Origin of the sequence: Paenibacillus sp. FSL R7-0302, assembly GCF_038006885.1 — a bacterium.
GTDB lineage: Bacteria > Bacillota > Bacilli > Paenibacillales > Paenibacillaceae > Paenibacillus_AQ.
Genome location: NZ_JBBOWB010000001.1, coordinates 3,517,197 through 3,574,867, shown reverse-complemented (window position 1 = coordinate 3,574,867; position 57,671 = coordinate 3,517,197). Strand labels below are relative to the sequence as shown.

Here is a 57,671-nt window from a genome sequence, read left to right as displayed (position 1 = left end):
GTAGTGGCTTGGAATGAGGGATTGGAACGGAGGATTCTAAGGGAGGATAAGCCGGATGGGCAGGTTATCCAGCATAGATGGGGCGAAGTGATGCGCCATGTTGCCGCGCATGAGATTCATCACATCGGCCAGCTCTCCATCTGGTCAAGGGAACTCGGCCGGAAGCCAGTCTCGCCTAATCTGGTGGGCAGAGGTCTGGCTACGTACTTACCCGGTACAGAATAAAGGAGGCTGCGGGTCCTAAAATAGTCTGGCGGTGTAGCCTCCCGGCCTCCGACTTCGTATCTACAGCTCCGGCGGAAACCACAGATGGCGCAGATCGACCCAGCCCTGGCTGTTGAAGGTCACCCCGCGCACGGAGGGCAGATAGGCGGTCTCGGCAGGCCGTTCGTAGAGAATATGCAGCTGGTGGTCACGGGTTAGAGTATCTTCGATCACCCGGAAGCCTTCCGCCCGAACGGCGGCGTCAGGCTCCCGCGAGATCTGGCGCAGTCTGCCCTCAATGCCCGCACGGGTGCGTGGTTCGATATGCTGCGAGAGGGTCAGATACAGGTCGTACAGCCGGAGCTGCTCGTCCTGGTCGCGGAGCAGCGAGAAGACGATCAGGTCAGACTTCAGGCGGATCGGACCTTTGAATTCCTCCGGCGACACGGATAACACCTTGCAGGAATATCCATGCTGCGTTAGTCTTGCGGCGATGTATTCGGCATCCCCGGCGTACTGCGGGATCGTGGCAATCTGCAAGACTTCAGCCGGAGGCGCTGCGAAATGCCGGAAGGGCACTCTCGGAGCTTCATGCAGACAGGACAGCAGTTCGGCACGGAGAAGGGGATCGCTTAGCGGTCCCTTTTTCTTCGTGTTGCAGGTTACGAATTTGCGGACATAGGACTCAGAGTGGATTCTGCTTAGAGAGTCTGCGCCCGACGCTGACGGATTCGGGATGACATGGAAGGCAGAGCCGGTCTCTGAGGGCTCCCGGTCAAGGCTCCACGGGACATAGATGATCTCCACACGGTCCAGATGGGCCCGCCCCTGGAAGTAATAAGGGAACACCTCCAGCACACAGGTATCCTCATTCATCTCTACGACCTTGAACGGTCCGGTGCCCGCCGGCCTGCGTCCAAACAGATTCTCTCCAATAGACTCCAGATCGCGGGGCACAATCGCCGCCCGGCTGGTGCAGAGGAAGGGAAGGAAGAGCTCATTCGGCTTCTTCAGCAGTATGCGGACGGTAGAGGCATTCAAGGCCTGGACCTCCTGAATCTCCTTGACAATATAGCTGTACAGCATGCGCTGCGAGGTAGACATCATCCGTTCGAACGAGTAGACGACATCCTCGGCGGTCAATACCTTACCGTGATGGAACAAGACCTCCTTGCGCAGATGAAAAGTCCAGGCGGTCCGGCTCCCGTCTGTCTCCCAGGCATGGGCCAGGCCGGGGATCACCTTGCCGCGTTCACCGCTGCGGCCGACCAGCCCGTCAAAAACATGGCTGGAGACGAATGACTCCGCCAGCAGATTCATATAGAGCGGATCGAAGGTATGGAGCTGCTGGGTGACCGGCAGCCGCAGCGTATCGATCCGCTTGTCGCTGTGCACCTCGGCATGATGCCCGAAGTAAGCCAGCAGCCAGCCTTGCAGTGTGTCCTGCAGCGATGAGGTGCGGGCATGTCCGCGGATGCCCTCCAGCGCACTGCTGATATCCTTGCTGCTTATCGCCTGCTTCATGGATTCCAGGGCAATGTCCTCGGCCGCTGCGAGGAACACCAGCTTGGAGCGCCGCCCCCGCCCCCGGCTGGGGGTCCAGGTGATCCAGCCGAGATCGGCCATTTTGCGGATCACATGCAGTGCATTGCGGTGGGTGCAGCCAAGGGTCAAGGCCAGCTCGTCCAGGGTGACGGAGATCTCGGCCGGACCTCCATGCTGCGAATGCAGCTTCAGGAACTGACTGTGCAGCTTCATGTGGGGAATTCTCCTCCTGTCTAATCTATAAAATAGGAAATTAATAATATTATATTTCTCTTTTTCTTCTTATTTTATCAGCTAAAATCAGGATATGATAGTAAGAAGATGGGGGGATTTACCATGGACGAACAAACGGTATCCAAACCGGGGCTTGGGCGTGTAGCCTTATTGGCCGCATTTCTGCTTGCGATTGTGCATCAGTACCTGTTCTACGGCAAAATGCCGGGGATCTCTTACCCGATTTTTGTGGTCTTATTTTATGCTTTTATGCTCTATTTCGCCAAGGAGCGGCTGCGCAAGCAGAACGGGTTCAGCTATGTTTGGATGGCTTCCATTTTTCTGCTGTCCCTGACCTATATGCTGTTCGGCAACTGGTTTTTCTTTGCCCTTAATTTCGTTGTTATTCCGGTGCTCATTCTATTACATATGACGTATATGCTTAGTTACCGTAAGCCCGCCTGGAGCGGACTTGCGCTGATCGGCGCGGCGCTTGAGCATCTGTTCCCGCAAAGTCTGCGCAACTGGGCCACAGCATTGAGGCTGCTGCGCCGGGGCAAAGGCGGGATACCGAATGAACGCAAGCAGGTATTGATGCGGGTGCTGATCGGTCTGCTGATTTCCGTACCGCTGCTGCTGATTGTGATCTCGCTGCTCTCTACGGCGGACGGAGTGTTCAGTCAGCTGCTGGAAGCACTCCCGGGGATTTTTGACAATATTTCACTCGGGGACTGGATCTTCCGGGGCCTGTGGGTTCTGCTGCTCGGGCTGGGCATGTTCGGCTTCGTCTGGGGGTTCGTACAGAGTAAATCCTATATCCGCACTCCTCTGGTCAGTGAGTTTGATGCGATGGGACAGAAGCTGGAAGCGGCTGAAGCAGGGGAGGAGAGTATCGGTCTTGATGACCCGGTCATAATCACCACCGTGCTGACTGCAATCAATGCGGTATACATGCTGTTTGTGAGTGTCCAGTTCTCGTATCTGTTCGGAGCCTGGGATGGTATTCTGCCGGAGAACAGTACGTATGCGGACTATGCGCGGAGCGGTTTTCTGGAGCTGGTTCTGGTCACCTCCATTAACTTCGCGATCTTGCTGCTGTCCTTGCTGGCAGTGCGCAAAGCGGGTGGTATCCTGAAGCGGGTAATTCAGCTCCTGCTGTATATTCTGGTGTTATGCTCCATGGTCATGCTGTATTCTGCATACTCGCGGCTGACTCTGTATGAAGAGGCGTACGGTTACACCTACATCCGGTTCCTGGTGCATGCCTTCATGATCTTCCTCGGTTTGCTGCTGGTGCTGGCGGCCGTGCGGATTAGCCGGGAACCCTTCCCGCTTCTAAAAAGCTACATCGTGCTCGGTCTGCTCTCTTACGTGCTGATGAACTATATAGGGATGGATCATATCATTGCGAAGCAGAATATCCACCGTTACGAAGTAAGCGGGACGCTGGATGCCGGTTATCTGGCCGGTCTCTCCGCAGATGTGGTTCCAGAGCTGATCGAATTCAGCAAGCAGGAGAAGGGCATTCTGGACGAGGCGCTGCGCAGCAGACTGTCTGAACGGGCTCAGCCTAAGCAGAGCTGGACATCGTTCAATCTGGCGAATCACCGGGAGCATAGAGCGCTTGAGGAGTATTTTGCCGGAGAGGTAACGCAAAAATAGCTTCTGTGCTCAGGCTTGTGTTACAGTAATTTCAGCTAAGTTGACACAAGGAGAGAAGAAGCTCATGCAATCGATTATAAATCCGGAGGCGGTTCGGAGCCTCACCGAGCAGAATGGCCTCACGGCTATGTTCAGCAGCAGCGCCATTGCCCAAATGGAGCTTCGGCGTTACGGCGGCGGGGAGGCGGTCTGCTCGGTGGGCGACCGGCTGGAGCATATGTTTTTCCTGATGCAGGGCAAGCTGAAGATTCATACGCTGCTGCCTAACGGCAAGTCAATGCTGGTCCGGTTCGCCCGGCCGATGTCGGTGATCGGGGATGTGGAGTTGCTACGCCAGTATCCCGTCAAGAATGAGGTTGTCTCTGTGGGGGACAGCCTGCTGCTTGTCGCCGGAAGAAAGCTGCTGCTCCGGGAGATTGAAGACAATACAGCGCTGCTGCGCTTCCTGGTAGGAGAGCTGAGCCACAAAATGTACACGCTCGGCCAGACCTCTGCCATGAATGTGCTCTATCCGGTGGAGAACCGGTTCGCCAGCTACCTGATGTCGCTGTTCGCGGACAACACTGGCGCCCAGCGCGTAGAAGAGATTCGCACCTCCACACTGACTGAGACCGCCGATCTGCTGGGCACCAGCTACCGGCATCTGAACCGGGTGGTGCGCCGCCTCATTGAAGACGGGATTATTGAACGCAGACACGGCCGGCTGATTGTGCGGGATGAGGAGCGGCTGGCAATGCTTGCGAATGGGAACTTGTACGATTGAACCGGATTACAAAACGTAATTCAGAGAACCTCTATTTCTGCCTTGGCAGGGATGGCGGTTTTTTTGTGCTTGGCAGCGTATTTCAGTTTCATTTAAGAATGATGATGTACGCTACGTAGAGGTTACACTGTAAAGCTTACATATCGAGTGGAGGTAGTTATCATGTTCAACAGACTTAGAGGAATCCGGGCCAAAATCATGTTTGGTTTCGCCGCTGTTATTATCGTGTTCATTCTCGCTATATTCGGCAGCACTATATTTCAGGGTAAAGTGACCATGCTTACAGAGCAGATCAACCGCAATTACAGCAAGCTGTCGATGGTACAGAAATTAACCGATGAGATCCGCACGGCGGACGGCCTGGCCGCAAGGTATGTGATGAGTAATACCACTGAAGAGAGAACAGCCAATCTGACCGCCTATGAAGCCAAGATCCCGGAGATTACAGCCGCAATCCAGGAGCTTAAGGGAGCCGGCCTGAATGAAGCGGAGCTTGCGGGAATTCAGAAGCTGGAGGGGGAGTGGGACAATTATCTGACGGTGCTGAAGCAGGCTTTTGCCTTGGCCAAAGAAGGGAATTTCCCGCAAGCGCAGAAATCGTTCACAAGCCTCTCCCTTACGACTATCATCGATTCACAGCTGGTATTCGAGACGATGCTGCATGATGAAATTATGAAAGAACAGAATCAGGCAGCTACCCACCGCAGCTCGGCTATGATTACCAGCATGGGGGTGACAGGATTATCCGTGGTACTGGCTCTGTTGATCGCATTCGTATTGTCCGCACGGATTCTGAAGCCGGTAAAGGATGTGAACAGGCAGCTTCAGGAGATTGTGCGCGGCGATGCCGATCTGACCCGCAAGCTTAGTGTGCAGACGAAGGATGAGATCGGTGAGCTGGCCCGGAATTTCAATACAATGACCGATAATCTGGCAACGATGATCACCCAGGTGAAGCTATCCGCGAACGGTCTGGCGGCTTCTTCGGTGAAGCTGACCTCGGATAGCGGAATGACCGCCGAAACGACCGAGAAGATCGCCGGAATTATGGGTGAGGTCGCAAGTGGTGCGGGCATGCAGATGAATGACCTGCAGACTAACATGAACACCATTATTGAAATGTCGGACGGTATTCAGCTGATCGCTGCCAGTGTGCAGGATATCTCGGAAGCTTCCCTGCGTTCAGCAGATTATGCGGTGGCCGGGGATCTATCCCTGCAATCTGCCATCCGGCAGATGGATTCCATCAACGAATCCATTCAGTCCTTATCGGAGAAGGTTATGGGCTTCGTGAAGCGTTCACAGGATATAAACAGCATTGTCGGGGTGATCAAGGGGATCGCCTCGGAGACGAATATGCTGGCTCTGAATGCGACCATAGAAGCGGCCCGCGCCGGAGAGCATGGCAGGGGATTTGCTGTCGTAGCCGATCAAGTGCGCAAATTGGCTGAGCAGTCCGCAGATTCCGCCAATCAGATTGCTGAAATGGCAACCGGAATCCAGGCCGATGCAGATCATGCAGTGAAGGTGATGAAGAACAGCATGAACGAAGTGCTGGGGGGAACCCATATCATAGAAGAGGCCGGGCAGTCTTTCAATGCCATCCGACTCTCGATTGATTCACTGGCGGGACAGGTTCAGGAGGTATCCGGTGCGGTAGAAGAAATCACGGCAGCAACGGAGGAGATTGTAGACTCTATCCGTACCGTTACGCATATCTCGGAGACTACAGCGGCAAGTACACAGCAAGTATCCGCCGCATCGCAGGAGCAGATGGCTTCAGTGGAACAGATCGCCTCTTCTGCCAGTGCCCTCAGCATACTGGCGCAAGGTCTGCAAGGTCTGGTAGCACGTTTCAATGTATAATTAGGCAAGCCCCCAACCTGAACGAAGGGAGGGGGCATGATCTTGCTTATCTGTTACTTTTTCATATATTGCCGGTACAGCTCTTCAAAAGTATCGTACTTCCGGGGCTGCCGGCCGGCCCGCTGATATTCCTCCAGATAGTCATCCATTGCCAGGAGGAACCGGTCCTTGAACAGATCCAGATTAGCGGCATCAAAATATTGCATGAGTCCGAACTTCCGCGTTCCCCGCGATTCGGTCATTTCATCCAGCAGACCCTGCGCTCCCATGGCGGCGTAAAAGGCGTAAGAAGCATCCTTACTTTCAGCGCTGGCGATGATCTTGTTGCGGTAGTTGCACCATAATTCCTCATAGGTGCCCGCCAGATTATCATAGGTAGGAACAGGCTGTTCCACATATTTCTGATACAGGATGCTGTACAGATCAAGGATACTTTTGAGCAGAATGCCGGAGGTATTTCGGATCTCGTCCGTCGTCTTCGCACAGATCACATTCATATAGATCGTTTCATAGTTTTCGGGGAGGTAGCGGTAGGCTGCGGTGTCCTCCAGGTATCTTTTCAGCCCTCTTTTCAAATAAGTATTATTCATATGCGTCAAAGCGTTCACCAGATTGTAGACCAACTCCGCTGAAGCCAGCCTTACGGCTCCCTTATCATCTGTAAGACAAATATTCGCATATTCCTGCTTCGCCAGATCGATCCACTTCTTCGCCCGTTCCAGACAATCGCGTCCCAGGGGCTTCGCCAGAGCATCCAGCGCCCGTTGCTGATAGACCTTAAGCTTCTCCAGATCCTCGTGCTTGGCATAGTAGAGCACCTGCAAATCTATTAGAGAGGAGATCATCGGACTTTCAAGCGCGGCCTGTTCTTCGATCCGGGTCTCCCAAGGAGTGCAGTAGATATCATAACCGACATCCCCCAGAATGAAGCAGGACGAGATGCCCCAGCCTTGGTTGTTATTATTGATGATGATCAGATCCAGGTCGCTTTTCTCATGATAATCCCCGGTATTGCAAGAGCCCGCAAGCCCGATTACTGCAATCTCCTCTGGAAAATCCCGTTTGGCCCGCTCGATCACCATGTTGATCAATTTTTCGTTTTTGGATAATAGCTCCTGCCTGATACTTTCATTCATAGCTGATTCCTCCTGCGCTGTGGCTTGTTGTTGTATTCATTGTAAAAGCATCTGCCGTCCGCGGGTATGCCGACTTCGGTTAGGTTCATTCTCTCCCTGAGCGCTCCGTATGTACGCACATACTTTTCATAGAATACGCCATCGACCTGAGCCAGGCTCTATCTTATATTATTACCATAATTTGTTTTTGAAAGCGCATACTCGAAGGTGGCACCATAATTTATGGGAGGTGGTTGTCAAATGATCAGCAGAACCAGGTCTTCGGTAGCAAGGACGTTCCTGATGTACGGTCTGATGCTTGTGTTATGTGTGGGACAGCTCGCGTTATTTCCGGCAGTGGGGGCGGCGGCAGGCAATCTGGCTCAGGGCAAGACGATCAGCGCAAGCTCAGTCGGTGATGTGTATGTAGCAGCGAATGCTAATGACGGTAACCAGGGTACGTACTGGGAGAGTGCCAGCAATGCTTTTCCGCAATGGATCAAGGTGGATCTGGGTGCCAGCAGCAGTGTGAATCAGGTTGTACTGAAGCTGCCTGCGGGCTGGGAAGCCAGAACACAGACGCTGTCTGTGCAAGGCAGTACGAATGATACGTCTTACAGCAATCTGGCGGCGTCTGCGGGGTATGCCTTCAATCCGGGCAGTGCGAACTCCGTCACCATCAGCTTCACAGCTGCAACCGCCCGGTATATCAAAATCAACTTCACAACCAACACCGGCTGGCCCGCTGCGCAACTGTCTGAGCTTGAGGTGTACGGCACCACGGCCTCTCCACCCGGAACCTATGAAGCGGAGGCCGCCGCCTTATCCGGCGGGGCCAAGACAAATACCGATCACAGCGGCTATACCGGTGCTGCCTTCGTAGATGGCTACCTGGTTCAGGGGGCAGCCACAACCTTCTCGGTAACGGCTCCGGCGGCAGGGAATTACAGCGCAGCCCTGCGGTATGCCAATGCGTCCGGCAGTACCAAGACCCTCAGTATCTATGTGAACGGGACGAAGGTCAAGCAGACCTCGCTTGCCAATCTCCTGAACTGGGATACCTGGTCGACCCAGGCAGAGATTCTTGCCTTGAACGCCGGAACCAACACCATTGCCTACAAGTATGATGCGTCCGATTCCGGCAATGTGAATCTGGATCAGCTTGTGCTGAGCGCTTCCCCGGCGCCGACGGCAACGGCAACGCCAGCTCCGACGGCTGTGCCGACCGCAGCCCCAACGGCTACGCCAACCGTAGCTCCAACGATCGCGCCGACCGTTGCACCGACGGCTACACCTACTGTAGCCCCAACGGCGACTCCGGCTCCGACGATCACGCCAACGGCCACCCCGAGCACGGGTCCCGGCTCGAATCTGGCGGTCGGCAAGGCAATCAATGCTTCTTCCTCCGTCTTCACCTTCGTTCCCTCCAATGCCAATGATGGAGATGTCACTACCTACTGGGAAGGAGCGGGCGGCAGCTACCCGAATACGCTGACCGTCAGCCTCGGCGCGAATGCCAATGTCACCTCGGTGGTCGTGAAGCTCAATCCGTCAGCCGCCTGGTCAACCCGTACCCAGACGATCCAGGTGCTGGGACATAACCAGTCCACAGGAACGTTCACCAGTCTGGTGCCTGCGGCGGAGTATACGTTTAATCCGGCCAGCGGCAATTCAGTGACCATTCCGGTGACCGCTACAGTCAGTGAGCTGCAACTGAGAATCACGGCGAATTCCGGTTCAGGTGCCGGACAGGTTGCTGAGCTTCAGATTATCGGCACACCGGCGGCGAATCCTGACCTGACGGTCACCGGAATGTCATGGAGTCCGTCGGCTCCGGTGGAGACCGATGCTCTCACGCTGAGTGCCAGCGTCAAGAATATCGGCTCAGCGGCTTCGGCCGCAACCACAGTCAGCTTCTATGCCGGCACCACCCTTGCCGGGACAGCCCCGGTGGGTGCGCTCGCCGCCGGAGCTTCCGCGAATGTATCCTTCAGCCTCGGAGCCAAGGATGCCGGAACCTATACGGTAAGCGCCAAGGTAGATGAGAGCAACAATGTCATTGAGCTGAATGAGGGCAATAACAGCTATGCCCATCCTACGGGCCTTACTGTGAATCCGGTATCCAGCTCGGATCTGATTGCTTCTCCGGTCAGCTGGTCTCCCGGCAACCCGGCAGCAGGCAACACGGTCAGCTTCTCAGTGGCCATTAAGAATCAGGGAACGGCGGCCTCAGCCAGCGGCGCGCATAACATCACGCTGACCTTAACGGATGCCACCTCCGGCGCGGTCCTCAGAACGTTGACCGGCTCTTATAACGGTGTCATTGCTGCCGGAAGTACTGCGGCTCCTGTGTCTCTTGGGACCTGGACGGCGGTGAACGGAAAGTATAATGTCAAAACAGAAATTGCCGTGGATGGCAACGAACTGGCGGTCAAGCGGGCCAACAACATCCAGAACCAGTCGCTCTACATCGGACGCGGGGCCAATATGCCTTACGACATGTATGAGGCAGAAGATGGAATGATCGGCGGCGGAGCTGTCAAGCTGACCCCGAACCGCAATATTGGCGATCTGGCCGGTGAAGCTTCAGGCAGAAGAGCGGTCACCCTCAATACAACAGGCAGCTATGTGGAATTCACGACCAAAGCCAGCACCAATACCCTGGTCACCCGCTTCTCCATTCCCGATGCTCCGGGCGGTGACGGCACCACAGCTACACTCAACATCTACGTCAATGGTGTGTTCAACAAGGCCATTACCTTGACCTCCAAATACGCCTGGCTGTATGGCTCGGAGGCCAGTCCCGGCAATTCGCCGAGTGCCGGCTCCCCGCGCCACATCTATGACGAAGCGAATATCATGTTCGACAGCACGATTCCGGCAGGCAGCACGATCCGGCTGCAGAAGGATGCAGCCAATACTTCGCAATATGCCATTGACTTCATCAGCCTGGAGCAGGTCTCGCCGATAGCCAATCCGGACCCGGCCAAGTACACGGTTCCTCTGGGCTTCACGCACCAGGATGTGCAGAATGCGCTCGATAAGGTCCGCATGGATACAACGGGCAAGCTGGTTGGCGTCTATCTTCCTGCCGGAACCTATGAGACCTCGAACAAGTTCCAGGTCTACGGCAAGGCGGTGAAGATCGTCGGAGCCGGCCCATGGTATACCCGGTTCTATGCTCCGCTCAACCAGTCGAATACAGACATCGGCTTCCGGGCTGCCGATTCAGCGAATGGCTCGACCTTCTCGGGGTTTGCTTACTTCGGCAACTATACTTCACGGATTGATGGTCCCGGCAAGGTATTCGACTTCGCCAATGTAGCCAACATGACAATTGATAATATCTGGACGGAGCATCAGGTATGTATGTACTGGGGCGCGAATACCGATTATATGGTCATTAAAAACTCGCGCATCCGCAATACCTTTGCCGACGGCATCAATATGACCAACGGCAGCACGAACAATCTCGTGTCTAACATCGAGGCGCGGGCAACCGGAGATGACAGCTTCGCCTTGTTCTCGGCGATCGATTCCGGCGGCTCTGACATGAAGGACAATGTCTATGAGAATCTGACATCCATCCTGACCTGGCGGGCAGCCGGTCTTGCCGTCTACGGAGGGTATGCGAATACCTTCCGCAACATCTATATTGCGGATACTCTCTGCTACTCCGGGATTACGATCAGCTCGCTGGACTTCGGCTATCCGATGAACGGCTTCGGGGCGTCACCGACGACGAACTTCCAGAATATCTCCGTCGTCCGGTCAGGCGGACATTTCTGGGGCGCACAGACCTTCCCGGCCATCTGGGTATTCTCCGCTTCCAAGGTGTTTCAGGGCATCCGGGTCAGCGATGTGGACATCATCGACCCGACCTATCACGGAATCATGTTCCAGACGAACTATTCCGGCTCTGCGCCGCAATTCCCTGTCACAGACACGATCTTCACCAACATTACGATCTCTGGTGCCCTCAAGAGCGGCGACGCCTTCGACGCCAAATCCGGTGTCGGTATCTGGGCTAATGAATTGCCGGAGCCCGGCCAGGGACCGGCAGTGGGCAGCGTAGTCTTCAACAACCTCAAGATCCTGAACACAGTAACGCCGATTAAAAACACAACGTCCACTTTCACGATAACGGTGAATCCGTAGAGGAACGAAGCACCGCCTTCTGTGATGCAGCGCACAAAAAAACCGCAACCCGTGTGTCCGGGAGCGGTTTTTTTGTTGAATCGGCTGTACGTCCTTGGGTTAACATCATACCCATGACTACTCGTACACGTATGTTACCTTTCATATCCCGCCTGGCCATAGGAAATCCTGCATCTTTTACAAGCGTGTTGATTTCCCAAAAAAAGGGACAAAAAAGGCCGCCATTTCGGGTAATGGTAAGTACGACCAAACCAAACCGAAATGAGGCGACCTCATGAATAATAATACCCCATTCTTAGCCGTATTCAAACAAGTATTAACTCCAGAAGAAGTTGAAATGGTGACCGGGCAAACCGAGGACTACGAGGATACCGGAACCAAAATGACCGTTGGTGTGTTGTTCGACTACTTTGTCCAAGCCTGCTACCACCAATGGGATGGCTTTCGTCAAAGTGCCCGCGTGGGCTCGAACTTCGATTTGCCTAAGGTTCATTACTCCACTCTTTCGGGCAAAGCCGGTGAAGTTCCTTACGATATCTTCAAACGTTTGTTTCATATGCTTGTCCAGAAATGTAACCGGCAAACCCGGCGTCACCTGAATCTGCCTAAAGATCTGCTGCTGATTGACTCGACGACGGTTACGGCGGCGAACTCCCGCATGTCTTGGGCTCCGTATAAAAAATTCAGAGGGGGCCTGAAGCTGCATGTCGCTCATTCGCATGGCCAGCATTCCCCCTTGAAGGTGGTCGAATCGATTGCCCGGCGCAATGACGCTCCATTTGGAGAAGTCTTGGCCCATAAGGACTACATTTTAGTTCAGGATCGAATCAATATGTGCAGCAAGGTCAGTCTTTTGTGATTCGTCTAAAAGACAATCTCCATTTGGTAAAGCCGCGAAAGCTTCAGCGACCGGCAGAGGGAGACACCCAAATTGTACGCGATATCACTTGTTATATTGGTCAAGGGAAACATCAATCTACCCAGCGCCACCGCGTCGTTGAATTTGAAAACGACCGGGGTGAAGTGGTGCGAGTCGTGACCGATTTGAGAAAAGAGTCTGCTCAGGTGATTGCTGAAATCTACAAAGCACGCTGGAAGATTGAAGTCTTTTTCCGCTGGATGAAGCAGCATCTGAATGTCCCTTGTTTATTTGGAACCACCGAAAATGCAGTATATAACCAATTGTTTGTGGCCCTTGCTGTGTATGTGCTTTTGAAGTACATTTTTGATGAAATTCATCCGAAGGTACCGGTCTTTGCCGAACTGACTCTTTGGGAATTTATGCAGCATTGGCGTATATTTAATCTTCCGCTGGAGTGGCAGGTTCAGTGGGGGATGCTACGGCATAAAGATCATCTAGGTGTTTTTGTCATCCCATAATATGGGTAATCAACACGCCTGCATCTTTTACAACAAATCAGTCTCTTTATAGCCTCCAAAAAGGAAATCTTGCACAAATTACAACAATGTGGACTCAAACTTCCCAATCTGCTGAGTATTCCTGCAAAATGTGCAACAATCGGGGACCAGAGCTACTCTGCAACTGGAAATCCTGCACAATGTACAACACTGCAAGTCACAGGACCGATCGTGGCTGCAATTCCTTAAAATCGACAAATGCTATCCCGTAACTATACAATGGGTGTTATATCGTGCATAAGATAAGGACCGAAACTAAGGAGGCACACCAATGACGAAGCGGGTAGTCAATAATATTACGGAGCTGATTGGCAGCACGCCGGTTGTACGCTTGAACCGGGTAACCGGACCGGAGGATGCGGAGCTGTATGTGAAGCTGGAGATGTTCAATCCCAGCGGCAGCGTCAAGGACCGGGCAGCCTATAATCTGATCCGGCAGGCGGAGCTGGACGGACGGCTGCAGCCGGGCGGGACGATTATTGAGCCGACCAGCGGCAATACCGGAATTGGACTGGCGATGAACGCGGCAGCGAAGGGGTATAAGGCCATCCTGATCATGCCGGATAATATGACGAAGGAACGGATCAATATCCTGAAGGCCTACGGGGCGGAAGTCGTGCTGACTCCGGCGGCGCAGCGGATGCCCGGCGCGATTGCCAAGGCGGTGGAGCTGGGACGGGAGATTCCCGGCAGCTTCATCCCGCAGCAGTTCGAGAATCCGGCGAACCCGGACATTCACCGCACCACCACCGCGCCGGAAATTCTGGAGCAGATGGAGGGGCGGCTGGATGTCTTCGTCGCCACCTCCGGGACAGGCGGCACCATCACCGGAACCGGCGAGGTATTGCGCGCACGACTGCCGGAGCTGCGCGTGGTTGTCGTGGAGCCGCAGGGTTCGCCGGTGCTGTCCGGCGGCCAGCCGGGGCCGCATAAGCTGGTGGGGACCAGCCCAGGCTTCGTGCCGGCAATTCTGAATACCGGCATTTACGATGAGATCGTGCAGGTATCCGATGAGGATGCCTTGGAGATGGTAAGAGAACTGGCCCGTACCGAGGGAATTCTGCTCGGACCTTCCGGCGGAGCCGCAGTCTGGACGGCCTTGCAGGAGGCGCGGCGCCTGGGACGGGGGAAGCGGGTGTTATGTATCGCGCCAGATACCGGAGAACGTTACCTCAGCATGGGGATTTTCGACTAAATTATACTGGAGGCCCGCTATGAATCAAGCGAAGCACAGTTTCCGGCACCGGGTAAGAGCGGCCGGAAGTCTTATTCTTACAGCAGCCATAGTCTTTAGCCTGACCGGGTGTGCCCGGACGAATAGCAATGACGCTGCCAGCAGTGCAGCAGCTTCGGCCGGGCCGTCTGCCGCCAGTCCATCGCCAGCCGCTCAGCAGACGGATAGCCCGGCAAGTGCGGTTCCGGCAGCGTCAGCTACGGCTTCTCCAGTCCCGGCTGCCTTACTTGACCCTGCCAAGCTGCAGCCGGTCTTCGGATTCGCGAGTGAGACCGGGAGTCATATTATGGTCACCAGGGAAGAGGAGGGAAGCGGGGAGCAGTTGAAGTCCCTGAACACTGCCATTGGGAACGGGGGGCAGGTGCTGGCTGTGAAGCTGGAGAAGTGGCAGCCGGGCAACGATAACAACAACGGACGGGAGCTGGCGAATAATATTCCGAATATGTCCGGTTATCTGTTCAAGGTAGAGGGTGACGCAGCGATGCGGGATGAGACCTATGTTCTGGTTGATTCTGCGGTCTTTCCGCAGGCGGCCTTGCTGGAGGTTCAGCCTGCCGATCCGGCAGGCCCGCAGCTTGCAGCCGGCGATCCGCTGCGGAAGAGTATTGCAGCCGCCAAAGGGCGGAAGATCCAGTCCGCCTGGAAGCTGGCCGGGCTGGGCCCGGACAGAGGGCTCTATCTGGTGCAGTTCGTAAGACAGGATAAGGAGATGCTGTTTAGCCTGGTGTTGGAGGAAGACGGGAAGCTCAGCTTCAAGGACTATCCTGCTGAGATTACGGATAATGAATATTCAGTCTGGCGTGTCGATGACGGCGGTGAGGTGATCCCGCAGATGTTCTCCGTGCTGTTCGCGGCGCATACGGCAGACGGATTGCTGCTTGGGCTCAACTGGTGGGGAGCGGAGGGTGTAAACAGCTTTTTCCTGAAGCAGGAAGGCAATGGCTTCACGGAGCTTGCAATTGAATATGGCCGCTATATCTCTCCCTTGTGAGCAGGGCGAACGGAAAGCAAGGCTCCCCGTCACTTCTGGGTGACGGAGGAGCCTTGTCTGCCTGTCATATACATCATCATGATGGGGCGAATCAGCAGATATCCCAACATCCCGCCGAAGGTGTTCAGAAGAAGATCATCCACATCGAAGGTTCCAATATAGAAGACGGCTTGCGAGCATTCCAATACTGCGCTTAAGGCGAAGGACCACAGGATTACACCCTTGAAGGAGCCGCTGCCTCTTCCATTTGGGTTGAGCAGCACCAGGAAGATGCCATAAGGGATAAACAAGGCGATATTTCCCAAGAAATTAACGACGGTGCTAGTGCTGATATGGTGATAGGTGTTAGCCAAGGTGGCCAGCGGGATCAGATTTCCGCGTTGCAGACTGGCCACAATATGGCCCGGGCTGTGCTGGAGCTGCTGCCAAAGGAAGCTAAGATCAATTGAACCGAATTTGAATAAAATGATTTTAAACAGAATATACACGTAAATGGTAAATAGCATCTGCAACCCGTATTTTGTCTGCTTGTGTGCCTGATTCATTTCTGCATCACCGCTTTCTGTAGATTGTAATGATATATGGCTTAGTCATTAAGGATAGACCGTCATAATCACACCGCTTATGTTGTCACCGGAGAGTTCAACATGCTTGCCGGCGGGGACCGGGACAGGGGTGTTCCCCTGCACTTCTACATAAGAAATCTGATACTTAGTACCGTTCACTGTAGTGGTGATCGATTGCTGCTCCTTAAGGAATTCAAGATATTCTTCCAGCGTGAAGTTCTTGTCGCGCATAATCACACTGTGTGGAAGCCCTACATACCGAAAATGCCATGGCTCATACTTGATGCCAGTGATATCTGTTTTATCCTCAGGATAGCGCAGAATGAAGCCGTAGTCCCATGCGTTATCCCGCAGCCATTGCCCTTCGGGGGCACGGCTCATGGACATCTGCGAGGAGCCGATATCCAGCGACAAGCCCAGATTATGCTCGCTGTAGCCGGGTGGCAGGGCGTAATCGGCCCCTTTTTCATCGTATAGCTGCTGCTGCTTGTCATTGTCCCTATATCCGCTGCTGATCAGGAAGCTGTTGATGTCCTCCATGGATGCGGCCTGTACCATCTCTGTGAATTTCTCCGCGACTTGCCTGGATAGCATCGTTTTGTGATCCAGCAGCAGGTATCCGGAGGTCAGCTCCTCATGATCGAGCAGACGGATGATGTCCTGGCTGACTCCCGTATCATGAACGGGGTAATCCTTGTTGACCAGCAGCAGGTTCCCTTGGTAGATTTGCTCTTTGGGAATAACCGTCAGATTCTTGGAGCCTTTATCTGCACTCGTCTGTACCGTCTCTATATTGAGTTCATTCTTTGCGGTCTCCTGCTCCCTATCCATCCATTTCATTCCGAGCAGTCCGGCAATTACGATGATTACTAACCATTTCTTCATGTTCTCGTCCTCCTTGTTTCAATGACTTAAGCATAGAGGAGCGTGTTTAAATAGAAGTGGGGGAAAGATAAAGTTTTTCTTAAAACGCGCGGTTGAGATGCCAAATGAAAAAACCGTCCTTCAAAAGGACGGCAACACTGCGGCTATAGAAGGAGCAGACTATTGGATCACACCCGGCAGACGGACCTCGAAGAGCGTGCGGATCGTGTCACTCTGTACGGAGATCGTCCCCTGATGCTGCTCGACGATATTTTTGGCAATGAACAATCCCAGCCCGGTACTGCCTTCCTGATGGGTCCGTGCCCGGTCACCTGTATAGAACATATCGAACAGAAAAGGCAGGTCCTCCGGCGGAATCCTATCTCCGTAATTCATGACCTGGACAACGATGGTCTCGCCCTCCGGGTAGCAGCGGACATCGACATAACGGCCGTCTTTGCCGTAACGCACCGCATTGGTCAGCAGGTTCTCGAACACCCGGGCCAGCAGTTCCCCGTCCCCGGTAATTTTGAGCTGCGGAGTGACCTGGGTGCGGGCTGTCAGTCCGTTATTCTCCAGCAGAGGATACAATTCCTCGTTCAACTGGACCAGCAGCTCGCTCAGATCAAGGGGGCGCTGCTCCACGGTAAGCATGCCATAGTTCATCCGGGTAATCTCGAACAGCTCGTCGATCAGCTTTTCCAGCCGTTGTGATTTGGTGTAAGCAATCGTGGTGTAATGTTTCACTTGCTCGGCGGTTAACTCCCCGTCCTTCAGCACCAGATCCAGGTAGCCGAGTACGGAGGTCAGCGGAGTCCGCAGGTCATGAGCCAGATTCAGCACCAGCTTGTCCTTGCTATTCTCCGCAAAGTCTCCGCGCTCCACCGCTTCCTCCAGCTTATCCTTGGCCTGATTCAGATCAGCGGCAATATCCTCGAATTCATCGTTAGAATGGATTTGAATCCGGCTTTTGAAATCCCCGTTAGCCAGCAGGCGGATATGGTGCGAGATTTCTTTGAAATAGCGGGCATACGGCTTGGTGAACAGGAAGAAGAACAGCAACGCCAGCGGGATGAAGAAGATCAGGAAGAAATTCAGGTCGCCGAAATCGGCAATCAGGTAACGGAAGCGGGTCAGCTTGTCTTCATACTTCACCTGAGAGGTATAATACATTTGCAGGCTTTTGTAGAGTACAAAGGTAATAGCACCGGAGCAAATCATGCTGAGTACCAGCAGCGATATCATTTTGAAGCGGAAGCTGCGGACAAGTTTAGCCATTGAACGTGTACCCTACTCCCCAGATCGTTTTGATCCATGTATTTTTATTCTGGTCATCGCCCAGCTTTTTGCGCAGGGTGCGGATATGGACCATCACGGTGTTCCCGCCTTCATAATAAGCCTCACCCCATATTTGCTGAAAAAGCTGCTCGGCGCTGAATACTTTCTTAGGATAGCTGGCAAGCAAATACAGGATATCGAATTCCTTCGGCGTCAGCTCCACGGGATGTCCGTATAAGGTCACGGAACGGCGGTCCGGATCGACGATCAGCCCCCCGGCTTCCACCACGGCCTTCTGCTCGGTAACCGGCTGGTTCAGCTTCATGGAACGTCTAAGCTGCGCGTTCACTCTTGCGACCAGCTCCATGGGATTGAAGGGCTTGGTCATATAATCGTCGGCACCGATGACAAGACCGGTGATTTTATCCAGATCCGAAGTCTTTGCGCTCACAAAAATAATCGGCAGCCCGTGCTGCTCCCGGATCTGCCGGGTCACCTCATACCCGTCCAGCCCGGGCATCATAATATCCAGAATCGCCAGGTCGATATGCCTGGACTGGATGACCTGCACCGCTGCCGGTCCGCTTGTAACCTTTATGGGGTGGTAGCCTTCTTTGTCCAAATGCAGTCCGATCAGATCGGCAATCTCGGGATCATCGTCGGCGATTAGAATCGTAATCCGTTTCATATGATTATCTCTCCTGTAGTGTCAGCATCAATGTATACTTGATTGAATGTTATTCCTAGTGTAACCTATCGGATATTGTTTCGCTAACTGTTATGATAGGACGATGGGAGCTATGAAGAGAATGATTTAACTTTTAAATACTTAATTCTGTAACATATGCGGACGGGCATAGCCCTAAAGAGTCATGCCGCCGATCACCCGGAAATGGTAAAATAACGAACAGAAATTGGGGAGGGAACCGTGACGTATACCCGAATTAAAGTGCTTATCCTGCTGATTCCAACGGTTATGGTCGGTATCTGGGAATGGGTGAGACATCAGTTCCTGATGCCGTACATCTCTATGGACACGGGGAACTTCTTAACACCTGTATTGGTATTTCTGTGCAGTATTATTCTGCTGCTGCCGCTCTTTCGCCTCATGGAGCGAAATCAGCGTGAGCTCGAGCAGGAGCGGGCGGCCACCGGAGCGATGGAAGCTCGGGAGGCGCTGGCCAAAGAGCTGCATGACGGAATGGCCCAGTCCCTGTTCCTGCTCTCCGTGCGGATCGACCGGCTGGAGCATAGCCGCAAGGACGGCGGTATCAGCGCGGACCGTGTGGATCAGATCAAAAAGACCGTTCACGAGGTTAACCGTTATGCACGTCAGGCTATTGCCAATCTGAAGGTGCCCGTGAGCGGTGCGGAGAACTTCTCGCTGGAGCGTTCTATCCATGAGCAGCTGGCGGCCATAGCCGGAGAAGTCATGATCGAGGTATCTCTCGATTGGCATCTGGAGGAGCAGTTGCTGACGCCAGCGGAACAGGCAGAGCTGTTGTCCTGCATTCGTGAAGCGATTATCAATGTGCGTAAGCACACACGTGCCGGCAGGGTGTCCGTCTCGGGTCATGGGAATGAACACGGCTGGCGTATAACTGTTGCAGATGACGGTGCGGGGATTGAGCATGATGATCCTTTTGCGGTGAGCGGCAGCTATGGCCTACAGATTATGAGGGAACGGTCCCGCAGTATGGGCTGGAGATTGGATGTACAATCGGGGGCAGTCGGAACCACTGTAGAAATTACGAAGGGGGAGGTGCAGGATGGAACGCTGCCGGGTGCTGATCGTCGATGACCATGCACATGCCCGTGAGGCAATGAGCGAGATACTGGCGCTGGATGAACGGTTTGAAGTAATCGGTGCCGTGGCCAGCGGAGCGGAGGCGATTGTCTGGACCGGGCAATGGATGCCCGACCTGATCCTGATCGATATCGAAATGCCGGGAATGGATGGTCTGGAGACCACGCGGCGCATCAAGCTGGAATATCCGTATGTCCGGATTGTCATCGTCACCGTGTCGGATGAGATCTCTTATCTGTTTGAAGCGCTTAAGCAGGGGGCGCAGGGGTATCTCCTGAAGAATCTGGCCCCGTCGACCTGGATCGAATACCTACTGGCGATTGTAAGCGAGGAGGTGCCGCTGAGCCGGGAGCTGGCGTTCCAGATTCTGAAGGAGTTCGCGGTCACCTCCGTCAAGGAGGAGCGGGAGGCATTAACGGCGCGGGAGAAGGAGATACTGGGCTGTGTATCCTCCGGGTCCACCAATAAGGAGATTGCCGCCACCCTCGGGATCTCCGAGCATACGGTCAAGAATCACCTGAAGAATATCCTGCAAAAGCTTCAGCTTCAGAACCGAACACAGCTTACCAGATATGCTCTGGAGCAGGGGCTGGCTTCGCGGGAGCGGGATTTTCCGGGGAAGAGATAGATTATAACAAGAGACAAGGAGAGATTCATTTGAATAGATTGTTTCGTAAAATAGCCGCATTGGCCGCACCGGCAGCCGCAACATTACTATTGTTCGCAGCTGTGGCGAGTGCCCACGTAACCGTAAGTCCAGCGCAGTCCAGTACGGGGGCCTGGGAGACGTATACGCTGAAAGTGCCGTCTGAAAAAGAAAGCGCCACCGTGCAGGTGGATCTGCGGATACCGGCAGGCGCGGAATTCAAGCAATACGAAGCCACTCCCGGCTGGGAGGTAACGGTTGAAGGGAATAAAGTTAGCTGGATTGCGAAGGACGGCGGCATCCAGGCCGGACAGTTCCAGCGCTTCTACTTCACAGCCAAGAACCCGGACTCCGCAGGCGATATTGCCTGGGATGCCTATCAGCACTATGCCGATGGGAGCCTCGTGCAATGGTCCGGCGAACCCGGCTCGGAATCCCCGCACTCCATCACCGCCATCGCTGAAGCCTCCGGCAGCGCCGACGGCGGCCACGGCCACGGTGCCGCAGACATGTCCGGCAGCGGCACCATGACCATGGATGAGCATCAGGCCATTGTGGACCAGGAGGGCAAAGGTACCGGCACCTCGCCAATGCTCTACATTACCCTCGGCATCTCGCTGGTCTCCTTCCTGCTGGCAGCGATCGCTTTGCTTCGGGGGAAGCAGGAGTAGGTTGGAGGATTAGGATGGATTGACTTGTATGGAGAGAACCCCGCAGCAGATGTGAATTCTATCTGCTGCGGGGTTCTTTGTGGTTGGTATCAAGTGCTGTTTATCCAACTGCTGCTCAGGTGAAAATATCATTTGATTAAAATTGTTTTAACACCGATTCCAGTGCTATTTCCAAATGGGTTAGTGGTATAGATGTGCGTTATATAAGTGCCAGTCTCGTAATTGTGTTCACTGAGAGGAATGGTGATTTTCCATGTTCCTGGTGATACTTTTTGGCCGCCACTTTGCTTTATATCATCCTGACCGTTGAACTCGGTCCAAGTGTAGTAGGTTAGCTTAGAAATATCTTCACATATATTTTCTATTGTTATTTCATAGGAACCAGACTTTAAATTAACTTTATCTGGAATAATGACTTTGTTTGTTTTTACTATTGTTGAAACCCCTCCGAAATAAACGCCGTCAACCCAGACGTCATTGTAGTACAATCCAGACTCATTATTATGCTTGTTAAAAGGAACTACAGCTCGCCAAATGCCATCGGAAACTTTTGTGCCGGATATTAAAGGAGAGGCTAAATCATCCTGACCGTTGTAGTCCGTCCAAGAGGGGAAAACAACATTTTGGCGTCCTTATTGACTCCATAGGCGTAGACTTCATACGAACTATCCAATAGATTTACCTCAGAGGGAGCAATTATAGAAGAATGGACTTGAGTCTGAACACCGATTCCAGTGCTATTTCCGTATAAGTCAGTTGTATAGATATGGGTAGTATATATACCTGTCTCGAAAGAATGATCACTTAATGGCACCGTGATTTTCCACATACCTGGCGATACTTTCTGCCCTTTATTTTGCTTCAAATCATCCTGACCATTGGCTTCAGCCCAAGTGTAGAAGGTCATATTAGTTATTGCTTCACTTACTCCTTCAACGATAATATCATACGCTCCATCTTTAAATTTTACCTTCTCTGGAATAGTAACCTTATTTCTTGTAACAACTGTAGTGGTTCCTCCAAAATACACACCATCAACCCAGACATCATTGTAGTACAACCCAGACTCCTGATTATGTTTGCTAAAAGGAACGACAGCTTTCCAAATACCATCGGAGACTTTTTCACCGGCTACCAAAGGAGAAGCTAAGTCATCATTACCATTAAAGGCCGTCCAAGTAGGAAAGGTGACATTTTTGGCTTCCTTTTTAACCCCATAGGCATATACCTCATAGGAGCTATCTAATAAAGTCGCTTCTGCTGGTGCTTGAACTACAGGTGTTTTAAGGTTGCTTTTAGAGGTCATATTACCGTTCAAGTCATATTTATAAATAATGACCGTTCCATCATCATAAGCCACACTGCTGAGCTGTCCCGTAGAACCTTTGTAATTATACTGAACTGCTAAAGACACATCGGTGTCCCATATCAAAAATAGAAGCATTCCCAACACAAACACACTAAATTTTAAATAACATTTATTTACGAATACACGCATTTCTCTTTATCCCCCTAAATCAATTCTTAGAGGATTATAGCCTTTTCGGAAATCTCTGTAAATTATATAATTCTGCATTTTGATAATGTGACCAAAATAATACGCAATCGACAATATAAGTTATATTTCGACAAAATACAACCGTTTAAATGTGCGGGGCGGTAAATTATGATGGTTGAGGAAGTCATTGGATGGATACAGGCGAGTTCCGAAAAGTAGAGCTACGACAAATTCAACTAAAGAGAGGGCCTTATAGCAACATGGAAAATTTCAGAAAACTCAAGAAAGTGTTTCTTCTCATCACTATACTCTGTTCATTTATTATGAGTACAAATACTTCCGCAGCTGGAGCCTCCAATCTGAATAAGCATATCGGCTACGTCCCATGGAGCTGGAGCACAACTAGCCGTATGGTCGATGACAATAGTCAGATGTGGTTTGAGGATGTTAACGGGGACGGGAAGAAGGATCTAATCTCCAAGGGCGAAGCAGGAGCCTGGAATGCTGGAGTTGTATACGTTGCCTTAAGCACCGGAAGGGGGTTTCAGCCTTGGACGTGGAATTCCGGTTCCCGCATGATAGACGACAATAGTCCGATGTGGTTCGCTGACGTGAATGGGGATGGCATGTCAGATCTTATCACAAAAGGTGAACCAGGAGCCTGGAATGCCGGGGTCATCTACGTTTCTTTAAGCACGGGGAATGGCTACCAGGCTTGGACCTGGAACTCTGGTGTACGTATGCTTGATGATCAAAGTCCATTGTGGCTTGAGGATGTGAACGGGGATGGCAGAAAGGATTTAATTTCAGTTGGACAGGCAGGGTCATGGAACGAGGGGCGCATATACGTATCCTTAAGCACAGGAGCAGGCTACCAGCCTTGGACATGGACGTCCTCAATCAAAATGCTCAATCCTCTAGATACAGCATGGTTTGCAGATGTGAATGGAGACGGTAAGGCAGATTTAATCGCAAAAGGGCAGCCGGGCGCAATCAATGCTGGTCAGATGTATGTCTCTTTAAGCAACGGCAGCGGTTATAATCCATGGACTTGGGCATCTGGATCACGGATGGTTAATGACAACGATGTTCAGTGGTTTGCTGATGTGAATGGAGACGGCAAAGCCGACATGATATCCAAAGGTCAGCCCGGAACAGCCAATGCTGGATATGTGTTCGTCTCGTTGAGTAATGGAGCAGGTTATGCCTACTGGACATGGAACAGCGGCAAACGAATGATCGACGACAGCGGAACCATGTGGTTCACAGATATTAATGGAGATGGCAAGGCCGATATGATATCAGTAGGGAAAAATGTAGGGTATAACGATGGCTGGTTGTACGCCTCCCTGAGTGATGGAAGTGGCTATCCCTACTGGACCTGGAACTCTGACAGTAGAATGATTGATAGTAATGATTTATGGTTCAGCGATGTGAGCGGCGACGGAAGAGGGGACTTGATTATTAAGGGAAGCGGCCGGGAAGCAGGTTTTGTTCGCGTTGCAGTCAGTACGGATTTTAATCTGATTCAGCACGAGTATAATGCAGCCGGCCAACTCCTGCTTACTATCTTGCCAGACGGATCAACAATTCAATATACATATGATAAGAACGGGAATTTGCTGAAAGTGGAAAAGAAATAATCTATTAGAGGATGGAGAGGTTTAATGAAACTCTATAAAACGCTTGGTTTGTTTTTTTTATTTCTTATTTTAAGCTCAATCTCTGTGAATGCTGAACCCTCAAATAATCTTAACACAACATTCTATCATTATGATTCTGGCGGTAGCCGGCTGGATTACACAATAGATTCAAACAACAATAGTACCTATTATCTGTATGACCGAAACGGGAATATCAAACGAAAGATTGCATCCTCTGGAGTTAGCGTCTTTACCTCATCTAGTATAGAAGGCTGGGAGCCTTACAAACTAAGCGACAATAATGCGGCAACGGTATGGTCAAGTGTGAATAGGGGCAACGAAGACGATGTGGAATGGGTAGCTGCTGACCTAGGCAAAAGTGGTATTGTAGGCGGAGTCGAATTAACTCCAAGGGGGAAGCTGTCTTTTCCGGTTAACTTTAAAATACAGTCTAGTGACGATGCAGTGGCTTGGACAGATCTCCCTGGTCAGACCTACAGCAATTTTGTCAATGATGGTTCGACTCATTTTTTTCAGTTTGAAGCACCAGTAATTGCAAGATACATAAGAGTATATGCTACGAAGTTAGGGAAGGACGATAACGGACAACTATATTTCCAACTTGCTGAAATTAAGATAATGCGGTCTACTGTTGCGACTTCATCCACAATTGGCGGCTGGCCTGCGTCCAGACTGGTAGATCAGAATGCTACAACTACCTGGTCAAGCATAGCGCGTTATCCGGCTGAGAGTACAGAATGGATCGTCGTTGATTCTGGGAGCGTACAGATGATAGGAGGAGTTCAACTATATCCAAGAGGAACATTGGGATTTCCGGTAGATTTTAGAATACAGAGCAGTAGTGATGCTAAGTCTTGGACAGATATCCCGGGACAGGCCTACAGAGGATATATCAACAATGGATCTGTACAAACATTCAAATTCGATGCCCCTGTCATTGACCGTTACGTAAGGCTTTATGCTACCATGCTTGGTACGGATGACAATGGAGGTTATTATTTTCAGCTTGCTGAGATTGCAGTCAATTTGTCAACGGTAGCAGTGTCTTCTGAAATAAACGGCTGGCCTGCGTCCAGACTCGTGGATCAGAATGCTACAACAACCTGGTCAAGCATAGGGCGATATCCGGCTGAGAGTACAGAGTGGATCGTCCTTGATTCTGGAAGCGTACAGATGATAGGAGGAGTTCAACTATATCCAAGAGGAACATTAGGATTTCCTGTTGACTTTAAAATACAGAGCAGTAGCGATGCTAAGTCATGGACAGATATCCCGGGACAGTCCTACACAGGATATATTAACAATGGATCTGTTCAAACATTTAACTTCGATGCTCCTGTTATTGACCGCTATGTAAGAATTTACGCAACCAAACTAGGTACGGATGATAATGGAGGATATTATTTTCAGCTTGCTGAGATTAAGGTCAATTTGTCAACAGTAGCTGTCTCTTCTGCACTGAATGGCTGGTCCGCATCAAGATTGGTAGACCAAAACACTTCAACCATTTGGTCAAGTATAGCCCGTTATCCGTCAACAAGTACAGAGTGGGTAGCTGTAGATTCCGGTATGATCCAGAAGATTACTGGCATTCAACTGATTCCAAGAGCAACATTGGGATTTCCGGTTGATTTTAAAATACAGAGCAGCGTAGACGGTAAAGTCTGGACAGACATAAAGGGACAGTCTTATACCGGCTATGTTAACAATGGGAAGATTAAAACGTTCACCTTCGATGCTCCCATCCTGGCACGGTATGTACGAGTATATGCGACCAAACTTGGTACCGATGATAACGGAGGTTTTTATTTTCAGCTGAGCGAGTTCGGGATCAATAAATCTAAATAATACTACCTAAGAATCGAGGAGTCTAATGCGTAAATCTTTATCTGCAAATCCATTTGTTTTCACAATCGTTCTTTTAATGTTTTCTTTCACTATTTTGAATTCTGCGTCTGCCGCTACCTTCTACTATTATGATGCGAATGGCAGATTGGCACAAAAAAGCGAATTGACCGGAGAGACGGAACGCTACTTCTACGATAACAACGGGAATCTAGCATCTAAGAATTTTGGAGAACCCTATTTTGAATTACAGACTGCTTTTGGCTCCAAACAAGGAGAGAACAACTGGTACTACCAGCTATGGGACGGAGTACAGTACAAGGATATGAAGTGGGATCCGGTTGAATCAAGATGGAGAGGGGAGCAAAACTGGGACATCGTTAGCAAGGAATGGATGCATCCAGACGGCAATGACGCCGTGCTTAAATGGGTTGCACCTCAAACCGGGTCCATACGAATCGCAGGAAGAGTAGCCAAACACCCGCTCAACCTGGAAGGTGACGGGGTGCGCGTTAAGATTATGAAGAACAGTACGCAAATCTGGCCCTCAGCAGGTTGGCAAAGTATACGAGGTGATGATGCCATCGGAGTGACCACGGACGTAAACATTAATGTGACCAATGGGGACTCTATCTATTTCATTGTTAATCAAAATGGAACCATAGGATATGATGCCACTAAATGGTCACCGTCAATTACATATATTGAAAAAGCTTCGACTGCATTTGGCTCTGAGCAGGGAAGAAACAACTGGTACTATCAACTATGGAACGGAGTCCAGTATAAAGACATGACATGGGACCCGGCGGAAGCAAGATGGAGAGGGGAGCAAATCTGGAACATTGTCAGCAAGGAATGGATGCATCCGGATGGTAATGACGCTGTGCTTAGATGGGTTGCGCCTCAAACGGGTTCCATACGGATCGCAGGCAGGGTAGCCAAACACCCGGTTAACCTGCAAGGGGATGGGGTGCGCGTGAAAATTATGAAGAACAGCACTCAAGTCTGGCCCTCAGCAGGTTGGCAAAGTATAAAAGGCGATGATGCTATCGGAGTGACGGCGAACATGAATATTAATGTAACAAAGGGGGACTCCCTCTATTTTGTCGTCAACCAGAATGGTGATCAGCTCTATGATGGGACTACATGGAATCCCTCGATTACATATATTGAAAAGATGTCATCCGCTTTTGGCTCCGAACAGGGAAAGAATAACTGGTACTACCAACAGTGGGACGGAACCCAGTATAAAGACATGTCAAGGGACCCGGCTGAATTAAGATGGAGAGGGGAACAAAACTGGAATATTGTCAGTAAGGAATGGATGCATCCGGAAGGTAATGATGCTGTGCTTAAATGGGTTGCGCCTCAAACGGGTTCCATACGTATCGCAGGAAGAGCAGCTAAACACCCGGTGAACCTGGAAGGGGACGGGGTGCGCGTGAAGATTATGAAGAATAGCACTCAAGTCTGGCCCTCAGCAGGCTGGCAAAGTATAAAAGGCGATGATGCTATCGGAGTGACGACGAACTTGAATATTAATGTGACAAAGGGAGATTCCATCTATTTTATCGTCAACCAGAATGGTAACTATGGGTACGATGCTACTAAATGGAATCCATCTATAAATTATATCTTGCAATAGCTTAATCAAATATATTACGACAGGAGAACTGTTCATGCGAACTAAATCGCTATTCAATCGCTGGTTGATCATTATTTTATCTATTGCTCTGGTGTTGAGCTCGTTTCCGTCCTTGCAGGGATCGGCATATGCTGAAATGGTACAAAATTCACCTGCGGTTTCAAAAGTTGCTGCTGTTCCCACCCCCTCTGCTACCCCAAGTCCTGAGTTTTCTAAAAGACCTGAACCTCAGCCAACTGCACCTTCAGTAGATTACAAAGAGCGGAGTGATTTCTCCTACAAGCAGACCGTTTCCGAGTCTTCCGTGATGAAAGATGTATATCTAACAGAAGACGGAAATCCTACTCCCCCTAAACCTTTTAACATCTTAGAAGAGGAGCCGGAGCTTCGCCTGCTCGCTCTTCATTATAGTGAGCAGTTTGGTAGCATCCAAGAACCTTATTTGAGTAAAGAGCTTGTCGAAGAACTTGCTGCAGACGGTGCTCGTATCAAAGATATGTATGCGATCGCTTTTTTACAAGATCTATTGGATATGCCCCCTCTGAAGCTTTGGGAAGAACAACAACTGAAATCAATGTCTTGGATTGAGCTTGAAGCCAGTTTAACAACGAAGATGTCCGGTCCCTCCAGTTCAAAAACTGTAACAGAAGACGTATATCCAATAGAATCGGATATTTTCTCGTTACATAGAGAGCGAGCAAGCATTATCGATGCGGTATATAGCGAGTCAGAATTGGCTTTTCCCCAGCGTGCTCTATATAAACTAAACCAGAATATTGCTAGTCTACTTAATGGCAATGGAATGAAAGTGATTAATCAGACCTTTAAAGAACAATATTCTGATCATTACGAAACCAATGAAGCAATCGATCCGGCTACAGGAACCTTAACCTGGAAAAGTAATCAAATCTCACTCCCTGGACGTGATGGTCTTGACTTGAATCTGGGGGTCATATACAGTTCCAATCAAGCCAGTCCTTATCTTCCTAATGCCACCAATGAATATGGAACTCCTGTGAATACCAGAGAAATTTATGATTATAATCTGAGGCGAAATCAGTTGGGTCTGGGATGGTCCTTCCGAATTCCCTATGTTGATACGGACAATAGTCAGATCTATTATCATGATGGGGAAGGAGGAAATTATGAACTTAGGCAAACAAATGAATTTGGAGCAGATGGATACAGTCTTCTGAATTTAAAAGATTATCAAAAAGGAGACACTAAAGTATATTTTTCTTCGCAGAATCAAGAACTCTATGTCGAGCGTTCGGATCATTCACGAGAATACTATACTATGCGTGATACTTGGCCGAGTAACTACGGAGAGTTGTACCAAAAAGTAGACCGATTTGGAAATAAGATAACTTATGAGTACGGTATGTTAGAAGGGACAAATGGAGAACGGGCACTAAAAAAAATAACGGATACGATCGGACGAACCCTTGAATTTGACTATGTATACTCGACACCTGCAAACCCAGTTTTAGAGTCTCTTACTGTTACGGTGAAAGATCCGGGCCAACGTGCCGTGCAAAGGATCAAGTATACGCAAGATAATCTATTTATGTCCTCAACCGGAGAAATGCTTTCAGCCCTATCGAAAATTGATATAGAAGGGAAAGTCGTCACAGAATTTAATTATCAGGGGGCCATGTATAATTTTGATTATTATCATCGTAGCATTCCGTCCATGTATTCGACGTATACAGCCAATCTTATTTTAACAAAAGTAAAGTATAATTCTACCTCTGAGACCGTGTATGTACCGGAGAAAGCGGTGCATAATCTTGGGAATGAAGGGTTAATCGAGCAAAGCCGAATTATGAGCCGGTATGATGTGATTTTAAAACAAAATGGCGTACAAGAAATTAACAATAGAATCAATTATGAATATGATGGGGATTATTCGGGTTTTCCGGCATTACTAGTAGAAAAAGGAAACGAAATGGTACTTCCTGATGGATATACCTTCTCCAGTGCGGTCATTCAATTAGACAAATCCGGACAACAAGTCGAGAAAGTGACAACCGCATATAATCATGAACGGCAAATGGTATCGGTGGATAAAACCATTCTTGCGGGAGCAAATGCAGGAGAACGCAAGGTGGAACGATACACAGGATTCCAACCCAATTTCAAGTATACCCCTACATCAATAGAGCAGCTAGAGTATCAAGGAGACGCGGATCCCAATCCCAATCAACTATTTACAGACATAAGCTATGATGCTTTAGGATATGTCACTTCTCAAACGGTTCCATTGAATGTGATACAGCGAAATGATCTGGCTCTAAAAGAAAAGTACACGACTCGTTATACCTATGATCCGACCTTTCATTTTATCGCTTCGCAGTCTAGGTATCAAAATGAGAGTGATTCCGTTCCAAAAAGCCAAACGTATAGTTACACTGCTCAAGGCAGATTACAAAATACGATGAATCCGCTGGGCGAAGCGACAGAGTATGTCTATGAGAACGCAGGGGATAGATCGGGTAGCCTCCATAAGATGACGGCGATTCTTAAGACAGCGGGGGGAAAGATAGCCCGTAAAAACGTAACGACTTATGGGGCAGATACTGGGTATGCTTACCCGACGAAGCAAGAGGATTATATTGATATTGGTCAACCGGCTCAGCAGATCATCAGCAAAACAATGGGTTATGATCTGGGCTTAGGCAAGCTTGTTCGTGAAACGGATGGGAATAATCAAACTACAAGTTATGCTTATGATGAGCTAGGCAGATTGTTGAAGATTACGAAACCCAATTATACGAATACTAACGGGGTGAGCTACAGTGAGACGGAGGAGTATAAATACAAAAATAATCAAGTCTCAACAAACTATGATGCTGTCAACGCCGGAACGAAAAGTTTCGTTGTTGACACCATTCACAGTGTGACCCAAGTTTCTAATGGAAACACTGTCAAGACGTACGGTATTGTGTTTTACAATGGACTGGGACAGGCTCTGCTCGAAGAACGATATGATCCTAATGTAGAAAGGTATACCCAAACGCAATACCATTATGATGAATGGAGCCGGCCGGTATATTCTATCGATCCCGCGGGAAATACGCTTACCGCCAGCTATGATGGCTGGGGAAGGCAGAGCCGTGCCACCAATGCCAATAATGATCAGATGATCAGCGACTACAATTTCAAAACACGTACCAACAGCAGTTATATTAAGGATCACTCTAACGGAGAAGTGTTGAATTACGTAGAGCAGAGCTATGATCCTTGGGGGAACAAGCTCTCAGCGGCTACCTACAAGGATTGGCCAGCCAATCAGCAACGGATTGCCGAATCATACCGGTACGATATTATGGGGAATGTTACAGGGTATACTGACCCTAACCACAATCTGAATGAAGATGGGGTAACTACCTCCTTCACGTATGATGCTTTAGGCCGGTTAACCAGCCTGAAGGATGCCTTGAACCAGACAACGAACTACAGCTATGACGGGAACGGCCAAGTCACCAAGGTCACGATTCAAGCCAAAGGCGGTACTCCGCAAACTCTAAATACAAAGAGCTTTAACGAATTGGGTCTGCCTAGCGTCAAGCAGGACGGCGTCTCGCAAAGTGAGAACTACACGTATAATAGCCTGGGCCAACTAGCCGCCAAAACAGACCGCAATGGCAGCTCATTCGATTATGTATACGATGAAGGCGGGCAGTTGAAAATCAGCACGATTCGAGGAAATATTAATAATGTAGCGCAAACACAGGAAACCAAAATGATTTTCGGCGATGGCAGCCCGGATAAACAAACAGTCCTTACCTTTACCAATGGGGTACAGACCGCTTCACATACCCAAACCCAGAACAGTCTGGGTCAGGTAGGCAGTGTATATTCGAAATCGGGTACACATACGGCATGGATCGGTAACCAGCTCGATGTCTTAGGACGAATGAAACAGATTACAGACAACTATATGGGCTTCTCTGCGAATTACCAATATCAGAAGGAACGGCTGGACAAAGTTCAGACGAATGGAAGTTCGACCCTAAATAGCGACCCTTCTGTAAATGCCCAGTACAGTTATTATGCGAATAACCAGATTCATCGGATTGTCTATCCGACACTGATGGATGGAAGCCAGTTAATAACGACATATACGTATAACAAAGTACTCGGCTGGACGGAAACGATGGAAAATACTAAGGGAAGCGGCAGCCTGTCCAGTTACACCTACAGCTATGACAACAACGGGAACCGGATCTCCGTCAGCGAATCACGCAACGGAGCCGCTGCTCAAAAAACCAATTATAGCTACGACGCGCTGAACCGGCTGATCTCCATCAGCCGCCCAGACGGCGGCCAAACGACGTATACGTATGATGTGCGAGGCAACCGCCTAACGTTGTCTGATACGAACACCGTAAGCTTGGATTCTATGGATACCAGCTACACCTATGATCTGCAGAATACTTTAACGAGTGTCACCAAAGGCGGAGCCAGTACCAGCTTCCAGTACTACGCCGATGGCATGCGTTCCATGAAAACTAAGGGGAATATCCAGACTCAGGTCAATTACGACTTCCAGGGTCAAGTCATCTCGGAAGAGAAACTCGTGAATGGCGATTTTGTCGAGCGGGCGAACTATGTTCGTGGCGACCGGGTGTTAGTGAAGAAGGACAAGAACGTCAAGGACAACACGGTCAAAGACTATTATTACCTGTACAATGGACATGGTGATGTGGTACAGATCGTAGATACCACGGGCAAGGTCGTTAACAACTATGTGTACGATGAATGGGGCAACATCACCAGCCAGGACGAGAAAACCTCTAATTCCTTCAAATATACGGGAGAGGTTTATGACGAGGAGACAGGGCTGTATTACCTGCGGGCCCGCTATTATGACCCGAGCATGGGGCGGTTTTTAAATGAGGATACATATGAGGGGCAGATTGATAATCCGCTGAGTCAGAATTTGTATACGTATGTGGGAAATAACCCATTAATATTTTCAGACCCATCTGGTCATAGTATGGAAAGCGATCATGTACTTCCTCAACATGTTCTTAATCAACTTGCACCTCTATCAGCTGGTTGGGAAGATTTACAGAGACAACTTTTATCATTAGATAATAGTTCGACCAGTAATATAACTAGGATGAACATTATAGCGTTACAAACTACTATACACCGTGCAGCTCAAAATATAAGATTTAATTATTTCAGTACAATTAAAAATCCAACACAAACACAGATTGACGCTGCAAGTAGTGCGGGATACATTTTTGGGAAAAATGTAGATTTGAGTGCAGGTTATAAGGGGAGAGTTGATGCACAAAATGATGGTAGTGGTACTCAAAGACATGGACATATTTTCGGACCCAAAGGGGAAGAATGGGCGCGCAATCTAGATGGAACTATCCATGATGCTAATAGAAATAGTCCTGGATCACCACCAAAATGGGTACAGAAAGAAATGGAAAACAAAACAAGGTTTAAGTGGAACGAAGTTAACTCAACTCCACCTACAAGCTCTATAAATCCAGGAAACGCAGAAACTGGTTTGTATGTAGTTGGTGGAGGTTATCTTGCTTATAGAGGAATAAGACTCCTACCTTCATTAATACCTATATTGTGGCCAACTCTGCCCGCAAATTTACTAGCCCCATAGGAGGAAAAAATATGAATATATCAAATCTCAGCACGAACAAAAAGGTTTTCTCCACTTCAATGGAAGAAGAAATCAATTTCCTTGCATTTTCTAATGATGAATTTTTTATTTCAAGGAATACTATAAGGAAAATTGATTTCAATGGAAATGTAATCGAAAATAATGAAGACAAAATAAGGACCAAATCGATTTGGATGGTCAATCTTAAAACCGATATGAAAAAAGAAATTATTAAAAGTGGAGAATTTGATATTAATGATGTTTATTTAACAGTAAATTATCTATATTATGTAAAAATTGTTGATGAAGATAACGACGGATTATTATTAGATAATGATTATCTTAGTGGTGAAGTATGGAGATTAAACAGAGCAACACTCGATAATGATTTTTGTTTCAAGGTAAACCCATTTTATTTTCATCGTTTTTTATCAGCAGACGATTCATATGTAATTTTTGTTTCAGAAGATCGAATTCCTGATGTAACTGAGATTGTTTTTTATAATTTGGCCACAAAAGAAAGAGCTGTACTAAAAAATGTCTATGAGAAAGATTGGAGCGATTTTAGAGTAGTAAACAATCAAGAAGGAGAGCCGGAATATTTTATCTATAAAGAGGAAATTAACGAAACATCTGAAAAAGATATATTCTATGTGCAGGTGCTTAATTGGAAGGACTTAATAGCTCAATTGCAATGGGGATAAATTTGAATGGGTGGTGATTGGGAATATCTTCTCAGTTACCACCTGCTTTATTTACAGCTTCGCTTTATAAACTAGGTTACGGTTGAGGGGCAGATTGATAATCCTCTGAGTCAGAATTTGTATACGTATGTGCATAATAATCCGTTGATTTATAGTGATCCTAGGGCTACACTTATTCTCTTTTACCAGGGTATACAGAAGTGGAGGCAGGAAAAGTGTACTTAGTTAACATCTTTGAACGTTCGAAAATGATGATAGCTGTTGAAGAAAAATAGTAGCCTCACACGGATAGTAATCGAGATGAAAGACCTCAATGAGTTAGGCATTTAGCAATGATCGAAATACTAGATGAGTTGAAAAACTCTCGATTATAACATAAGCAATAGAAGTCAAAAATATTATTTAGAGAAGATATTATTCCTTATCTTGATTTATTCGAACTGATTGGATTAGAACAAGCTCTATAGTATTGATCAAGACTGAGGTTTCAAACATATTTGAAGCACTGTATCGGACCGTTACAAGTTTGAGTAAGGTGATCTGCGAAGGGCTGGTGAATCATCCTCTATTAAAAGATTGGAAAGTGAATGTATATAACACAGAACTACATGGGGGTATACTCCCATGTGGTTTTTTCTACAATTTAATTAACTTCAGCTTCCTCACGGTATTGATTAAAGCCAAACTGTGATTAATTTATTGTGTAAACGACAAATTAAATTTCATTTCGACAAAATACAACCGTTCTCAACGTAGGTCAATTCCCTTATGATGGGTGAGGAAGTTAATGTGGGAGAGTGATGGAGTTGAAAAACGTAAAAAAGTCCTGTTTATAGGTGTGACAAGTGGCAGCGAGATGAAACAGGTGGTTCTCTAAAGGTTAAAGTAGCATCTTCGGGAGATCAATATCAGTTTAAAGGCCCGAGCCCGGGCGGGTGATCGAGATCAGCCGGTTCAGTGCATCGTAGGCGTAATTCGTCCTTTGGGCAGCTCCTCCGTTGCGAGATTCACTGACAGCGACCCGGTTTCCGTTGTTGTCATAGGTGTAGCTGTAACTGGACTGCGGACTTCCATCCCCCGCTACCATGACGGTCTCCAGCTTCTGGTCGACGTTGTTGATCTTCCCTTGTATCGTGCTCTTTTTCAGTTGACCGGCTTCGTCATACATATACGCAAAGCTGCTGATATCGATATTAAATTTCCTATAAAGGGAAAGAAAAGATGATTAAAAAAATTATAATTATGATTATGCTAATACTTAATTCAATTCTTATAATGGGGTGCGAGATGGATAAAACCGAAACGGAAAATTTTAAATTGGAAAATGATTTCAGAGACGAAGCTTTATTTATTATTGACTCACTCCAAATTTGTATTGATAATTTTGGTTTTTCCGAGTCGTTGAGAAAAGAAATAGATATCTTTTTTGAACAAGAGCATTCAATCCATGAGGAGGATATAAGTGGTAAAATTGCTGGGATTTATATGGCTTTTCTAGGTAAAACAGATTTTAAAAATAAGGAATCTACCTCCAATAAAGAATTATTAAGTCAGTTGAAAAAGGAGATTGCTGAAGTTAGAGAATTATTGAATGATTAAAATCAATAAGATATTTCTTCAGTCTCTAAAAATATTCGCTTAGATGTACGGATAAATTAAATTCAATACCGAACCACATGGGAGTATCTCCTCCATGTGGTTTTTTTGAATCGGAATAGTGAACTCCTCATTACAAAGATCCGAAAAATCTAAATGTGGCTGAAATATTACTCAATCGACAAAACAAGTTGCAATTCGACAAAATACAACCATTCTCAACGTTGGTCAACTCCCTTATGATGGTTGAGGAAGTTCTTAGAGAAAAGAGAGTGAGGGAATTATAATGCTGAGCAGCAAGACTAAAATAACATTCTACTTAACGTTATTAATCATTTCATTACTATTCATTAACGACACTGTGGCTGTGGGAGCGGCAGGAAAGACTTACTATTATGATACCAACGGGAGATTAGTAAACGAAGCATTGCACTCCAATGAGATTATGGAATATCAATATGATCTAAACGGAAATGTAAAGCGGAAGTTTAGAAGTAATAATATGCTTGTCAATCCGAATTTTGAGTTGAATGCCAGTAGAGCCACGGACATAGCCAGTGGTTGGGACAAATGGAGCGATACCGGAAGTGCCTTGTTTCAAGTAATCCCGGCGTCAGTAGTGTCTACGAGTGTGGCACAGAAAGTTTCAGCCTCGAATATGAGACTTGGTACGGCGGCATGGTTACTTCAAGATGTCACTGTCAAGGGAAACCTGCCTGTTCTATTTAATGGGGATATCAGTATCGAGAGTATTAACAAGGCCAAGGTGTCCTTATGTATACAGTATTTCGATGCAGCCAATACCCTGCTGTCTCAAAAAACAGTTGACTACCCTTCGGGATTTTCAAATAGTTATATGACTTTATCCTTGACGGATATCACACCACCTCAGACGGTTCGTGCGAGAGTCCATGTTGGAATCAGAACGGAAGAAGGGGGAGGAAGTGGTGCTTTTTATGTGGATAACATGGTATTCAGATATGATACCGCAGGCAATCTATTAAACAACCCTAGCTTTGAAAACAATCTATCCGGCCAAAAGGAAATCTCTGAAAGCTGGTCACGATGGTCAGATTCAGGCGGAAGTCTATTACAGGTAGTTTCTTCTCCTGTGACTTCAGGTGTAAGAGCTCAGAAATTGACAACGCCAACCATGAAGTCTGGAGGTGCCAGCTGGTTATTTCAAGATGTTGTAGTTGGAACAAACGTCCCTATTTCAGCTAACGGAAACATATATGTTGATCAGCTTACGTCCGCGAAAGTCTATATCGTTATCCAATTTTTTGATGAAAAGAATAAGTTCTTAACCCAGCAATCGGTGGACTATCCTACAGGGATACTCAAAAAGTATATGACGTTAGCTCTAAATACAACAACGCCATCGGATGCGGTTAGAGCCAGAGTGCATGTTGGGATTCAAGCCATTGCTGAGGGAGGCAACGGGTCCATTTATGTTGATCATATGGCTTTAAGTCATGATCCTCAAAGGAACATGTTATCTAATCCAAGCTTTGATACTAATTCCATGGCAAATGTTGGTGCGGCAGATAGCTGGCAGACATGGTCCGACACCGGGAATCATACTTTTCAAGTTGTGAGCCCTCTTCAGACAGCAAATACCTACGGACAGAAGTTCACTAGCGCTAATATGAAAAAGAACGGAGCAGCATGGCTGCTGCAAGATGTAGTGGTAAGCGGAAATAAGTTAGTCGAATTTAAAGGTAATATTTTAGTTGAGAGTACGGTGCAGACAAAGGTTGCTTTAGCTATACAATTTTTTAATCGTGATGATATCTTGCTCTCAGAGAAGTATGCCGAATACCCGGTTGAGGTCCTACAGAAATTCTCTATGCTGGCTTTAACCGAAAGAACTCCCTCCGATGCTGTGCGGGCGAGGGTTCATGTCGGATTACAAGCAACCGCAGCGGGCGGGAGCGGTACCTTTTATGTGAAGCAAATGATATTGAAATATAGTGAATAATGGAGCGTGTACTATCGTGAGTACGAAAATAGAGAAACTTGTTAAATATACCTGCCTTCTCTTTATCCTGTTTTTAGGATATGCTGCTTCATCTGCTTATGCTGAGGCGTCCAGTATAAACCATATCGTCGTTGATGCCATTGGTTCATCTCCACAGCGTATTTATACCTATAATCAAGGTCGGCTGGATAATGAGATTCTTCCGGACCGCACGATTAATCAATATACATATGATGCTAACGGAAATCTAATCAAGCGCAGCCGCGAGAATTCATCCGCACCACCCTACATATTCGATCTATCTTCAGTATCCTATGATATTTATATCCGCGGGGTTCAGCCTAATGTCCAGCAAGTGCACTTTCCAACATGGACTGCCTGGAAGGACCAGGATGATGTGGAGTGGATCGTAGGAGAGAAACTGGCCGATGGAGTCTGGAAAGGAACTGTAGTTTTCAATAGACATGGTGGAGAGACAGGTACATATATTACACATATTTATGCAGATGGGAAAATTGTTAGTGATGTAGGTGCAGAAGTAAGGAACAACGGAGTAACGGTTACAGCACCTGTACAAGCATCGCTGGCTGACGGTTTCTATACTGTGCAGGCTAGTGGTATACCGGAGAGTATCAAAGAGGTGCGCTTCCCTACGTGGACAGAGCATATGGGACAAGACGACTTGGTCAATCCCTGGATAACAGGTGAGAGACTTGCAGACGGATCTTGGAGAATTAAGATACCATTCAGTAACCACAATTTTGAAATGGGAAATTATATTACACACATATATTCATTTGACCGATATGGGAACAAGACAGGATTGGGCGGCAAAGTAGTCAATGTGGTAGGCGGCGCTGGAGGGTCTAAGGAGACCGACCTGTCCGGTGTTTCGTATGACGTATTCATCTATGGAGTAGATCCGTCCATCCAGAGTGTCCAATTTCCAACATGGACGGCGAACAATAATCAGGATGATATTGAGTGGATTGAAGGCGTGAAAGTCGGGAATGGCGTGTGGAAAGCAACAGTTGTGTATTCCAGGCACAATTCAGAGACAGGTAGGTATATTACTCATATCTATTCCAGTGGCAAGTTCCTTGGAGATTGGGAATATGATGTGACCAATTCACAAATAGTGAAAGCACCAGCAACTGCTAAGCTCGGTGAGGGCTACTATGAAGTCTCTATTGATGGAATTCCCGCTAACGTAACCCGCATGGAATTCCCAACATGGACGAATCAGAATGGCCAAGATGATCTCATTTGGTATCAAGGAGAACGTGAGAGTTCGTCCAAATGGAAAGTTCGGATTCCTTTTGCTAATCATGGGAATGAAACTGGGATTTATATCACACATCTCTATGCCAGTGATGGAAACGGAAATAGCCGGCCTGTTGGAGGAGTTACAGTAAATGTTAATCGTTAGTGAAATGATAAAGGATTGGGGGAAATGGATGACATGAAGATTGGAAGGGATTTAAAGATTCTAATTTGTATCATTGTATTTTTGTCTCTTATAATAAAGCCTTCACAGGGTTCGGCTGCTTCTGTAGATGAAGTGTTCAGGATCGTTGATAAAGGCGGAACCATATACAACTACGACCCCTCTGGTAGATTAACGGAGAGTCAAACTCATAGTGCAGTTGTCAAAAACAAATACGACTTGAATGGTAACCTGGTAACCCGAAATTCGGTAGTGAGAAGCCTGACACAGTGGCAGTTGGGAAACGGACTTGGCTCCAATACTCAATTCGTCAATGATGTGAATGGTGATGGGAAGGCGGATGCGGTTCTCTTTTTTAAGGATACGGGAACGTGGTATGTCGCTCTGTCGAATGGTCAAGGAATTAAGGGTTACCAGAGATGGATTACCGGCCACGGCGTGGGATCAGATGCCCAGTTTTTGGCCGACGTGAATGGGGATGGTAAAGCCGATGCGGTTATCGTAAATTACGGAAGTTGGTATGTAGCGTTATCCAATGGCAGTGGGTTTGAAGGTTATAAATTATGGGTGGCTGGGCATGGAGTTGGGGCTAGTGGTATGTTCCTGGCTGATGTGAATGGAGACGGCAAAGCAGATGCAGTTATCGAAAATAGCGGAAGCTGGTATGTATCCCTTTCTACAGGTCAAGGATTCCAGGCCTACAGCAGATGGGTTGAAGGATACGGTGTAGGAGCTTCCAAAGAGTTCCTCGCCGATGTGAATGGGGATGGTAAAGCGGATGCCGCTGTTTTCTACAAACAGGAAGGTTCATGGTACATAGCGCTATCAACGGGTAAGGGGTTCGAAGGCTACAAAAAGTGGATAGAAGGCCATGGCGTTGGTTCAGCGGATCAGCTTCTGGCCGATGTAAACGGGGATGGCAAAGCAGATGCCGTGATAGTCAATAATGGGAATTGGTATGTAGCTTTGTCAGGAGGTAGTTTCTTTAAAGCGTATGATAAATGGTCGACAGAAGGTGCCGTGGGAAGAAAAGTGTATTGGTTAGCTGATATTAATGGGGATCGCAAAACAGATATTGTTCACTACAATGAAGAGAGCGGAGAATGGAGCACATCATTATCAAGTGGTCAGAGCTTCCAAAATTATAAGGAGTGGTCACTGGAGGGTGGATCAGAGATTTTCTCTCAGTTTGTATCTGATGTGGATGGTGATGGGAAGGCGGATGCCGTTCTCTTTTTCAAGGATACGGGATCGTGGTATGTCGCTCTGTCGAATGGTCAAGGAATTAAGGGTTACCAGAGATGGGTTACCGGCCACGGAGTGGGATCGGATGCTCAACTGTTAGCGGATGTGAACGGAGATGGTAAAGCGGATGCAGTTATCGTGAATTACGGAAGCTGGTAGGTGGCATTGTCCAATGGGAGCGGTTTTGAAGGCTATAAATTATGGGTATCCGGCCATGGAGTTGGGGCCAGTGGCTTATTTCTGGCAGATGTGAACGGAGACGGCAAAGCAGATGCAGTTATCGAAAATAGCGGAAGCTGGTATGTATCACTTTCTTCAGGTCAAGGATTTCAGGCCTACAGTAGATGGGTTGAAGGATTCGGTGTAGGAGCTAGCAAAGAGTTCCCGGCAGATGTAAATGGGGATGGGAAAGCAGATGCCGTTGTATTTTACGAGCAGGAAGGTTCTTGGTACTTAGCATTATCTAATGGGAAGGGCTTTGAAGGGTATAGAAAGTGGATAGAAGGACATGGCGTTGGTTCAGCAGATCAGCTTCTGGACGATGTGAATGGCGATGGAAAAGCGGATGCTGTGAATATTAATAGCGGAAATTGGTATGTAGCATCATCAACTGGAACCAGCTTTACAGGCTATGAACCTTGGATTATGGGGTTTGGTGGTGTCGGTTCAAAATTATACCGGCTAGCAGACATTGACGGGGATCACCGTTTAGAAGCGATAGTGATTACCTCGGATGACTCGTGGTATGTGTGGGATTATCTATCTGGTGCTAATTGATTAAAAATGAAAATAGGCGGGAATAAGGAGCGAGACATTTCTATGAGCTTCAGGATAAAAAAGAAAATAATATATTTTCTTGCCTTAAGTCTAGTCTTTAATTTAGTTGGCATGTTCAATTCCGATTATATTGCGGCGGATGCAAGCATAGGTACAGGTAATTTAGTTAAAAACTCTGGTTTTGAAGCAACTACTAATGGCAGTAGCATAGCCGATAACTGGGTCTCACATGGGATAGGCAATTTCGAAGTTATCAGCTCAAAGGTCTCCGGAGGAAGCAAAGCACAGAAGGTTTCCATTAGTAATTTACCGACGAATCATTTTTCTGGTGTGAGCCAAACTTTATCGGTCAAACCCGGGCAACTGTATACTATGAACGGACGATTTTATATTGAAAGCATCTCCAACGCTAAAGTGCAATTATACGCAGATTTTTTTAATGCAGGGGCTTTTGTAGATAGTAAGGTTTACGAATTGCCTAGTCAGGCTACAGGACAATTTGTTAATTTGGGAGGAAATGGAGTTGTTCCTAAGGGAGCTACAACGGTTGTCATTTATGCTTTGATTCGTTCAGGTTCAGATGTTAACTCTGGAACTTTTATTACGGATAATATCTCATTTCAATATACTAATGACAGCAATCTGATTATTAATTCAGACTATGAGAACTTTTCAAACACACTTGCTAATTCAGACGACTGGGATTATACAACCTCATATAACCCGACATTTAGTTCCGTTGCCTATCCTTCATTAAGTGGAGCTAGAGCCCAGCAAATAAAAGTCTCATCTCTGCCGGTTAATGGATATGCCGGTATCTTACAGAAAATTAAGGTCGATCCGGGGAAGTCATTCCAAGCAAGCGGTGCATTGTTAATAGAGAATCTATCGAATGCCAAGGCTCAAATCTATATTGATTTTATGAGCTCCTCTGGTAATTATACTGGGACCACTATTCCCGAATATGCTAAATCGACCAATGGTACATACATGACACTATCTGATACAGGCCAAATTCCTAAGGATACAACTTATGCTGTTATATACGTAATCATTCGAGGGACAGGGAACAATGGTTCAGGAAGCATGTATGTGGACTCTTTGAATTTTCATTATACGAAGGAAGCTAATCTATTTAACAACGGGAACTTCGAAGCACCTGGTTCTAACGGCTTGGGAAGCGGGTGGTTGCCCAGTTACGGGAATGATAACCATACCTACAGATTAGTTTCGGAAAGCTACGGGAATACCGTTCAGCAAATCGATGCATCTAATATAAAAGCTAATGAGTATGTTGGAATAAGTCAGATGTTAAAAGTTGTACCTGCTAAAAAGTATACGATGAGCGGCAGATTAAAGGTGGATCGTATCAGCAATGCCAGGGTACAACTGTATGCAGATTTTTTTACAGGCTCAGGTGCGTTTGTTGATGCGAATATTGTAGAATTGCCTGCTACCACTCAAGGCGGATACATCACAATAGCTAATACTGGATCAGTACCTTCTAATGCTGATTACGCCCGTGTCTACGCTATCATACGTGCAACTAGTGGAGGCGGGGTGGCGAGTATTTATGTAGATGATATGAGATTCAGTTATAGTTCCAACTTAATTGATAACGCTGACTTTGAAGTAAGTAATTACGGGTCAGAAACACCGCTGAACTGGACAATTCATAAGCCTGTAGGAGTAGAGGATGAAATTCGGTTGGTTGAGAACAGTCCAGCTAAGGGTGCAACTACTAATTCTTATTCGGCAGCGGGACGTTTGCTTAACCAGACGCTTATACAAGGAACCCAGACTTATAATACATTTTACAAATATGACTTGAACGGAAATTTAACGAAGAAATCAACGGTGATAGGAACACTAGAGGCATTTCATAATCAAAAGTCAGTGGAAGTCAGGGGATTCGGGATTCCGGTTAATCAATATGTTGGCGTCTCTCAGACACTGCGTGTAATTCCTGAGAAGGCTTATATGGTTTCAGGCAATATTAATATCAGCTTGTTGTATCAATCCCGAGTGCAAATGTATATTGACTTTTATGCTATGGATGGGTCATTCGTCTCCAGCAGTATTAAAGACACCACTGAAGCGAATGGAAAGTATGTGTTACTGACGAATGAGGGGGTCATCCCAAGTAAAGCTGTATTCGCAAATGTATATTTTCTGATCAGATCTGCAGGAGAGTCTGGGGCGGGGACGTTCTATCTTGATTCGGCTAGTTTTGATTATAGATGAAATGATTTTTTATAGGAATATAGGAGAGTATAAATTGTGTTGAAAAAATTTAATTCAGAGAATGGGGAAAAGAATGAGTTATAGGAAGAGTTCACTTGGGGGAATTGTTGTATTTGTAATTTTTCTTGTTGGCTATTTCTCAAATGGTAATTTGATTTTTGCTGATAATGGTAAGAATCAAGAACTTCAATACTTTTATAATCAGAATCGATTGGACTTTATTTATTCAGAAGACAATTCATATTTAGATTTCTACTATGATCGGAACGGAAACTTGATAAATAAAATACATAGGGAGTTTGAAGGGTTTGAAAAAGGTAACATCTCGGCAACCAGCTTCATTCCTCTAATAGGTACACTATCGATGACCCAAGAGCCAAGCAAAGTTGTAAACGGAGCGTATTCAGCATATGGGGTTGGGGAAAAGAATGTGGAATGGACAGTGTTTATGATTTCAGATTTTCACAAGTTCAAACTTGAACCGAATACGCCGTATAGTGTGACGTTCAACTATAAAGTAATAGATAAGCCAGCAAGTGGAGGGTATTTTGACTTCTTTGTAAGGAGCTTAACCGGTAATGGAAAGGATGATGTAGGTTGGCTGACTTGGAATGAGGCCATCGGAACGAAGGGAAGTAAAAAGGTGGAGTTTGTGACTGGAGCGCAAAGTGATTATTTTCTGAACTTCGGGATGCGTAACGGTGGAGCAATTTCTATCGATGATATTAAAGTCACGAAGGAAGCGGAATCATTTGAAAAAGGGGACATTACAGCAACCCAGTATATGCCTCTGATAGGTACGCTATCGATGGCCCAAGAGCCAAGCAAGGTTGTAAACGGAGCGTATTCAGCATATGGGGTCGGGGAAAAGAATGTGGAATGGACCGTGTTTATGATTTCAAATTTCAATAAGTTCAAACTTGAACCGAATACGCCGTATAGTGTGACGTTCAGCTATAAAGTAATAGATAAACCAGCCAATGGAGGGTATTTTGACTTCTTTGTAAGGAGCTTAACCGGTAATGGAAAGGATGATGTGGGTTGGTTGACTTGGAATGAGGCCATCGGAACGAAGGGGAGTAAAAAGGTAGAGTTTGTGACTGGAGCGAACAGTGATTATTTTTTGAACTTCGGGATGCGTAACGGTGGGGCTATTTCTATTGATGATATTAAAATCACGAAGGAAGCGGAATCATTTGAAAAAGGGAACATTACTGCAACCCAGTATATGCCTCTAATTGGTACGCTGTCGATGACCCAAGAGCCAAGTAAAGTTGTAAATGGTGCGTATTCAGCGTACGGGGTTGGGGAAAAGAATGTGGAATGGACCGTGTTTATGATTTCAAATTTCAATAAGTTCAAACTTGAACCGAATACGCCGTATAGTGTGACGTTCAGCTATAAAGTAATAGATAAGCCAGCAAGTGGAGGGTATTTTGACTTCTTTGTAAGGAGCTTAACCGGTAATGGAAAGGATGATGTGGGTTGGCTGACTTGGAATGAGGCCATCGGAACTAAGGGAAGTAAAAAAGTGGAATTTGTAACTGGAGCGAACAGAGATTATTTTCTGAATTTCGGGATGCGTTATGGTGGAGCTATTTCTATTGATGATATTAAAGTTACTAAAAGGCCGTAACAGTAGCATCCTTACTATCTTGCTATGTGGAATCGACTTTGTAATGAACTGTTTCAGTTTTTCTTGGTCAATTGAACGGCGCTCCAGGGGAATGCTTCAGTTCTGGAAGTCCTCCTGTTTCATACGCTGTGATGACAATGGAATATTCAATAAACGGGGGTATGACTTATAAAAAGATATGTATTAATTTTATTAGCATTTGCTTTATTTATTAACTCTCAGACTGCCACAGCAATGAAATACACTTATTCAAGAACAGGTGGGTTAAATCTAATACGAATATCAGAAGAGAAGTATATGAATTTTCAGTATGATAACAACGGTAACTTAATTGAAAGGAAAAACTTATACTGCAAACCATCAGAATATAAACTTTTGAATGTGAATAGCAATAAGGCACTTGATGTATACGCCGGAAATAGTGTGAACGGGACCAAAGTTCAAATAGAAACTGATAACGGAACAGATGCACAGCGGTGGTTGCTCTGTACAGCCGAAAATAGCCTATTTAAGCTGATTAATGTTAATAGTGGGAAGTCACTTGATGTAGCAGATGGAGGAACATCCAACGGAACGAGGGTCCGGATATGGAACGATAATGGAACCGAAGCTCAGATATGGCGCGTAATTGAACAAGAGGACGGGTCTTATGAACTGATAAATATACATAGTAATAAAGCTCTCGACGTTTTAAATGGTGATACAGCGAATGGAACCCCTGTACAGATAGGGGCTTCTAACGGAACATCCGCACAGAAGTGGAGACTTATTAAAGCGATTAGCAATGGAGCAGAATACAAAATATTAAATGCTGGTAATGGAAAAGCCTTGGATGTGACAGGGGGAAATACTGCTGACGGTACTCCTATACAGATATGGACCCATAATGACACCGCATCCCAAAGATGGAGAGTCTATGATACTGGGGCAATAACTATAAGTTAATTAATGTGAATAGCGGCAAGGCACTGGATGTGGATGGTGGAGGTACAACTAATGGTTCTGCTATTCAAATTTGGACGGATAACGGTACAACCGCTCAACAGTGGAAATTTAAAGAGAATGCAGATGGATCAATTAGTTTCATCAATGTGAACAGTAATAAATTGCTTGATATTACAAATGGAAAAGATGAGAATGGTACCCGCGTACAGATTTATACGGATAACGGGACAAGCTCGCAAAAGTGGAAATTGATTAGATAGCTTAGGATAACTATGAGTATATATTGACCCTGGTGAAAGCAAAAAATCTATAAATTAATGAATAATAGCACCCAAGTCTGGCCGTCAACGCGGTGTCAAAGTATCAAGGGGACGATGCAATCGGAGTGACGATGGATCTAATCATTAATGTTAGCAACGGATACTCGATCTATTTTATCGTTAACCAGAATAGTAACTATGGGTACGATGCTACCAAGTGGAATCCCTTTATACTTTGCAATAGTTTAATCAAATATATTCCGACAGGAGAACTCATCCATGAGAACAAAATCTTTACTTAATCGCTGGTTGATCATTATTTTATCTTTCGCTCTGGTGTTGAGCTCGTTTCCTCCCTTACAAGGATCGGCATATGCTGAAGCGGCAAAGCAGTCATCCACTCGAGATGGCGCTGCTGATGGCTTGGTACCTTCTACTAAGCCTAGTCCTGAGCCTTCTGCGAAGGTGGAACCAAAGCCAATGCCTACTCCACAAAGTTTTGTGGAAACGGATAACTCGTTACAAAAGAGCTCCACAGCTAATGATTCTTCTGAATCTTATTTAAGATACAGTGTTGTTCCTGACGGTCCCGTCATTGTTGGAGAGCCAGAGAATGGCATTCAAGCGAAAATTAATGAGATCAAAGCTAAGTATGCGAACCGAAAGGCATCGAATGATTCCAGCAGGATGGCCATCAGCAGCATTCAACCTGAACCTTCTATGACAAACGAACAGATCGCAGAATTAATTAGCAAAGAAGCCACGATTGAAGATATTTATGAAACGGCTTATTTGAGTATGGAGAGCGGAGTGGACCCCGTTAAGCTCTATGAGGAGTTCAAAAGCAATAAGCTTTATACGACGTGGGATCAACTAAGAGAAGCTTATATTCCCTCTTCAAATACAACAGTTACCAATGATACATATCTTGAAACCTCAGCTTGGGAGGCAAATAGTTTACGTAGTCCCGTATTGGAAAGCGTCTATTCTCCTTATAGAAGCAGTGTTATGAAGGACGTGTATACTGAGCCTGGGAATAATCCCTTACTTACCGCTTTTGACTATCGGGTTAACGGTGTCATCGACAAAGATGTAATCAAGCAAATCAATCAGACCTATAAACCGCAATATTCGGATCGGGCAGATTCTTCGGAAACGATAGATCCGATTACAGGCAGCCTGACCTGGAAACAAAACCAATTCACTTTACCCGGCCGCGATGGATTGGATTTCAGCTTGGGGGTAATGTATCAATCCAATCAGGCATACGCCAGAAGACCCTATGGAAGTTATGTTACATCTGATAATTATCTGAGCAAAAAATATGACTTAGGCACGGGATGGTCATTCCGGTTGCCTAATCTTCAGTTTGATCTTACATTAAACGACAAGACGATGTACTATCACGATGGGGAAGGCGGAGTCTATGAAATAGGCAGCAAAGATACGGATCCGCTCTCTCAAACGACCCAACTAATTGGATACCCAGGTAAAGACAAGAAATTTGTGTATGATCCCAACCAATCTTTTACAAACGGGAAAGAGAAGTCGAATTATTATATAGAGTATGCAGATAAAAGGCGCGAATACTTTGGCGGGAATATGAAATTATTGCTGGGAATCGTAGATAGATACGGTAACGCAATAACATTTCGTTATCAGGATGTCCCCTATGGCCTCTTGCCATTACTGTCAGAAATAGAGGATAGCGTGGGGAGGAAAATAGTCTTCGTGTATGACCCGCACTCCAATGTTCAAGTACCTGAGAATGGGAGAGGGCAGCAAGAGAATATAACCGTTATTGTTAAAGCGCCCAATGGACAAGAATCCCAAAGAGTGGTCTATGAACGGGCCAGAGAAGGATATTACTTCTCATCGTATTCATTGCAACCGGGGGACCATTCCAAAACAACCTATTGGGATCCAGGTCCGATGATTGCTCTTCGATCCATAGTGAAGCCGGAAGAGGAGAAAGTTAGCTTTGAATATGCTGTAAGTGAAGCAACGTTTAATCCGGAATACAAGTATTATGATACGTGGAACTGGGCTACTTCTGTTGGAGTATCATTTTTACTGGACAGAACAAGATATAACCATTCAAGCACGAAGTATACTTATGGGCAGATTCCACGTAATCTGGGCCGGAAAGGGTCTATCAATGAATTTCAAATCACTAACCGATACGATCAATTAATAAAAAATAATACTGACAGCGGTAGAATGAATGAACAAACATTTGAATATGAAGGGACGGCTGATGGTTTTCCCCTCTACTACGAGACTTCTGATATGCAAGAGTCGGATTATTCTATATCTAAAGTAATTGATACAAATCAAACCACAACCCGCAGATTTAACGAAAAACGCCAACTGATTTTTACGGAAACGAAAGCGGCCAATGAGGAACGGACAGTCATTAAGAACACTCAATTCCATAGTTCCTTTAAGTACTTACCAACGAAGACAGAGCAATGGCTCTACAACGCGGGGGATACGGATGCTTCTGCTGCAAAGTTCTACCAGGAGACCGGCTACGATGAGCTGGGCTCTGTAAATTCTGAAACCAAACTATTAGATGAGAGCCAGAATAATGATCCAGGCTTAAAAAGTAAACTCACTACAACGTATGCGTATGAGCCTAATCACCATCAGCTGTCATCCAAAGTCTGGTTCAAAGACGTGAACGGCCCTCAACTGCAAGAAACCTATACTTATACACCAGAGGGAAGAATAGCGACCATTACGAATCCTTTAAATGAGATAACTACATTCAGTTACGAGTATCTTCCGGACAAGAAACAAATTACGAGATCCTCTGCAACGAGTGCTAAAGATGGTGCAGTATTCTCGGAAATAAATCAATATTTCACGAAAGATACCGAATACTCATTACCGGCCCAAGAAGATAGAGTATTCACGTCCAATGGTTCCCGGCAGGTAGTAAGCAAATATAACAAGTATGATCTGGGTTCAGGAAGAATTGTGGAATCGAAGGATGGCAACAATAACAAGGCTACCTATACCTATGATCAATTAGGAAGAATAAAGAAAGAAACCTATCCAACCCGGACGAATGACAACGGAGAGCAGTATCTGGAAGTTGTAGACTATAATTATTATCGTGAGAGTTCTCCTAATTTCGATGCGGTGAATGCAGGCGTATACACCTTGAAGGTAAATAGTATCCATACTGTGACGAAGGTTTCGACGAATCAGTCGATGAGCACCAATTCCGCTGTGTATTATAATGGTCTGGGTTCAGCAGTGATGGAGGAGCGTTTCGATCCTAATACGTGGGATTGGGAGTTCACACACTATCACTATGACGATCTGGGGCGTCCGGTGTATTCCATCGATCCAGCCGGAAATACCCTGACCGCCAGCTACGATGCCTGGGGTCGCCAGAACCGTGCAACCAATGCCAACAATGATCAGATGATCAGCGACTACAATTTCAAAACGCGTACCAGCGCCAGCTATATTAAGGATCATACTAACGAAGAAAAGCTGAATTACGTAGAGCAGAGCTATGATCATTGGGGGAATAAGCTGTCAGCGGCAACCTACAAGGATTGGCCAACCAAGCAGCAGCGGATCGCCGAATCATACCGGTACGATATTATGGGGAATGTTACAGGGTATACTGACCCTAACCACAATCTGAATGAAGATGGGGTAACCACCACCTTCGCGTATGATGCTATAGGCCGTTTAACCAGCCTGAAGGATGCCTTGAACCAGATAACCAACTATAGCTATGACGGGAACGGCCAAGTAACCAAGGTCACGATTCAAGCCAAAGGGGGTACTCCGCAAACTCTAAATACAAAGAGCTATAACGAACTCGGTCTGCCTAGCGTCAAGCAGGACGGCGCCTCGCAAAGTGAGAGCTATACTTATAACAATCTGGGGCAATTAGCCGCCAAAACTGACCGTAACGGCAGTTCATTTGGATATGTGTATGACGAAAGCGGCCAGCTAAAAACAAGCACGATTCGAGGAAATCTTAATAATATAGCGCAAACACAGGTAACGAAAATGATTAGCGGCGACGGCAGCCCGGATAGGCAAACGGTTCTCACCCTTACCAATGGGGTACAGACCGCTTCACATACCCAAACCCAGAACAGTCTGGGGCAGGTACGCAGTGCCTATTCGGAGTCGGGTGCGCATGCAGCATCGATCGGTAACCAACTTGATGTATTAGGACGAATGACAAAGATTACAGATAACTATATGGGGTTCTCTGCGAATTACCAATATTCTAAGGAACGGCTGGACAAAGTTCAGACAAATGGAAGCTCAATACTAAATAGCGACCCTTCTGTAAATGCCCAGTACAGTTATTATGCGAATAATCAGATTCACCGGATTGTTTATCCGACACTTACGGACGGCAGTCAACTTATCACGACATATACGTACAACAAAGCACTTGGCTGGACGGAATCGATGGAAAATACTAAAGGAAGCGGAAGCCTGTCCAGTTACAGTTACAGCTATGATAACAACGGTAACCGGATCGCTGCAAGTGAATCGCGTAACGGAGGCGGTGCCCAAACGACGCATTACGGGTACGATGCACTTAACCGGCTGATTTCTATCAGCCGCCCTGATGGTGGCCAAACGACGTATACTTATGATGTGCGAGGTAACCGACTTACCTTATCGGATACAAGCACCATAAGTTTGGATTCTGCGGATACCAGCTACACCTATGATCTGCAGAATACTTTAACGAGTGTCACCAAAGGCGGCGCTACAACTAGCTTCAAGTACTACGCCGATGGAATGCGTTCGATGAAAATTAAGGGTAACACCCAGACCCAGGTCAACTACAACTTCCAGGGCCAAGTCATCTCGGAAGAGAAACTCGTGAATGGCGACTTTGTCGAGCGGGCGAACTATGTTCGTGGCGACCGGGTGTTAGTGAAGAAGGACAAGAACGTCAATGATAACACCGTCAAAGATTATTATTACCTGTACAATGGACATGGCGATGTGGTGCAGATCGTAGATACCATGGGCAAGGTTATCAACAATTACACCTATGATGAGTGGGGCAATATCACCAGCCAGGACGAGAAAACCTCTAATTCTTTCAAGTATACTGGAGAGGCGTATGACGAGGAGACCGGACTGTATTACCTGCGGGCCCGCTACTATGATCCGAGTATGGGACGTTTTTTAAATGAGGACACGGTTGAGGGGCAGATTGATAATCCTCTGAGTTTGAATTTGTATACGTATGTTGAGAACAACCCTTTAAAATACATTGATCCTTCAGGTCATTCAGCAATGGCGGCAGGAGGCCTGTATTTAATTCCTGGGTTTGGAGAGGTACTGGCTGTTGTTACTGGTGCAGGTATTATATTTTATGGAGGGTACAAGATTTATCAGTGGGCTACTGCTCCAAAAGAGGCACCGAGTGTATCTATTCCAAAAAAACCAGAACTAAAAGTAATTCCAGGTGGTAATAATAGCAACAAACCAGAATCAAATCCTAGACCAAAAGTTTCGCCTGTATCTCAACCAGATAATGACAAACAAAGAAAAGAACCGACAAAAATCTATAGACTAGGGAGTGATAGTCCATGGAACTTGACACCTAGAGAAAAGGATGCAACAACAGGGTTGTCATTTTTATTAACTCGCCCTTCCTCTGGCTCTTATATTGAAACAACAGTCGAAGATGTTAATACTTCTGGATTACTTGTAGCAATTATTGACGGGAAGAATCACGTTTCAGTTGTGCCTTCAGATGGGAGACTTACTTATTGGGCTTCGCAAAGACCAAATACTGGAGATGCTGCACGAGATTCATACAATTATAACATCCAAGGAAGTTGGAATGCTTATACTACCGAAATGTTAAAAATATTTGGTTCTTATGATAAATGGGTGCAAAAGAAAGGAGGATTGTAATACATGAAAAATTACAATGATTTAGATATTGCAACTATGATTGTAACACTGGATGATTTACAAAATTCTCAACTAATATCAGAAGCGCTAGAAATTCAAAAAAGACTAATTGAAATAAGAGAAGGTCTTATCCCGTTTCTTAAACTATCAAAGAAGGACTCGAGCTTTATACATTATTTTTCTGCATTTTTTATCCCAGCATGTGATAAGGAATTTTTGGGAATGATGAAACAAGAGCTATTTGCAGTTATAGATAACATGGATCTTACTGAATATGTAGATTTATTGATTGCCGAAAGTTTGATTAGAAAACAGGTTTTTGTTGAAGAATTGAAGGGGAAATTACTTGAAAAACAAGAACACGTTCAATACTTTTATAATTATTCAAATATGAACAAATTTGTGCTAGGTGATTATTTAGATAAATTATCCTCTTTGTTAAACATATAAAACTCTCTTTTTAATTTGAAAATGGTGTATAAACGGCACCTAAATCTGCCTAAAGATCTTCTATTGATTGACTCTACGACGGTTACGGCGGCAAACTCCCGCATGTCTTGGGCTCCGTATAAAAAATTCAGAGGAGGCATCAAGCTGCATGTCGCTCTTTCGCATGGACAGCATTCACTCGTGAATGTGGTCGAATCGATTGCCAGGCGCAATGACGCTCCAGTTGGAGAAGTTTTGGCCGATAAGGACTACCTTTTAGTTCAGGATCGGGCATATGGAAAAATCGGTCGATTGGATCAATATGTGCAGCAAGGTCAGTCCTTTGTGATTCGTCTGAAAGACAATCTCCATTTGGTGATGCCGCGAAAGCTTCAGCGACCGGCGGAGGGAGACACCAAAATTGTACGCGATATCACCTGTTATATTGGTCAAGGCAAACACCAATCCGTCCACCGCCACCGCGTCGTTGAATTTGAAAATGACCGAGGTGAAGTGATACGAATTGTGACCGATTTGAGAAAAGAGTCCGCTCATGTGATTGCTGAAATGTACAAAGCACGTTGGGAAATTGAAGTATTTTTCCGCTGGGTGAAACAGCATTTGAATGTCCCTTGCCTATTTGGAACCACCGAAAATGCAGTATATAGCCAATTGTTTGTAGCCCTTGCCGCGTATGTGCTTTTGAAATACATTTTTGATGAAATTCACCCGAAGGTACCGGTCTTCGCTGAGCTGACTCTTTGGGAATTTATGCAGGACTGGCGTATATTTAATCTTCCGCTGGAGTGGCAGATTCAATTTAATCTGCTCAGGCGTAAAGATCCTTTAGGTATTTTTGTCATCCCATAATATGGGTAATCAACACGCCTACGTCACGAATTACTATTACCTGTATAACAGTCACGGTCACGTCGTACAATTGTGGATATTAACGGGTAAGCAGCAACCAGTAAGGAAGAGGAACCTCCAATTCCTTTAAGTACACAGGAGAAGTGTTCGATGCGGAAACAGGTCTGTACTACCTGCGGGCGCGCTACTATGATCCGAGTATGGGACGTTTTTTAAATGAGGACACGGTTGAGGGGCAGATTGATAATCCGTTGAGTCAGAATTTGTATAAGTATGTGGTTAACAACCCACTAATTTATAGTGATCCAAGTGGTCACGAGCCTATGCCAGGACAAATAGTTCAACAACTTATTAATTAATGGTTATATGTATGAAATAAAGATAAAAGGTAAAGGTGGAGCTTGGAGACTTCTTGGTAATTTTGATGAAAAAACAAAACACATAATTTTTGAAACTCTAGAAAAAACTCATTGAAGGGGGTGTGTAATGTTTGATTTTGAAGAATTAAAAAAATGGATTATAGAACATGATATTGAACAAAAAGCATATAAGGGATTTTGGGTAAATATCGAGAATTATAAAATTGAAGAGCCGGATGAATTTATGTGCTATTTTTCAACATACAAAGGAAAAGAGGATAGAGAGGATTTTGAAGTTAAAATTAAATCCGTAGCAATAAATTATAGTAACAACTACCCTAATTGTGACTATAATCATGTCATTGTTACAATTCCTATTAGATATAAAGGGAAAGAGTTTGGATACTACCAATTGCTTTTGAATTTTGATGGTGTACTTGACGATGACTTTTTTGTAATACACTAATATAGTTGAATTTATAAGTGGCTGTTCTATTGCTTTCATGTAAATGAATCTAAATTAAGATTATTTAAGGCAAAGATTCATTATTTTTTCATGAAATACTCAGAGTATGGGGGGGATTTGTTAAAATACTAGATAGTTTGATTATGTTAAGTATTGATGCCACATGTGATCTAAACACTCCATGTGGCTTTTTGTGAAGGAGAGTTTCACATTCACAGTGCCCGGGCAGTTAGCGGCTAATACCAGTTACACGTATGATCTGCAGAATACCTTAACAAGCGTCACCAAAAACGGCGCCAACACTACCTTCAAGTACTACTCTGATGGAATGCGTTCGATGAAAACTAAGGGCAATACCCAGACCTAGGTGAACTACAACTTTCAGGGTCAAGTGATCTCGGAGGAGCAAATCGTGGACGGCAACTATGTCGAGCGGGCGAACTATGTCCGTGGTGACCGGGTGTTAGTGAAGAAAGACAAAAACGTCAATGACAACACTGTCAAAAACTATTATTACTTGTACAATGGACATGGTGATGTTGTGCAGATCACGGGAGAGGTATAGGACGAACCTGCGCGCACGATATTGTGACCCGAGTATGGTGCGGTTTTTGAATAAGGATACGTTTGAGGGGCAGATTGTTAATCCGCTGAGTCCGAATCTGTATACTTATGTGGAGAATAATCCGTTGATATATAGTGATCATACTGGTCATATTACATTTAAAGCGGGCTGGTACATTTCTCGTGGGAGTCAGGACTATTTAATAAATTCTACTTATAAAAGTGTAAAATCCCTCTTTAGCCCCAGTACTTATAAGTCAGTGTGATATTTCTCAAAAGATTTATATAATGGGAAGATTGATATTAGCGAACTTGGAAGTGCAATAACTCAGAACTTAATAGCACCATTTAGTTATCTAGTGCCCCTTCACACAACCTTGATCTTACGTTGGGGTATAGATGAGTTCCACATTGTTTGTTGCAGCCCAATCTTTCACTTTGTGATGCAGGTGTGGGGAAAAGTTATCTAAAATGATATACAGGCGTTCAGACCGATGAAATCGTCGTCGGAGCACATGAAAGAAACGAAGAATATCCTGATGCTTCTTCGTTTTTGAAGCGTGACCATACAACTGATCTGTTTTCAAATCCATTGCAGCCAGTACTATAACGCAGCAGCATTAAAATCAGCTAGAGATTATATTCAAAAAAAATGGTACTATTCAGATTACCATATTAGTAAGGATTCTTGATAATGGAACAATGGAAATAGTGGGTGGGCATCATCGTTGGTGGGCAGCACAACAAGCAGGATTAAAATCCGTTCCAATTAAGGTGGAGAAATAATGGGAGTAGAAAGCTTTTATATTAAATTACTTGTTAAAGAACAAGAAGAGAATAATAAAATCCATAACTAATTTAATATGTAGACTTATTGAATTGAATATTAATTGTGTTCCAAGAAACAAAAATAAGTTTGAATTAGAGAAGTTTTTAATAATGACGATTCATGCTGATGAAAATAGGATATTAGAAATATCAATTGAAGGATGTTTTTCTTGGTTTAGCGACTGTATTGTTGAGATGTTTAGAATCTCCCAAATAATTAATGAAAAGATATTTCAGATAAAAGTAGGCACAAGTAAAATCGAGAAGATTTCTATTCAAAATAAAGAAGAATTTTGTAATGCTATTCGAAAAGATTATTATGAAAAGTACAATGATTTTTTAAATCGGTATGGTATAACTGATGTCAAATGTCTACCTAGAGAAGACTTTTATAATTATTTCAAAAATTACAAACGAAAAAGTTACTTTAAGAAACTCTTCAACAAATAATTCTGAAGCTATCGGAAAAAATTCTGTATGGCTTTTAGTTGTAGGTTGGGCTTAGACGTTATGTTAAGTGAAATGACCTTGATAAATTGGTTCAAGAATGCTCAGAATATGTGAGAAAGATTTATTAAAATGATTATTAGTTTAATTATGTAAAATATTGATGCCACATGTGAGCTATAAACTCGATGTGGTTTTTTTGGAGCAGTATTGCTTATATTATACAAAGTATACTGGGTCTAAAAAATGAGATGAAGCAGAAAGTTATGATGTTGCATATTGATTTTTTTGGTGGAATAGATTTTTCAACACGTGATTTTGAAGGGAATAAACTTTTAGTTGAGAGTCTTGCAAAAAAATATAGAGATTTTATTAGATGATGGTTGGTACCTGAAGCAGAATCCAAATGGTAATTACGGCTGGAGCGTATTAAGAATTTTGATTCACTTCACATTGCAAGTTATCTATTATGGTGATTGATTGTTTTTTACAACGAGAAGGTGGACTTGTTTCTGTTAAAAAAATGATGAGACTATGAGGTCGATTCCATGAGAGAATTCGAGGAAATACAGCGCGACGTATCCGCTATTGTTCGTAATATTGTTGTGACAATGAGAAAAGATAGAGAACTACCGCTGGAGCAAATAGAAATTTTAATAGGTTATCTAAAAGAGTATAAGGCATATTCTAGAGAACTGGACGTTATATCTAAAAAAATAGCATATGAGTTGTTTTATTTGTTTATTAGCATATCTAGTCAAATGGAAAACAATACAGGAAAAGGAGAGGAAGTTATGGATAACTATATTATTACTAGACTGTATATGACAATTACTTCGATTTTTAATGATGGTTTGTACCAATAGGTGGTTTTTAAGATTGTTCAGATATGAATGAAAAAATATGAAATAAAATTAAATTCGGGGAAATGAAGGCTGGAAATTATGAAATTAGCTAAAAGAAAGTTGATATTCTTAGGTGTTATTCTCTTTGTGTTTTTTTCTGTTCTTCTCTTAAATTTATTTCTATCAAACAAAAATGATATTAATTATAGAACTGATATTGAGCCTATCAATAGCCGCTTTCCAATGCTAAAAAACATACAAAAGGTCTATTGGAGTAGCAAAGTAATCGATAACCGCTTTGGACCAATTTCATATTGGATAAGAGGATATGTGTTTTTAGATCAAACTTCTATATTGAACATTAAAGATATTTATTCTTGGGAGACTGTAAATATAAAACCGAAAATGAAATATGATTTTAAGGGCAAGACGCAGAGTTGGGGTTACAGCGAGGAATTTGATAATTTTATTAAGGCTTCAAATTATGTTGGTAAGTTTTATCTAGACTTGAATGGTGATTCACTTTATTTCGAAATTGAACAGTAGGTGCATGAAAGGACTGAATTATAAATTATAGTGGTGCTATTAACGCCGTACTGACTTTTGTAGTCTTAAGCTTTAAAAGGGAGTAAGGAACGGGTGGATAATACGACTTATTATTCTATTAGTATTAATAACTAACGACACGGTCGGAGGTTTAATATGGATGTTTGTAATGGCGAACAAGAAAAACATATTAGTAGTCTTTACTTTGAAAATAAGTTAAATAAATTGCAAAAAGTAAATAGGATTAACACAGGGATTTTAG

Annotated in this window: 47 protein-coding genes and 1 pseudogene (2 of these 48 cut by a window edge); 38 read left to right on the top strand and 10 right to left on the bottom strand. The window is 45.9% G+C overall.

Annotated features, from left to right (window positions below; translation table 11 throughout):
• Positions 1-225 carry the 3' end of a DinB family protein gene (locus MKY96_RS15700; RefSeq protein WP_340941513.1) on the top strand. It extends 267 nt beyond the left edge of the window, so only the last 225 of its 492 coding nucleotides appear in the window; its start codon lies off the left edge, out of view; the stop codon is at positions 223-225.
• Positions 226-285: 60 nt separating this feature from the next.
• Here MKY96_RS15700 and MKY96_RS15695 read toward each other — a convergent pair whose 3' ends face one another.
• Positions 286-1,962 carry an ABC transporter substrate-binding protein gene (locus tag MKY96_RS15695; RefSeq protein ID WP_340941512.1) on the bottom strand — a complete coding sequence of 559 codons (1,677 nt, stop codon included), beginning with the start codon at positions 1,960-1,962 and terminating at the stop codon, positions 286-288.
• 123 nt (positions 1,963-2,085) lie between these two features.
• Here MKY96_RS15695 and MKY96_RS15690 point away from each other — a divergent pair, with 123 nt between their 5' ends.
• The 3 genes from MKY96_RS15690 to MKY96_RS15680 all read left to right on the top strand — a co-directional run bounded on the left by MKY96_RS15690 (position 2,086) and on the right by MKY96_RS15680 (position 6,253).
• Positions 2,086-3,624, top strand: coding sequence for a DUF4153 domain-containing protein (locus MKY96_RS15690; protein WP_340941511.1), 1,539 nt, complete (start codon positions 2,086-2,088; stop codon positions 3,622-3,624).
• A gap of 64 nt (positions 3,625-3,688) precedes the next feature.
• Positions 3,689-4,387: a Crp/Fnr family transcriptional regulator gene (locus tag MKY96_RS15685; protein ID WP_340941510.1), complete on the top strand. Its 699-nt coding sequence runs from the start codon at positions 3,689-3,691 to the stop codon at positions 4,385-4,387.
• Positions 4,388-4,549: 162 nt separating this feature from the next.
• On the top strand, positions 4,550-6,253 hold the full coding sequence (locus MKY96_RS15680) for a methyl-accepting chemotaxis protein (RefSeq protein WP_340941508.1): 1,704 nt from the start codon (positions 4,550-4,552) through the stop codon (positions 6,251-6,253).
• A gap of 53 nt (positions 6,254-6,306) precedes the next feature.
• Here MKY96_RS15680 and MKY96_RS15675 read toward each other — a convergent pair whose 3' ends face one another.
• Positions 6,307-7,389, bottom strand: coding sequence for a nucleotidyltransferase domain-containing protein (locus MKY96_RS15675; protein WP_340941506.1), 1,083 nt, complete (start codon positions 7,387-7,389; stop codon positions 6,307-6,309).
• Between the two features lie 240 nt (positions 7,390-7,629).
• Here MKY96_RS15675 and MKY96_RS15670 point away from each other — a divergent pair, with 240 nt between their 5' ends.
• From MKY96_RS15670 to MKY96_RS15650, 5 genes are all read left to right on the top strand, one after another.
• Positions 7,630-11,526, top strand: coding sequence for a galactose-binding domain-containing protein (locus tag MKY96_RS15670; protein WP_340941504.1), 3,897 nt, complete (start codon positions 7,630-7,632; stop codon positions 11,524-11,526).
• A gap of 337 nt (positions 11,527-11,863) precedes the next feature.
• Positions 11,864-12,385 (top strand): transposase, encoded by a 522-nt coding sequence (locus MKY96_RS15665; RefSeq protein WP_340941502.1) that lies wholly within the window; start codon positions 11,864-11,866, stop codon positions 12,383-12,385.
• Positions 12,361-12,906, top strand: coding sequence for a transposase (locus MKY96_RS15660; protein WP_340941500.1), 546 nt, complete (start codon positions 12,361-12,363; stop codon positions 12,904-12,906). Before MKY96_RS15665 ends, MKY96_RS15660 begins: the two co-directional genes overlap by 25 nt.
• A 310-nt stretch (positions 12,907-13,216) precedes the next feature.
• Entirely contained in the window at positions 13,217-14,140 is a 924-nt protein-coding gene (cysK, locus tag MKY96_RS15655) for a cysteine synthase A (protein WP_340941499.1), read from the top strand.
• A gap of 19 nt (positions 14,141-14,159) precedes the next feature.
• Positions 14,160-15,170: a hypothetical protein gene (locus MKY96_RS15650; RefSeq protein WP_340941498.1), complete on the top strand. Its 1,011-nt coding sequence runs from the start codon at positions 14,160-14,162 to the stop codon at positions 15,168-15,170.
• A 29-nt stretch (positions 15,171-15,199) separates the two neighbouring features.
• On the opposite strand, the gene MKY96_RS15645 is transcribed toward MKY96_RS15650, so the two are convergent.
• The 4 genes from MKY96_RS15645 to MKY96_RS15630 all read right to left on the bottom strand — a co-directional run bounded on the left by MKY96_RS15645 (position 15,200) and on the right by MKY96_RS15630 (position 18,566).
• Positions 15,200-15,676, bottom strand: coding sequence for a VanZ family protein (locus tag MKY96_RS15645; protein ID WP_340941496.1), 477 nt, complete (start codon positions 15,674-15,676; stop codon positions 15,200-15,202).
• Positions 15,677-15,763: 87 nt separating this feature from the next.
• On the bottom strand, positions 15,764-16,621 hold the full coding sequence (locus MKY96_RS15640) for a M15 family metallopeptidase (protein ID WP_340941494.1): 858 nt from the start codon (positions 16,619-16,621) through the stop codon (positions 15,764-15,766).
• A gap of 159 nt (positions 16,622-16,780) precedes the next feature.
• Complete coding sequence (locus MKY96_RS15635; RefSeq protein WP_340941492.1) at positions 16,781-17,878, bottom strand: sensor histidine kinase; 1,098 nt, start codon at positions 17,876-17,878, stop codon at positions 16,781-16,783.
• On the bottom strand, positions 17,871-18,566 hold the full coding sequence (locus MKY96_RS15630; RefSeq protein ID WP_340941490.1) for a response regulator transcription factor: 696 nt from the start codon (positions 18,564-18,566) through the stop codon (positions 17,871-17,873). The genes MKY96_RS15635 and MKY96_RS15630 overlap by 8 nt, the downstream gene beginning before the upstream one ends.
• Before the next feature lie 240 nt (positions 18,567-18,806).
• Here MKY96_RS15630 and MKY96_RS15625 point away from each other — a divergent pair, with 240 nt between their 5' ends.
• Genes MKY96_RS15625 through MKY96_RS15615 form a run of 3 tightly spaced genes read left to right on the top strand, consistent with a single transcriptional unit; the run spans position 18,807 to position 21,002 of the window.
• Entirely contained in the window at positions 18,807-19,679 is an 873-nt protein-coding gene (locus MKY96_RS15625; RefSeq protein WP_340941488.1) for a sensor histidine kinase, read from the top strand.
• Positions 19,648-20,313, top strand: coding sequence for a response regulator transcription factor (locus MKY96_RS15620; RefSeq protein ID WP_340941487.1), 666 nt, complete (start codon positions 19,648-19,650; stop codon positions 20,311-20,313). The genes MKY96_RS15625 and MKY96_RS15620 overlap by 32 nt, the downstream gene beginning before the upstream one ends.
• Before the next feature lie 29 nt (positions 20,314-20,342).
• Complete coding sequence (locus MKY96_RS15615; protein WP_340941486.1) at positions 20,343-21,002, top strand: YcnI family protein; 660 nt, start codon at positions 20,343-20,345, stop codon at positions 21,000-21,002.
• A gap of 128 nt (positions 21,003-21,130) precedes the next feature.
• On the opposite strand, the gene MKY96_RS15610 is transcribed toward MKY96_RS15615, so the two are convergent.
• Together MKY96_RS15610 and MKY96_RS15605 are read right to left on the bottom strand one after the other, a co-directional pair.
• Positions 21,131-21,490, bottom strand: a complete 360-nt coding sequence (locus MKY96_RS15610) for a GBS Bsp-like repeat-containing protein (protein WP_340941485.1) — start codon at positions 21,488-21,490, stop codon at positions 21,131-21,133.
• An 86-nt stretch (positions 21,491-21,576) separates the two neighbouring features.
• A complete protein-coding gene (locus tag MKY96_RS15605) occupies positions 21,577-22,500 on the bottom strand; it encodes a GBS Bsp-like repeat-containing protein (protein ID WP_340941484.1) in 924 nt (307 codons plus the stop codon).
• A 191-nt stretch (positions 22,501-22,691) separates the two neighbouring features.
• Here MKY96_RS15605 and MKY96_RS15600 point away from each other — a divergent pair, with 191 nt between their 5' ends.
• Genes MKY96_RS15600 through MKY96_RS15580 form a run of 5 tightly spaced genes read left to right on the top strand, consistent with a single transcriptional unit; the run spans position 22,692 to position 33,999 of the window.
• Entirely contained in the window at positions 22,692-24,143 is a 1,452-nt protein-coding gene (locus MKY96_RS15600; protein ID WP_340941483.1) for an FG-GAP-like repeat-containing protein, read from the top strand.
• Positions 24,144-24,167: 24 nt separating this feature from the next.
• A complete protein-coding gene (locus tag MKY96_RS15595; protein ID WP_340941481.1) occupies positions 24,168-26,012 on the top strand; it encodes a discoidin domain-containing protein in 1,845 nt (614 codons plus the stop codon).
• Between the two features lie 25 nt (positions 26,013-26,037).
• Positions 26,038-27,654 carry an RHS repeat domain-containing protein gene (locus MKY96_RS15590; RefSeq protein WP_340941479.1) on the top strand — a complete coding sequence of 539 codons (1,617 nt, stop codon included), beginning with the start codon at positions 26,038-26,040 and terminating at the stop codon, positions 27,652-27,654.
• Positions 27,655-27,688: 34 nt separating this feature from the next.
• Complete coding sequence (locus MKY96_RS15585) at positions 27,689-33,295, top strand: RHS repeat-associated core domain-containing protein (protein ID WP_340941478.1); 5,607 nt, start codon at positions 27,689-27,691, stop codon at positions 33,293-33,295.
• An 11-nt stretch (positions 33,296-33,306) separates the two neighbouring features.
• On the top strand, positions 33,307-33,999 hold the full coding sequence (locus MKY96_RS15580; protein WP_340941477.1) for a hypothetical protein: 693 nt from the start codon (positions 33,307-33,309) through the stop codon (positions 33,997-33,999).
• A 913-nt stretch (positions 34,000-34,912) separates the two neighbouring features.
• Here the strand turns inward: MKY96_RS15580 and MKY96_RS15575 are convergent.
• Positions 34,913-35,167 (bottom strand): hypothetical protein, encoded by a 255-nt coding sequence (locus MKY96_RS15575; RefSeq protein WP_340941476.1) that lies wholly within the window; start codon positions 35,165-35,167, stop codon positions 34,913-34,915.
• A gap of 119 nt (positions 35,168-35,286) precedes the next feature.
• Here MKY96_RS15575 and MKY96_RS15570 point away from each other — a divergent pair, with 119 nt between their 5' ends.
• The 16 genes and pseudogenes from MKY96_RS15570 (at position 35,287) to MKY96_RS15500 (ending at position 55,009) form a co-directional block, all read left to right on the top strand.
• Positions 35,287-35,598, top strand: a complete 312-nt coding sequence (locus tag MKY96_RS15570) for a hypothetical protein (RefSeq protein WP_340941475.1) — start codon at positions 35,287-35,289, stop codon at positions 35,596-35,598.
• A gap of 283 nt (positions 35,599-35,881) precedes the next feature.
• On the top strand, positions 35,882-37,576 hold the full coding sequence (locus MKY96_RS15565; RefSeq protein WP_340941474.1) for a hypothetical protein: 1,695 nt from the start codon (positions 35,882-35,884) through the stop codon (positions 37,574-37,576).
• A 16-nt stretch (positions 37,577-37,592) separates the two neighbouring features.
• Complete coding sequence (locus MKY96_RS15560) at positions 37,593-39,005, top strand: GBS Bsp-like repeat-containing protein (RefSeq protein WP_340941473.1); 1,413 nt, start codon at positions 37,593-37,595, stop codon at positions 39,003-39,005.
• A 24-nt stretch (positions 39,006-39,029) separates the two neighbouring features.
• On the top strand, positions 39,030-40,427 hold the full coding sequence (locus MKY96_RS15555; RefSeq protein WP_340941472.1) for an FG-GAP repeat domain-containing protein: 1,398 nt from the start codon (positions 39,030-39,032) through the stop codon (positions 40,425-40,427).
• Positions 40,428-41,045 carry an FG-GAP repeat domain-containing protein gene (locus MKY96_RS15550; RefSeq protein WP_340941471.1) on the top strand — a complete coding sequence of 206 codons (618 nt, stop codon included), beginning with the start codon at positions 40,428-40,430 and terminating at the stop codon, positions 41,043-41,045. It abuts the gene before it with no gap.
• Positions 41,046-41,087: 42 nt separating this feature from the next.
• The gene (locus MKY96_RS15545) at positions 41,088-43,289 is read left to right on the top strand and encodes a hypothetical protein (RefSeq protein WP_340941469.1); all 2,202 of its coding nucleotides are present in this window, start codon (positions 41,088-41,090) and stop codon (positions 43,287-43,289) included.
• A 61-nt stretch (positions 43,290-43,350) separates the two neighbouring features.
• Positions 43,351-44,925 (top strand): hypothetical protein, encoded by a 1,575-nt coding sequence (locus MKY96_RS15540; RefSeq protein WP_340941467.1) that lies wholly within the window; start codon positions 43,351-43,353, stop codon positions 44,923-44,925.
• A 297-nt stretch (positions 44,926-45,222) separates the two neighbouring features.
• Complete coding sequence (locus tag MKY96_RS15535; RefSeq protein WP_340941465.1) at positions 45,223-45,870, top strand: RICIN domain-containing protein; 648 nt, start codon at positions 45,223-45,225, stop codon at positions 45,868-45,870.
• Between the two features lie 5 nt (positions 45,871-45,875).
• On the top strand, positions 45,876-46,130 hold the full coding sequence (locus MKY96_RS15530) for an RICIN domain-containing protein (RefSeq protein WP_340941464.1): 255 nt from the start codon (positions 45,876-45,878) through the stop codon (positions 46,128-46,130).
• A 279-nt stretch (positions 46,131-46,409) separates the two neighbouring features.
• Positions 46,410-52,055, top strand: coding sequence for an RHS repeat domain-containing protein (locus MKY96_RS15525; RefSeq protein WP_340941462.1), 5,646 nt, complete (start codon positions 46,410-46,412; stop codon positions 52,053-52,055).
• Between the two features lie 3 nt (positions 52,056-52,058).
• Complete coding sequence (locus tag MKY96_RS15520; RefSeq protein ID WP_340941460.1) at positions 52,059-52,505, top strand: hypothetical protein; 447 nt, start codon at positions 52,059-52,061, stop codon at positions 52,503-52,505.
• A gap of 21 nt (positions 52,506-52,526) precedes the next feature.
• Positions 52,527-53,354, top strand: a complete 828-nt coding sequence (locus MKY96_RS15515) for an IS4 family transposase (RefSeq protein ID WP_340941459.1) — start codon at positions 52,527-52,529, stop codon at positions 53,352-53,354.
• A gap of 116 nt (positions 53,355-53,470) precedes the next feature.
• Positions 53,471-53,683, top strand: a pseudogene (locus MKY96_RS33940) (RHS repeat-associated core domain-containing protein); the annotation flags it as partial.
• Positions 53,684-53,840: 157 nt separating this feature from the next.
• Complete coding sequence (locus MKY96_RS15510) at positions 53,841-54,179, top strand: hypothetical protein (RefSeq protein ID WP_340941457.1); 339 nt, start codon at positions 53,841-53,843, stop codon at positions 54,177-54,179.
• 367 nt (positions 54,180-54,546) lie between these two features.
• Complete coding sequence (locus tag MKY96_RS15505) at positions 54,547-54,744, top strand: hypothetical protein (RefSeq protein ID WP_340941456.1); 198 nt, start codon at positions 54,547-54,549, stop codon at positions 54,742-54,744.
• Positions 54,668-55,009, top strand: coding sequence for an RHS repeat-associated core domain-containing protein (locus MKY96_RS15500; RefSeq protein WP_340941454.1), 342 nt, complete (start codon positions 54,668-54,670; stop codon positions 55,007-55,009). The genes MKY96_RS15505 and MKY96_RS15500 overlap by 77 nt, the downstream gene beginning before the upstream one ends.
• A 117-nt stretch (positions 55,010-55,126) precedes the next feature.
• Here MKY96_RS15500 and MKY96_RS33935 read toward each other — a convergent pair whose 3' ends face one another.
• Positions 55,127-55,345, bottom strand: coding sequence for a transposase (locus MKY96_RS33935; RefSeq protein WP_445671487.1), 219 nt, complete (start codon positions 55,343-55,345; stop codon positions 55,127-55,129).
• Positions 55,346-55,379: 34 nt separating this feature from the next.
• Here MKY96_RS33935 and MKY96_RS33930 point away from each other — a divergent pair, with 34 nt between their 5' ends.
• The 5 genes from MKY96_RS33930 to MKY96_RS15480 all read left to right on the top strand — a co-directional run.
• Entirely contained in the window at positions 55,380-55,529 is a 150-nt protein-coding gene (locus tag MKY96_RS33930) for a ParB N-terminal domain-containing protein (RefSeq protein ID WP_445671486.1), read from the top strand.
• 30 nt (positions 55,530-55,559) lie between these two features.
• The gene (locus MKY96_RS15495) at positions 55,560-56,021 is read left to right on the top strand and encodes a hypothetical protein (protein WP_340941452.1); all 462 of its coding nucleotides are present in this window, start codon (positions 55,560-55,562) and stop codon (positions 56,019-56,021) included.
• Positions 56,022-56,566: 545 nt separating this feature from the next.
• Positions 56,567-56,884, top strand: coding sequence for a hypothetical protein (locus MKY96_RS15490; RefSeq protein ID WP_340941451.1), 318 nt, complete (start codon positions 56,567-56,569; stop codon positions 56,882-56,884).
• 78 nt (positions 56,885-56,962) lie between these two features.
• Entirely contained in the window at positions 56,963-57,409 is a 447-nt protein-coding gene (locus MKY96_RS15485; protein ID WP_340941450.1) for a hypothetical protein, read from the top strand.
• A gap of 156 nt (positions 57,410-57,565) precedes the next feature.
• On the top strand, positions 57,566-57,671 hold the 5' end (the start) of the coding sequence (locus MKY96_RS15480) for a hypothetical protein (RefSeq protein WP_340941449.1). It continues 443 nt past the right edge of the window; only the first 106 of its 549 coding nucleotides appear in the window; the start codon lies at positions 57,566-57,568; its stop codon lies beyond the right edge, outside the window.

Excerpts from the sequence above, each read along its gene's own strand:
- MKY96_RS15695 (WP_340941512.1), bottom strand. The coding sequence starts at position 1,962 with ATGAAGCTGCACAGTCAGTTCCTGAAGCTGCATTCGCAGCATGGAGGT.
- MKY96_RS15690 (WP_340941511.1), top strand. The coding sequence starts at position 2,086 with ATGGACGAACAAACGGTATCCAAACCGGGGCTTGGGCGTGTAGCCTTA.
- MKY96_RS15685 (WP_340941510.1), top strand. The coding sequence starts at position 3,689 with ATGCAATCGATTATAAATCCGGAGGCGGTTCGGAGCCTCACCGAGCAG.
- MKY96_RS15680 (WP_340941508.1), top strand. The coding sequence starts at position 4,550 with ATGTTCAACAGACTTAGAGGAATCCGGGCCAAAATCATGTTTGGTTTC.
- MKY96_RS15675 (WP_340941506.1), bottom strand. The coding sequence starts at position 7,389 with ATGAATGAAAGTATCAGGCAGGAGCTATTATCCAAAAACGAAAAATTG.
- MKY96_RS15670 (WP_340941504.1), top strand. The coding sequence starts at position 7,630 with ATGATCAGCAGAACCAGGTCTTCGGTAGCAAGGACGTTCCTGATGTAC.
- MKY96_RS15665 (WP_340941502.1), top strand. The coding sequence starts at position 11,864 with ATGGTGACCGGGCAAACCGAGGACTACGAGGATACCGGAACCAAAATG.
- cysK (WP_340941499.1), top strand. The coding sequence starts at position 13,217 with ATGACGAAGCGGGTAGTCAATAATATTACGGAGCTGATTGGCAGCACG.
- MKY96_RS15650 (WP_340941498.1), top strand. The coding sequence starts at position 14,160 with ATGAATCAAGCGAAGCACAGTTTCCGGCACCGGGTAAGAGCGGCCGGA.
- MKY96_RS15645 (WP_340941496.1), bottom strand. The coding sequence starts at position 15,676 with ATGCTATTTACCATTTACGTGTATATTCTGTTTAAAATCATTTTATTC.
- MKY96_RS15640 (WP_340941494.1), bottom strand. The coding sequence starts at position 16,621 with ATGAAGAAATGGTTAGTAATCATCGTAATTGCCGGACTGCTCGGAATG.
- MKY96_RS15635 (WP_340941492.1), bottom strand. The coding sequence starts at position 17,878 with ATGGCTAAACTTGTCCGCAGCTTCCGCTTCAAAATGATATCGCTGCTG.
- MKY96_RS15630 (WP_340941490.1), bottom strand. The coding sequence starts at position 18,566 with ATGAAACGGATTACGATTCTAATCGCCGACGATGATCCCGAGATTGCC.
- MKY96_RS15620 (WP_340941487.1), top strand. The coding sequence starts at position 19,648 with ATGGAACGCTGCCGGGTGCTGATCGTCGATGACCATGCACATGCCCGT.
- MKY96_RS15605 (WP_340941484.1), bottom strand. The coding sequence starts at position 22,500 with ATGCGTGTATTCGTAAATAAATGTTATTTAAAATTTAGTGTGTTTGTG.
- MKY96_RS15600 (WP_340941483.1), top strand. The coding sequence starts at position 22,692 with ATGGATACAGGCGAGTTCCGAAAAGTAGAGCTACGACAAATTCAACTA.
- MKY96_RS15595 (WP_340941481.1), top strand. The coding sequence starts at position 24,168 with ATGAAACTCTATAAAACGCTTGGTTTGTTTTTTTTATTTCTTATTTTA.
- MKY96_RS15590 (WP_340941479.1), top strand. The coding sequence starts at position 26,038 with ATGCGTAAATCTTTATCTGCAAATCCATTTGTTTTCACAATCGTTCTT.
- MKY96_RS15585 (WP_340941478.1), top strand. The coding sequence starts at position 27,689 with ATGCGAACTAAATCGCTATTCAATCGCTGGTTGATCATTATTTTATCT.
- MKY96_RS15580 (WP_340941477.1), top strand. The coding sequence starts at position 33,307 with ATGAATATATCAAATCTCAGCACGAACAAAAAGGTTTTCTCCACTTCA.
- MKY96_RS15575 (WP_340941476.1), bottom strand. The coding sequence starts at position 35,167 with ATGTATGACGAAGCCGGTCAACTGAAAAAGAGCACGATACAAGGGAAG.
- MKY96_RS15570 (WP_340941475.1), top strand. The coding sequence starts at position 35,287 with ATGGATAAAACCGAAACGGAAAATTTTAAATTGGAAAATGATTTCAGA.
- MKY96_RS15565 (WP_340941474.1), top strand. The coding sequence starts at position 35,882 with ATGCTGAGCAGCAAGACTAAAATAACATTCTACTTAACGTTATTAATC.
- MKY96_RS15555 (WP_340941472.1), top strand. The coding sequence starts at position 39,030 with ATGGATGACATGAAGATTGGAAGGGATTTAAAGATTCTAATTTGTATC.
- MKY96_RS15545 (WP_340941469.1), top strand. The coding sequence starts at position 41,088 with ATGAGCTTCAGGATAAAAAAGAAAATAATATATTTTCTTGCCTTAAGT.
- MKY96_RS15540 (WP_340941467.1), top strand. The coding sequence starts at position 43,351 with ATGGGGAAAAGAATGAGTTATAGGAAGAGTTCACTTGGGGGAATTGTT.
- MKY96_RS15535 (WP_340941465.1), top strand. The coding sequence starts at position 45,223 with ATGAATTTTCAGTATGATAACAACGGTAACTTAATTGAAAGGAAAAAC.
- MKY96_RS15525 (WP_340941462.1), top strand. The coding sequence starts at position 46,410 with ATGAGAACAAAATCTTTACTTAATCGCTGGTTGATCATTATTTTATCT.
- MKY96_RS15520 (WP_340941460.1), top strand. The coding sequence starts at position 52,059 with ATGAAAAATTACAATGATTTAGATATTGCAACTATGATTGTAACACTG.
- MKY96_RS15515 (WP_340941459.1), top strand. The coding sequence starts at position 52,527 with ATGGTGTATAAACGGCACCTAAATCTGCCTAAAGATCTTCTATTGATT.
- MKY96_RS15510 (WP_340941457.1), top strand. The coding sequence starts at position 53,841 with ATGTTTGATTTTGAAGAATTAAAAAAATGGATTATAGAACATGATATT.
- MKY96_RS15500 (WP_340941454.1), top strand. The coding sequence starts at position 54,668 with ATGACAACACTGTCAAAAACTATTATTACTTGTACAATGGACATGGTG.
- MKY96_RS15490 (WP_340941451.1), top strand. The coding sequence starts at position 56,567 with ATGAGAGAATTCGAGGAAATACAGCGCGACGTATCCGCTATTGTTCGT.
- MKY96_RS15485 (WP_340941450.1), top strand. The coding sequence starts at position 56,963 with ATGAAATTAGCTAAAAGAAAGTTGATATTCTTAGGTGTTATTCTCTTT.